Origin of the sequence: Phaeobacter sp. A36a-5a (genome assembly GCF_037911135.1) — a bacterium.
GTDB classification, from domain to species: Bacteria; Pseudomonadota; Alphaproteobacteria; order Rhodobacterales; family Rhodobacteraceae; genus Phaeobacter; species Phaeobacter bryozoorum.
In genome coordinates this window covers 397,392-453,466 of sequence record NZ_JBBLYU010000001.1, presented here as the reverse complement: position 1 = coordinate 453,466, position 56,075 = coordinate 397,392, and the positions used below count along the sequence as shown (strand labels likewise).

At 63.0% G+C, this 56,075-nt stretch carries 56 protein-coding genes (2 of these 56 cut by a window edge); 29 read left to right on the top strand and 27 right to left on the bottom strand.

Going from position 1 to position 56,075, the window contains the following annotated elements; genetic code table 11:
* On the top strand, positions 1–17 hold the end of the coding sequence (locus WLQ66_RS02095) for a serine protease (RefSeq protein WP_340544677.1). Its footprint begins 1,774 nt before the window's first position; the window shows 17 of its 1,791 coding nt (coding positions 1,775–1,791); its start codon lies off the left edge, out of view; its stop codon occupies positions 15–17.
* Between the two features lie 113 nt (positions 18–130).
* Here the strand turns inward: WLQ66_RS02095 and WLQ66_RS02090 are convergent, their stop codons facing one another.
* The 4 genes from WLQ66_RS02090 to WLQ66_RS02075 form a co-directional block, all read right to left on the bottom strand.
* Positions 131–772: an SDR family oxidoreductase gene (locus tag WLQ66_RS02090; protein WP_340544676.1), complete on the bottom strand. Its 642-nt coding sequence runs from the start codon at positions 770–772 to the stop codon at positions 131–133.
* 13 nt (positions 773–785) lie between these two features.
* A complete protein-coding gene (locus tag WLQ66_RS02085) occupies positions 786–1,319 on the bottom strand; it encodes a DUF1178 family protein (protein WP_340544675.1) in 534 nt (177 codons plus the stop codon).
* A 130-nt stretch (positions 1,320–1,449) separates the two neighbouring features.
* Positions 1,450–2,229, bottom strand: a complete 780-nt coding sequence (locus tag WLQ66_RS02080) for an EcsC family protein (RefSeq protein WP_340544674.1) — start codon at positions 2,227–2,229, stop codon at positions 1,450–1,452.
* A 96-nt stretch (positions 2,230–2,325) separates the two neighbouring features.
* Positions 2,326–2,835 (bottom strand): GNAT family N-acetyltransferase, encoded by a 510-nt coding sequence (locus WLQ66_RS02075; protein ID WP_340546284.1) that lies wholly within the window; start codon positions 2,833–2,835, stop codon positions 2,326–2,328.
* Between the two features lie 204 nt (positions 2,836–3,039).
* Here WLQ66_RS02075 and WLQ66_RS02070 point away from each other — a divergent pair, with 204 nt between their 5' ends.
* Positions 3,040–3,645 carry a flavin reductase family protein gene (locus tag WLQ66_RS02070; protein WP_340544673.1) on the top strand — a complete coding sequence of 202 codons (606 nt, stop codon included), beginning with the start codon at positions 3,040–3,042 and terminating at the stop codon, positions 3,643–3,645.
* Between the two features lie 9 nt (positions 3,646–3,654).
* Entirely contained in the window at positions 3,655–4,296 is a 642-nt protein-coding gene (locus WLQ66_RS02065) for a CatB-related O-acetyltransferase (protein ID WP_340544672.1), read from the top strand.
* Between the two features lie 100 nt (positions 4,297–4,396).
* Here WLQ66_RS02065 and WLQ66_RS02060 read toward each other — a convergent pair whose 3' ends face one another.
* Positions 4,397–6,037, bottom strand: coding sequence for a SulP family inorganic anion transporter (locus WLQ66_RS02060; RefSeq protein ID WP_340544671.1), 1,641 nt, complete (start codon positions 6,035–6,037; stop codon positions 4,397–4,399).
* A gap of 372 nt (positions 6,038–6,409) precedes the next feature.
* Between WLQ66_RS02060 and WLQ66_RS02055 the strand changes: the two genes are divergently transcribed.
* The 5 genes from WLQ66_RS02055 to WLQ66_RS02035 all read left to right on the top strand — a co-directional run bounded on the left by WLQ66_RS02055 (position 6,410) and on the right by WLQ66_RS02035 (position 10,668).
* Positions 6,410–6,703 carry a hypothetical protein gene (locus tag WLQ66_RS02055; RefSeq protein ID WP_340544670.1) on the top strand — a complete coding sequence of 98 codons (294 nt, stop codon included), beginning with the start codon at positions 6,410–6,412 and terminating at the stop codon, positions 6,701–6,703.
* Between the two features lie 147 nt (positions 6,704–6,850).
* A complete protein-coding gene (locus tag WLQ66_RS02050) occupies positions 6,851–7,726 on the top strand; it encodes an S-methyl-5'-thioadenosine phosphorylase (protein WP_340544669.1) in 876 nt (291 codons plus the stop codon).
* Between the two features lie 244 nt (positions 7,727–7,970).
* The gene (locus tag WLQ66_RS02045; protein WP_008563170.1) at positions 7,971–8,510 is read left to right on the top strand and encodes an adenine phosphoribosyltransferase; all 540 of its coding nucleotides are present in this window, start codon (positions 7,971–7,973) and stop codon (positions 8,508–8,510) included.
* Positions 8,511–8,728: 218 nt separating this feature from the next.
* On the top strand, positions 8,729–9,205 hold the full coding sequence (locus WLQ66_RS02040) for a fasciclin domain-containing protein (protein ID WP_340544668.1): 477 nt from the start codon (positions 8,729–8,731) through the stop codon (positions 9,203–9,205).
* 242 nt (positions 9,206–9,447) lie between these two features.
* A complete protein-coding gene (locus WLQ66_RS02035; RefSeq protein ID WP_340544667.1) occupies positions 9,448–10,668 on the top strand; it encodes an MFS transporter in 1,221 nt (406 codons plus the stop codon).
* 18 nt (positions 10,669–10,686) lie between these two features.
* Here the strand turns inward: WLQ66_RS02035 and WLQ66_RS02030 are convergent, their stop codons facing one another.
* The 10 genes from WLQ66_RS02030 to coxB form a co-directional block, all read right to left on the bottom strand.
* Positions 10,687–12,111 carry an FAD-binding oxidoreductase gene (locus WLQ66_RS02030; RefSeq protein ID WP_340544665.1) on the bottom strand — a complete coding sequence of 475 codons (1,425 nt, stop codon included), beginning with the start codon at positions 12,109–12,111 and terminating at the stop codon, positions 10,687–10,689.
* A gap of 63 nt (positions 12,112–12,174) precedes the next feature.
* Positions 12,175–12,765: a GNAT family N-acetyltransferase gene (locus WLQ66_RS02025; protein WP_260105589.1), complete on the bottom strand. Its 591-nt coding sequence runs from the start codon at positions 12,763–12,765 to the stop codon at positions 12,175–12,177.
* The gene (locus WLQ66_RS02020) at positions 12,765–14,027 is read right to left on the bottom strand and encodes a M16 family metallopeptidase (protein WP_340544663.1); all 1,263 of its coding nucleotides are present in this window, start codon (positions 14,025–14,027) and stop codon (positions 12,765–12,767) included. Before WLQ66_RS02020 ends, WLQ66_RS02025 begins: the two co-directional genes overlap by 1 nt.
* Positions 14,024–15,412, bottom strand: a complete 1,389-nt coding sequence (gene thrC, locus WLQ66_RS02015; RefSeq protein ID WP_340544661.1) for a threonine synthase — start codon at positions 15,410–15,412, stop codon at positions 14,024–14,026. Before thrC ends, WLQ66_RS02020 begins: the two co-directional genes overlap by 4 nt.
* A 4-nt stretch (positions 15,413–15,416) precedes the next feature.
* Positions 15,417–16,091, bottom strand: a complete 675-nt coding sequence (locus WLQ66_RS02010) for an SURF1 family protein (RefSeq protein WP_340544660.1) — start codon at positions 16,089–16,091, stop codon at positions 15,417–15,419.
* 120 nt (positions 16,092–16,211) lie between these two features.
* Positions 16,212–17,027: a cytochrome c oxidase subunit 3 gene (locus WLQ66_RS02005; protein ID WP_340544658.1), complete on the bottom strand. Its 816-nt coding sequence runs from the start codon at positions 17,025–17,027 to the stop codon at positions 16,212–16,214.
* A gap of 24 nt (positions 17,028–17,051) precedes the next feature.
* Complete coding sequence (locus WLQ66_RS02000; RefSeq protein WP_340544656.1) at positions 17,052–17,639, bottom strand: cytochrome c oxidase assembly protein; 588 nt, start codon at positions 17,637–17,639, stop codon at positions 17,052–17,054.
* Positions 17,639–17,818, bottom strand: a complete 180-nt coding sequence (locus WLQ66_RS01995; RefSeq protein ID WP_340544655.1) for a cytochrome c oxidase system small membrane protein — start codon at positions 17,816–17,818, stop codon at positions 17,639–17,641. Before WLQ66_RS01995 ends, WLQ66_RS02000 begins: the two co-directional genes overlap by 1 nt.
* 1 nt (position 17,819) lies before the next feature.
* Positions 17,820–18,761: a heme o synthase gene (gene cyoE, locus WLQ66_RS01990; RefSeq protein WP_340544654.1), complete on the bottom strand. Its 942-nt coding sequence runs from the start codon at positions 18,759–18,761 to the stop codon at positions 17,820–17,822.
* Between the two features lie 122 nt (positions 18,762–18,883).
* Positions 18,884–19,723: a cytochrome c oxidase subunit II gene (gene coxB, locus WLQ66_RS01985; RefSeq protein ID WP_340544653.1), complete on the bottom strand. Its 840-nt coding sequence runs from the start codon at positions 19,721–19,723 to the stop codon at positions 18,884–18,886.
* Between the two features lie 199 nt (positions 19,724–19,922).
* Here coxB and tldD point away from each other — a divergent pair, with 199 nt between their 5' ends.
* The 5 genes from tldD to WLQ66_RS01960 all read left to right on the top strand — a co-directional run bounded on the left by tldD (position 19,923) and on the right by WLQ66_RS01960 (position 27,336).
* Complete coding sequence (gene tldD / locus WLQ66_RS01980) at positions 19,923–21,344, top strand: metalloprotease TldD (protein WP_340544652.1); 1,422 nt, start codon at positions 19,923–19,925, stop codon at positions 21,342–21,344.
* Positions 21,345–21,629: 285 nt separating this feature from the next.
* A complete protein-coding gene (gene dprA / locus WLQ66_RS01975; protein ID WP_340544651.1) occupies positions 21,630–22,868 on the top strand; it encodes a DNA-processing protein DprA in 1,239 nt (412 codons plus the stop codon).
* 113 nt (positions 22,869–22,981) lie between these two features.
* The gene (gene topA, locus WLQ66_RS01970; RefSeq protein ID WP_340544650.1) at positions 22,982–25,669 is read left to right on the top strand and encodes a type I DNA topoisomerase; all 2,688 of its coding nucleotides are present in this window, start codon (positions 22,982–22,984) and stop codon (positions 25,667–25,669) included.
* A 305-nt stretch (positions 25,670–25,974) separates the two neighbouring features.
* On the top strand, positions 25,975–26,694 hold the full coding sequence (locus WLQ66_RS01965; protein ID WP_340544649.1) for a CoA transferase subunit A: 720 nt from the start codon (positions 25,975–25,977) through the stop codon (positions 26,692–26,694).
* Between the two features lie 12 nt (positions 26,695–26,706).
* Positions 26,707–27,336, top strand: a complete 630-nt coding sequence (locus WLQ66_RS01960; RefSeq protein ID WP_340544648.1) for a 3-oxoacid CoA-transferase subunit B — start codon at positions 26,707–26,709, stop codon at positions 27,334–27,336.
* Between the two features lie 71 nt (positions 27,337–27,407).
* Here WLQ66_RS01960 and WLQ66_RS01955 read toward each other — a convergent pair whose 3' ends face one another.
* The gene (locus tag WLQ66_RS01955; RefSeq protein ID WP_340544646.1) at positions 27,408–27,899 is read right to left on the bottom strand and encodes a hypothetical protein; all 492 of its coding nucleotides are present in this window, start codon (positions 27,897–27,899) and stop codon (positions 27,408–27,410) included.
* A 145-nt stretch (positions 27,900–28,044) separates the two neighbouring features.
* Positions 28,045–28,974, bottom strand: coding sequence for a lytic transglycosylase domain-containing protein (locus WLQ66_RS01950; protein WP_340544644.1), 930 nt, complete (start codon positions 28,972–28,974; stop codon positions 28,045–28,047).
* A 354-nt stretch (positions 28,975–29,328) separates the two neighbouring features.
* Between WLQ66_RS01950 and WLQ66_RS01945 the strand changes: the two genes are divergently transcribed.
* The 16 genes from WLQ66_RS01945 to WLQ66_RS01870 all read left to right on the top strand — a co-directional run bounded on the left by WLQ66_RS01945 (position 29,329) and on the right by WLQ66_RS01870 (position 45,204).
* Complete coding sequence (locus WLQ66_RS01945) at positions 29,329–29,514, top strand: hypothetical protein (protein ID WP_014873714.1); 186 nt, start codon at positions 29,329–29,331, stop codon at positions 29,512–29,514.
* 90 nt (positions 29,515–29,604) lie between these two features.
* The gene (locus WLQ66_RS01940) at positions 29,605–29,781 is read left to right on the top strand and encodes a hypothetical protein (protein WP_340544635.1); all 177 of its coding nucleotides are present in this window, start codon (positions 29,605–29,607) and stop codon (positions 29,779–29,781) included.
* Positions 29,782–29,937: 156 nt separating this feature from the next.
* Positions 29,938–30,798 carry a Flp pilus assembly protein CpaB gene (gene cpaB, locus WLQ66_RS01935; protein WP_340544634.1) on the top strand — a complete coding sequence of 287 codons (861 nt, stop codon included), beginning with the start codon at positions 29,938–29,940 and terminating at the stop codon, positions 30,796–30,798.
* 227 nt (positions 30,799–31,025) lie between these two features.
* Positions 31,026–32,432, top strand: coding sequence for a type II and III secretion system protein family protein (locus WLQ66_RS01930; RefSeq protein ID WP_340544633.1), 1,407 nt, complete (start codon positions 31,026–31,028; stop codon positions 32,430–32,432).
* Between the two features lie 19 nt (positions 32,433–32,451).
* Positions 32,452–33,078, top strand: a complete 627-nt coding sequence (locus tag WLQ66_RS01925) for an OmpA family protein (RefSeq protein WP_340544632.1) — start codon at positions 32,452–32,454, stop codon at positions 33,076–33,078.
* A gap of 204 nt (positions 33,079–33,282) precedes the next feature.
* Positions 33,283–34,515: a CpaE/TadZ family protein gene (locus tag WLQ66_RS01920; RefSeq protein ID WP_340544631.1), complete on the top strand. Its 1,233-nt coding sequence runs from the start codon at positions 33,283–33,285 to the stop codon at positions 34,513–34,515.
* A 29-nt stretch (positions 34,516–34,544) separates the two neighbouring features.
* Positions 34,545–35,987, top strand: coding sequence for a TadA family conjugal transfer-associated ATPase (locus tag WLQ66_RS01915; protein ID WP_340544630.1), 1,443 nt, complete (start codon positions 34,545–34,547; stop codon positions 35,985–35,987).
* Positions 35,987–36,955 carry a type II secretion system F family protein gene (locus tag WLQ66_RS01910; protein ID WP_340544629.1) on the top strand — a complete coding sequence of 323 codons (969 nt, stop codon included), beginning with the start codon at positions 35,987–35,989 and terminating at the stop codon, positions 36,953–36,955. Before WLQ66_RS01915 ends, WLQ66_RS01910 begins: the two co-directional genes overlap by 1 nt.
* Positions 36,956–36,965: 10 nt before the next feature.
* Positions 36,966–37,946, top strand: coding sequence for a type II secretion system F family protein (locus tag WLQ66_RS01905; protein WP_340544628.1), 981 nt, complete (start codon positions 36,966–36,968; stop codon positions 37,944–37,946).
* Positions 37,947–37,949: 3 nt separating this feature from the next.
* Positions 37,950–38,552 carry a tetratricopeptide repeat protein gene (locus WLQ66_RS01900; RefSeq protein WP_340544627.1) on the top strand — a complete coding sequence of 201 codons (603 nt, stop codon included), beginning with the start codon at positions 37,950–37,952 and terminating at the stop codon, positions 38,550–38,552.
* Positions 38,553–38,592: 40 nt separating this feature from the next.
* The gene (locus WLQ66_RS01895; protein ID WP_340544625.1) at positions 38,593–39,441 is read left to right on the top strand and encodes a tetratricopeptide repeat protein; all 849 of its coding nucleotides are present in this window, start codon (positions 38,593–38,595) and stop codon (positions 39,439–39,441) included.
* Between the two features lie 18 nt (positions 39,442–39,459).
* Positions 39,460–39,966, top strand: a complete 507-nt coding sequence (locus WLQ66_RS01890; RefSeq protein WP_340544624.1) for an A24 family peptidase — start codon at positions 39,460–39,462, stop codon at positions 39,964–39,966.
* A 182-nt stretch (positions 39,967–40,148) separates the two neighbouring features.
* Positions 40,149–41,456: a DUF8689 domain-containing protein gene (locus WLQ66_RS01885; protein WP_340544623.1), complete on the top strand. Its 1,308-nt coding sequence runs from the start codon at positions 40,149–40,151 to the stop codon at positions 41,454–41,456.
* A 75-nt stretch (positions 41,457–41,531) separates the two neighbouring features.
* Positions 41,532–43,967 carry a ligase-associated DNA damage response DEXH box helicase gene (locus tag WLQ66_RS01880; RefSeq protein ID WP_340544621.1) on the top strand — a complete coding sequence of 812 codons (2,436 nt, stop codon included), beginning with the start codon at positions 41,532–41,534 and terminating at the stop codon, positions 43,965–43,967.
* Positions 43,968–44,020: 53 nt separating this feature from the next.
* A complete protein-coding gene (pdeM, locus tag WLQ66_RS01875) occupies positions 44,021–44,707 on the top strand; it encodes a ligase-associated DNA damage response endonuclease PdeM (protein WP_340544620.1) in 687 nt (228 codons plus the stop codon).
* Positions 44,708–44,793: 86 nt separating this feature from the next.
* Positions 44,794–45,204 carry a PaaI family thioesterase gene (locus WLQ66_RS01870; protein ID WP_340544618.1) on the top strand — a complete coding sequence of 137 codons (411 nt, stop codon included), beginning with the start codon at positions 44,794–44,796 and terminating at the stop codon, positions 45,202–45,204.
* A 120-nt stretch (positions 45,205–45,324) separates the two neighbouring features.
* Here the strand turns inward: WLQ66_RS01870 and folD are convergent, their stop codons facing one another.
* The 10 genes from folD to tolA form a co-directional block, all read right to left on the bottom strand.
* Positions 45,325–46,227, bottom strand: coding sequence for a bifunctional methylenetetrahydrofolate dehydrogenase/methenyltetrahydrofolate cyclohydrolase FolD (gene folD, locus WLQ66_RS01865; RefSeq protein WP_340544617.1), 903 nt, complete (start codon positions 46,225–46,227; stop codon positions 45,325–45,327).
* Positions 46,228–46,265: 38 nt separating this feature from the next.
* Positions 46,266–46,571, bottom strand: a complete 306-nt coding sequence (locus tag WLQ66_RS01860; protein ID WP_340544616.1) for a chorismate mutase — start codon at positions 46,569–46,571, stop codon at positions 46,266–46,268.
* Positions 46,572–46,628: 57 nt separating this feature from the next.
* A complete protein-coding gene (locus tag WLQ66_RS01855; protein ID WP_340544615.1) occupies positions 46,629–48,305 on the bottom strand; it encodes a formate--tetrahydrofolate ligase in 1,677 nt (558 codons plus the stop codon).
* A 211-nt stretch (positions 48,306–48,516) separates the two neighbouring features.
* Entirely contained in the window at positions 48,517–49,095 is a 579-nt protein-coding gene (locus WLQ66_RS01850; RefSeq protein WP_340544614.1) for an MOSC domain-containing protein, read from the bottom strand.
* Positions 49,096–49,267: 172 nt separating this feature from the next.
* Positions 49,268–51,181 carry an ATP-dependent zinc metalloprotease FtsH gene (gene ftsH, locus WLQ66_RS01845; protein ID WP_340544613.1) on the bottom strand — a complete coding sequence of 638 codons (1,914 nt, stop codon included), beginning with the start codon at positions 51,179–51,181 and terminating at the stop codon, positions 49,268–49,270.
* A 77-nt stretch (positions 51,182–51,258) separates the two neighbouring features.
* Positions 51,259–52,464: a tRNA lysidine(34) synthetase TilS gene (gene tilS / locus WLQ66_RS01840; RefSeq protein ID WP_340546283.1), complete on the bottom strand. Its 1,206-nt coding sequence runs from the start codon at positions 52,462–52,464 to the stop codon at positions 51,259–51,261.
* A 53-nt stretch (positions 52,465–52,517) separates the two neighbouring features.
* Positions 52,518–53,363 (bottom strand): tol-pal system protein YbgF, encoded by an 846-nt coding sequence (gene ybgF / locus WLQ66_RS01835; protein ID WP_340544611.1) that lies wholly within the window; start codon positions 53,361–53,363, stop codon positions 52,518–52,520.
* A 6-nt stretch (positions 53,364–53,369) separates the two neighbouring features.
* Positions 53,370–53,879 (bottom strand): peptidoglycan-associated lipoprotein Pal, encoded by a 510-nt coding sequence (gene pal, locus WLQ66_RS01830; protein ID WP_340544610.1) that lies wholly within the window; start codon positions 53,877–53,879, stop codon positions 53,370–53,372.
* A 121-nt stretch (positions 53,880–54,000) separates the two neighbouring features.
* On the bottom strand, positions 54,001–55,341 hold the full coding sequence (gene tolB / locus WLQ66_RS01825; protein WP_340544609.1) for a Tol-Pal system beta propeller repeat protein TolB: 1,341 nt from the start codon (positions 55,339–55,341) through the stop codon (positions 54,001–54,003).
* Positions 55,338–56,075, bottom strand: partial view of a cell envelope integrity protein TolA gene (gene tolA / locus WLQ66_RS01820; protein WP_340544608.1) — the 3' portion only. It continues 414 nt past the right edge of the window; 738 of the gene's 1,152 nt are visible here — the last part of the coding sequence; its start codon lies off the right edge, out of view; the stop codon is at positions 55,338–55,340. Before tolA ends, tolB begins: the two co-directional genes overlap by 4 nt.

Sequence of the window (56,075 nt, the reverse complement as noted above, 5' to 3'; positions counted from 1 at the left end):
TCAGCTGCTGGGACTGAGCCACGGCCAGCCACCGCCCTGCGGGGCTTTGCAAACCAAAAAAGGCCGGAGCGAATGCTCCGGCCTTATTCGTTTCCGCGCCGATCTGTTCAGCCGGTCTTCACTCACACGCTCAATAGGCGTGGATGCGGCCATCCCAGGTGTGAAAACAGCCCGTGGTTTCCGTGCTCAGCACGTCAAACTCATGCAGCAGCCCGGCGACGGATTCCTGCACCGAGATGTCGCCCTCTTCGCCGCCCATATCCGTCCGCACCCAGCCCGGATGATAGATCCCGACGGCGATGCCCTCCGGCAGCAGATCCGTCGCCAGATTGCGCCCGATATTGAGCGCTGCCGCCTTTGACGCGCGATAGGCATAGCTGCCGCCGGGCGCACGGGCATGGCTCGCCATCTGTGACGAAATGATCGCGATCTTCGGATCCGCCGCCAGCCGCAGGTTCGGCAACAGCGCCTGCACCGTCAAAAAGACCCCGGTGACATTGGCGGCCAGCGTCTTGCCCCAGACCTCGGCAGAGTAATCCTCCAGCGCCATTGATTTATCGAGATAGACACCTGCGTTGCACACCAGCAGGTCAACCGGTCGCCCCTTCAGCTGGGCGGCAAACCGCGCTTGCTGGCCGGGATCGGTCACATCCAGCCGCACACCGGAGGAATGATCGCGCGACGTGCCCGTCACCTCGTGACCATCCTCCCGCAGCTTCGCGACCAATTCGCGGCCAATGCCCCGGCTGGTTCCTGTCACGACGACATGCATACATGCTCTTCCTTCAATTGGTTTTTCTATTGGGCAGGAAGGGCAGCGGCAGCACCGGCACGCCCTCCTCGATCAGCGCCCGCGCCTCTTCCGGCCGGGCCTCACCGTGGATCGCCCGCTCCGGCGCATCACCAAGGTGCATGGCGCGCGCCTCATTGGCAAAATCCTTACCGACGTAATCTGAATTCTTCTCAACCTTGCGCCGCAGCTCCGCCACCGCAGCCTCCAGCTCTCCCGATGGGGTGCTCAGCGCCCCCGCACCGGGTGGAACCGCCCGCAGCGCGCCCGGCGCTCCAGCCGCCTGTGGTGCAGGTTGCTGCGGCGCGACAGCCCCCGCAGCGGCACGCAGCTCTGCCTCACCGACCGGCGAAACCGCCGTACGGCCGGGGCGCACGCGGGGCGCCATGATTGCCTTTTCCACCTGACTGGATCCACATTGCGCACAGGCCACCATCCCCGCCGCTGCCAGCTTGTCAAAAGCGGCTGCCGACTGGAACCAGCTGTCAAAACTGTGTCCTTCAGCACATTTCAGAGCGTATTGTATCATCGTCATCACTCTTCATCAGGAGGGGATGATTAAATCTGCAATCCCCACAAGTGCAAGGGCAGAAGCGCCCGCTGCCGGTGTTCCACATCAGACCGCCGCAGATCGGCAACCGCCTTCGGGGGTCGGGCGGCTACCGTGGTGCCAGCAACCGGTCCTGCAGGCGCGCAACCAATGTCTCATGTGGCTGATCCGCCGCCACCGCCAGACGACGCAGACCAAAATGGACCCGCGCCATTTCCTGATAATAGCCCGAATAGACGAAATTGGTCGTGGCCCCGGCCACGGCCCCCAGCACCGGCAGTGTCTGCGCGGCCAGCTTCTGGCCCAAAACCATGCTGAAACGGGGTGCCACCTGCGCGATCAGTTTCTGCACCGCCCCCCCGGTCAGCCCCAGCCGCAGTGACAGGAACCCCAGATCCGCGCCATCATCCGCCGCCAGCGGACCAGCAGCAGCGAACACCCGGATACAGTCAAAGCGCACGCCCTCGGCCTCCGGATCAAAGCCTTCTTCGGCCGCTACCCCCTGAATACTGCGCAGCAGGAAGGCCGTGGTTGCGGGCAGCTCGACCAATGCTCCGGGCAAACCGCCCATGCCACCCGCCGCGCCCATCGCGGCGCTGACCGCGCGGTTGACCGCCGCCGGCTGATCCGGCACCACCCGGCGCGATCCGCTGGCCCCCTGCATCGCCAGTTGCAACGCCTGCTCGGTGGCGCCGTTCAACCGGCTCCGCACCGGCGCAGGCAATTTGTCCAGTAGCCCGTCAACCGAGCCGCCCAGCAGGTTCAGGATCTGGATGCCCAGCCCACCGGCGGCGCGGTAACGCTTGGCAAGCGCCTCCAGCTCCGCCTCCACCGCAGCAGCGTCCAGCGGCGTGGTCAGGGCAGTATCAGGGGTCAGGATCTCGGTCATGGCATACCTCATGTTGCCAAAAAAATGTTTGTCTTCCCGGCCCGTATTTCAAGATCTCGGTAACCTGCGCCTGCGATCCACCCCGATCAGCCCCGATCAGCCGGGGATCTGCGGCCCGCTCCAGCGCAGAACCCTGCCGCGCACATCGGCCCAGCCGCCAGCCGCCAGATCCAGACCCAGAACCCGCTCCGGGTTGGTCGGCGGCGGCATCTCGACCGCGGGCAGCAGCGAAAACCCAAAGCGCCGGTAATACGGCGCATCGCCCACCAGCAGCACCCTGCTCCAGCCGCGCTCCTCCGCCTTGGCCAGACTGTCGCGGATCAGGGCGCCGCCCAGCCCCTCGCCCTGATGGGTCGGGTGAACCGCCACCGGCCCCAGCAGCAGCGCCGGCAGGCCCGCCTCACCAATCCGCACCGGCCAGAAGCGGATCGCCCCGGCCAGAATACCGCCCTGATCGCGCGCCACCTGGCTCAGCCCGCTGACCGGCGGCACGTCGTCGCGCAAACGATAGGACGACAGCGCCTCGCGACCGGGCGCAAAGCACAGGTCATATAGCGCCTCGACCTCCCAGCGGTCCTCGGGCTGCTCTGCCTTCAACTCAATCACGCGCCCGCCTCCACGCCCGTCGCCGTCACCGCCCGCTGACCAGCCCAGCACCACCGAGGGATTTGCCCCACAGCGCGCTGCAAACTCTTCACGCAGGCTGGTCATCGCCCTAACACGGGCGTAAGCCTTGGGCAAACCCCGGCAGCCGGATCCGCAAGCAATACCAGCAGGCTACCGGCCCGGCTCAGACTTGGAGACCAGCATATGTTCTACCGACCCGAGAGCGGCCACGGGCTGCCGCACAACCCGTTCAACGCCATTGTCACCCCGCGCCCCATTGGCTGGATTTCCACCCGTGCGGCCGATGGCACCAACAATCTGGCGCCCTATTCCTTCTTCAATGCCGTCGCCTATGAACCGCCGCAGGTGATGTTTGCCTCCACCTCGGCCAAGGACGATCAGGACGGCACCAAGGACAGCGTGGCCAATATCGCCGAAACCGGCGTGTTCTGCGTCAATGTTGTCTCCTACGCGCTGCGGGATGCAATGAACGCCAGTTCCGCAGCCCTGCCGAAGGGGGTGGATGAATTTGCCCACGCGGGTCTGGAGATGGCCGCCTGCGAAACCATTCCCTGCGGTCGTGTCGCCGCCGCCCCGGCTGCGCTGGAATGCCGCCTGACGCAGATCGTGACCCTTCCCGGCACCGCCAACAAGGTGGTCTTTGGTGAGGTGGTCGGCGTCCATCTCGACGACAGCTGCCTGATCGACGGGACTTTCGATGTGACCCGCTTCCAGCCGCTGGCGCGCCTTGGCTACCGTGACTACTCTGTGGTGCGGGATCTGTTTTCCCTCACCCGCCCGGATGAATGAGGCCCAGAAATGCCGTTACCCGACCCAAAGAAACGCCATCCGATCACCCTGCCCGATGGCAGCGCCCATGCCGGCACGGTGATGCTGTCGGAGGCGATTGATCACCCGAATTTCACCATCGGCGCCTTCACCTATGCCTCCGCCTTTGAACCGCCGTCGGACTGGGCCAGCCGTCTGGCGCCCTATCTCTTTGCCGGATCGCGCGAGCGGGTGGTGATCGGCAGATTCTGCCAGATCGCCGAGGGCGTGCGCATCATCACCGCCTCTGCCAATCACGCGCAGGACGGGCTCAGCTGCTATCCTTTCCCGGTGTTCGATCAGACGCAGATGACCGGATTTCAGCCCGATACCCGCGACACGGTGATCGGCGATGATGTCTGGATCGGCTATGGCGCGATGATCCTGCCGGGGGCGCGGATCGGGGATGGCGCCATCATCGGTGCCGGTGCGGTGGTGCGCGGGTCAATCCCGCCCTACGCCATCGTGACCGGCAACCCCGGCACCGTCCACAGCTACCGCTTCACCAAACCGCAGATCGCGCGCCTGCTTGGCCTGAAATGGTGGGACTGGCCCGCCGACCTGATCTCGCGCGCTGAACCTGCGCTCTTGTCCGGTGACCTCGACATGCTGGAGACCCTGGCACCGGACTGACCAAGCTTTGCCCGAGAGCGCCGTTCAATCACCGTAAAACGAGAAAACCCGCGACGCCGATGGTGTCGCGGGTTTCTTCTTTCAGATGCCACGGGACAGCTTAGTGGCCGCCCAGGATCCCGGTCTTGACCGAGTAGTCCACCGCCAGCGCATAGTCAGGGTCATCGTCGCTATCGACCATCAGATGCCCGGCCTTGGTCAGAAGCTGATGGCAATCACGGCTCAGATGCCGCAGCACCAGCGCCTTGCCCTCGGCCTCATACTTGCCCGCCAGCGCCTCGATCGCCTGTAGCGCCGACTGGTCCACCACCCGGCTGCGGGCAAAGTCCACGATCACATGATCCGGGTCATTCGCCACATCGAACAGCTCGATGAACCCGTCGGTCGAGCCAAAGAACAGCGGCCCCTCGATCTCATAGACCTTGGCGCCCTTGTCGGTCGCGGATTCGCGGGTATAGGCGTGGATGCGGCGGGCGTTGTTCCAGGCATAGGCCAACGCCGAGACGATCACGCCCACAACCACCGCAATCGCAAGGTCGGTCATCACCGTCACCACGGTCACCAGCACAATGACAAAGGCGTCCATCATGGGCACTTTGGTCATCACCTTGAAGCTGTTCCAGGCAAATGTGCCGATCACCACCATGAACATCACGCCCACCAGCGCCGCCAGCGGGATCTGCTCGATCAGCGGCGAGGCCACCACGATAAACGCCAGCAGGAACAGCGCCGCAGCAATGCCCGCAATCCGCGTCCGACCGCCGGATTTCACGTTGATCATCGACTGGCCGATCATCGCACAGCCGCCCATGCCGCCAAAGAAGCCTGTGACCACATTGGAGGCCCCCTGCGCGATACATTCCTGGCTTGCCCCGCCCCGCTTGCCGGTGATTTCACCAACCAGGTTCAGCGTCAGCAGGCTCTCGATCAGGCCGATCGCCGCGAGGATCACCGCATAGGGCAGAATGATCCACAGCGTCTCCAGCGTGAAGGGGGCCAGCGCGGTGCCGTAAAGGCCTTCACCCGTGCCAAACGGATTGTGGAAGGAGGGGAAACTGCCCTTGATCGAGGCCATATCGCCCACCGTCGGCACGTCAATGCCCAGCGCAATCACCAGTGCCGCCACGATGCCGATCCCGGCCAGTGGCGCCGGAACGATGGCGGTGATCTTGGGCGTGCCCCAGATGATCAGCATGGTCAGCCCCACCAGCCCCAACATCATGATCAGCTGCGACCCTGCCAGCCAGGCCTCGGTATTGTCCGGGTCCTTGAACTGCGTCAGCTGCGCCAGGAAGATCACAATCGCCAACCCGTTCACAAAGCCGAGCATCACCGGATGCGGCACCAGCCGGATGAATTTCCCCCAGTGCATGACACCTGCAAAGATCTGCAAGATCCCCATCAGCACCACGGTGGCAAAGAGGTATTCCACCCCGTGCTGCGCCACCAGCGCCACCATCACCACCGCCAGCGCGCCGGTCGCACCCGAGATCATCCCGGGCCGCCCGCCGAACACCGCGGTGATCAACCCGACCATAAAGGCCGCATAAAGCCCCACCAGCGGGTGCACGCCCGCCACAAAGGCAAAGGCGACCGCCTCCGGCACCAGCGCCAGCGCCACGGTCAGGCCCGACAGCAATTCGGTGCGCACACGGCCCACGGTAAAGCCCTCGTCCTGCATGATGGAGAGATTGGGCGGTGAAATCTGTTTGGCGAGCGTCGCCATAATGCCGCGGGTCATGGGGTCACCTGTGATCGGGAAAGGGTATCGTTAGCGCCCGCCCCTAGCGGAATTCCGCCAGTGGGGCAAGGGCAGCCCCCGTTACCGCCCGCTCAGCGCCCAACAGGTCAGCCCTCCTGTCCAAATGTTTCGCACGCGAAACATTGCGGCAGCGCTGCTGACATTCAACTTAAGAGTTTAGCAGCACTTAACCACTCGCCTCGCTTTGATTGGCCCACAATCCATCGGACGGTTCTCATAATTGGAATTGGAGAATATGTGATGCAAGGCGCCAACAAGATAACGGATTTAAGGACGATGCAGGAAGGCGAGCTTTCCCCAGCAGATGAAAAGCGCATCGCCGCCAGCTCTCGAGCTTCACCAGATCGTGTTATGTGCGATCTGAACCCTCAAATCCGCAGTGACCGATCTGCGAAGCCCGCCGGTCATTGGAGCGAGACAACCATTCCCGGCCGCGACTGGGAAAGCTTCTCAGCCATCGCCTATGCCGCCGACGTCGTGGTTCCGATCATCGACTTCGGCCAGACCGAGGCCTGGGCACCCTCCACCACCCGTGGCCCTGCGGGTGTGATCCTGTGGTGGGCACGCTGGGTCTTCACCCTTGCAGGCTGGATCGTCACCGCCCTTGGCGCGGCGGCTTTGACCGGGACCATCCGGCGCGAATAGCGCCCGCCTGTCATCTTTCTCCAAATACTCTCGCCGAAGGCCTTGCTACCGCCCACAGGGCGGCAGCAATCAAATCCCCCGTCGCGCTTGTCAAACCGGGGCCTCCTCGGGCAGAACGGCAAGGACCAGCTTCAGGGGACAGAACACGTGACACAGGAAACAATGATTGCCGTCATCGGCGGCTCGGGCCTCTATGACATCGACGGGCTGCAAAACGCAGAATGGGTCTCGGTTGAGACGCCCTGGGGGGCGCCCTCGGATCAGATCCTGACCGGCAACCTCGATGGTGTGAAAATGGCCTTCCTGCCCCGCCACGGGCGCGGCCATGTGCATTCGCCGACCGAAGTGCCCTACCGGGCCAATATCGACGCGCTGAAACGGCTCGGCGTCACGGATGTGTTTTCGATCTCCGCCTGCGGCTCCTTCCGCGAGGAGATGGCGCCGGGGGATTTTGTCACTGTCGATCAGTTCATCGACCGCACCTTCGCGCGCGACAAGAGCTTCTTCGGCACCGGCTGCGTGGCGCATGTCAGCGTGGCCCATCCGACCTGCGAGCGGCTGTCCGATGCGGCAGAGACCGCGGCGCGGGACGCGGGCATCACTGTGCATCGCGGCGGCACCTATCTCTGTATGGAAGGGCCGCAGTTCTCCTCCATGGCCGAAAGCAAGATGTACCGCAGCTGGGGCTGCGACGTGATCGGCATGACCAATATGCCGGAGGCCAAGCTCGCCCGCGAGGCTGAGCTTTGCTACGCTTCCATCGCCATGGTGACGGATTTCGACAGCTGGCACCCGGATCATGGCGCGGTGGAGATCACCGACATCATCGCCACCCTGACCGGCAATTCCGCCAAGGGCCGTGCGCTGGTGCAGCGGCTGCCTGCGCTGCTGGGGGCGACCCGCGTGGCCTGCCCGCATGGCTGCGACCGCGCGCTGGAACATGCCATCATGACGGCGCCGGAAAAACGCGATGCCGCGCTTCTGGCCAAACTGGATGCGGTTGCCGCACGGGTTCTGGGCTGACCGGCTGCCGGGGCCGCCGAGGCGGCCTCGGCATACCGACCGCCCGGTCTGGTAACGGTTGATTATCGCCTCCGCCGCTGGTTCCGAAAGGCCACAGCCGCGCCGGTTGAGAGCAGCCACCCCATCCGCCCCCTTGCCTGCGCCAAGAGCATCAGCGACATATCATTGGTCGCGTCGCCCGCTAGGGGCCGCAGGCGCCAGAGATCAGACGACCCATTCCAGACGACCAAAAAGGGGACACCCCATGGCCCGCAAGACTGCTGTCAAAGACTACATCCGCACCATCGTGGATTTCCCCCATGAGGGCATCATGTTCCGCGATGTCACCACGCTGTTTGCCGATCCGCGCGGGTTTCGCATGGCGATCGACCAGATGCTGCACCCCTATGCGGGCGAGCAGATCGACAAGGTTGTCGGGCTTGAGGCGCGCGGTTTCATCCTTGGTGGCGCCATCGCCCACCAGCTGAGCGTCGGTTTTGTGCCGATCCGCAAGAAGGGCAAGCTGCCCGGCACCACCATCAGCCAGGAGTACAAGCTGGAATATGGCGAGGCGATCATGGAGATCCATGACGACGCGATCCAGCCCGGAGAGAAGGTTCTGGTGGTCGATGACCTTCTGGCCACCGGCGGCACCGCGGCGGCGGGCATCAAGCTGATCGAGCGGCTCGGCGGTGAGATCGTCTCCTGTGCCTTCATCATCGACCTGCCGGAGCTTGGCGGCCGCAAGGTGCTCGAAGATCTGGGCATGGATGTCACCGTGCTCTGCGAATTCGAAGGCGCCTGAGCCTCTGCAAATAGGGTTGGATCACCCCTTAATTGCAAAGAGCACCCAGCGTTCAATCACATAATTGTGAGTGGAAATTCTAAAAGCGCGCGGCTTAGGCGGCGCGCTTTTCTTGTCAACATGCAGGTGGCGGAAACCCGCCAGATCCAAACCGCAGACCTCGCCGTAATACCGTCAATGCCGACACAGGCAGGTAACCCAGACAGAGGACTGTACTCATGATCCGCAAGACACTTCTGACCGCCGCCGCCACTCTCTCCCTGACCACCTCGGCTTTTGCCGGTGGTCACGCAAAGGACATCGTTGACACGGCTGCGGGTGCCGGTGACTTCTCGACCCTGGTCGCCGCTGTTGAAGCTGCTGGCCTGGTCGACACCCTGAAAGGCGACGGTCCCTTCACCGTGTTTGCCCCGACCGATGCCGCCTTTGCCGCCCTGCCCGAGGGCACCGTCGAAGAACTGCTGAAGCCTGAAAACAAGGACAAGCTGATCGAGATCCTGACCTACCACGTGGTGCCAGGCAAGGTGATGTCCGGTGATCTGGTCGATGACATGAAGGCCGCCACCGTTCAGGGCAGCGAAATCACCATTGATCTGGACAGCGGCGTGATGGTCGATGAGGCCAAGGTGGTGACCGCCGATATCGAGGCTGAAAACGGCGTCATTCACGTCATTGATACCGTGATCATGCCCTGAGCCTACGGGTGGGTCGGCCAGCGAAGCGGTTCGCGCGGCCACCACCCACAGGTGGCGTGAACGCAGCCCGGCGATCTTTTTCCTTTCGGATCGCGGGATGCCTCAGCGCCACCATCGGCAGCGGCGGCCCGAGACGTCGCTGCCGAGACCCTTTGCAACGATAGCAGCCTTTAGGCCTCTCTCCCCCGGTAACAGGCGTTATTATCGTTGCAGCATGTCGGCGCGTCTCCTAGCGTGCCGACATGTCTACATCCGCAATCCTCGACAGCCGCTACTCCTGGACCAGACTTCTGGTGACGCTGGCCATTGCCACCGTCGCCAATGTCGGCATGTGGGCGGTGATTGTGGTGATGCCTGCGGTCGAAGCCGAGTTTGGCGCAGGCCGTGCGGCGGCGTCGCTACCCTATACATTGACGATGATCGGCTTTGCCGTTGGCAATCTGGTGATTGGCCGTCTGGTAGACCGGTTTGGCATCACGCTGGCGCTCTGCGCGGCGGCGGCGCTCAGCGCGGTGAGCTACGGGCTGGCGATGCTGGCGCCGGATATGCTCTGGCTGTCGGCGGCACATCTGTTTCTGGGGCTTGGCACGGCAGCGGGGTTTGGTCCGCTGATCGCCGATATTTCGCATTGGTTCCAGCGGCGGCGCGGCATCGCGGTGGCGCTGGTGGCCAGTGGCAACTACCTCTCCGGGGCGATCTGGCCGACCGCCCTTGCCGATATGCTGGCCGAAAGCGGCTGGCGCAGCGTTTACGCCACATTGGCAATGGTCACGCTGCTGGTGGTCGTGCCTTTGTCCGTGGTGCTGCGGCGGCGCATCCCGGTGGACGCCCTGGGCCACAGCGCAGCCGCATCCGCCAGCAACGCGGCCCGGGCCGGGCTCTCTCCGCGCCAGCTCCAGTGGATTTTGGGGCTGGCCGGTATTGGCTGCTGCGTCGCCATGTCGATGCCGCAGGTCCATATCGTGGCCTATTGCGTCGGGCTGGGCTACGGCCCCACGGTGGGCGCCGAGATGCTGTCGCTGATGCTGCTGGGCGGCGTGGTCAGCCGGGTGATTTCGGGGCTGGTCGCGGATCGGTTCGGCGGCGTACGCACGCTGCTGGTGGGCTCCATCCTGCAATGTATCGCGCTGTTTCTATACCTGCCCTATGACGGCATGGTCTCGCTTTATCTGGTCAGCGCCATCTTTGGCCTGGCGCAGGGCGGGATCGTTCCCAGCTATGCGCTGGTGGTGCGGGAATACATGCCCCCAGAGGAAGCCGGAACGCGAGTTGGTTTCGTAATGATGATGACCATCCTCGGCATGGCGCTGGGAGGCTGGATGTCCGGCTGGATCTACGACGTCAGCGGGTCCTATCAGCTGGCCTTTGTGAACGGGATCCTGTGGAACGGGCTCAACATCGCGATCATGGTGCTGCTGCTGATGCGCAGCCGACCGGCGCGGCCCCGGATGCAACCGGCCTAACGACGGTACCACCACTGCCTAGTCTGCCAGTGGCACCACCGCGCCGGGGTTCATGATGCCATGCGGATCAAGCGCCTGTTTGATCGCCCGCATTGCCGCCAGTTTGACCGGATCGCCATATCGCGCCAGATCGGCGACCTTCAGCCGCCCGATGCCATGTTCGGCGCTGACCGAGCCGCCGTAGTCATGGGTCAGATCATGGACGCAGCGTTTCACCTCATCGCGCAGATGCTCATAGGCGCTGCGGTCCCGCCCCTGCGCCGGAAAGACATTGTAATGCAGATTGCCGTCGCCCAGATGGCCAAAGCAATTGATCCGCATATCTCCCAGAGCCGCCAGACGCTTGCCACCTTCGACAATGAAATCGGGGATGCGCGAAATCGGGATCGAGATATCATGGCTGGAGACCGAGCCGATGCGGCGGTTGCCTTCCGGGATATGTTCGCGCACCGACCATAGCGCCTGCCGCTGCGCCTCAGACTGGGCGATGACGCCATCGCTGCTCAGCCCCGCTGCCAGCGCCGTCTCAAACAGCTGCGCCAAGGCATCCTGCGGGGCGCTGCCCTGCGGCAGTCCAAGATCAATCAGCACGCACCAGTCCGGCAGGTCGCTGAAGGGCAGCCGCAGATCTGGCAGGGTTTCGCGCAGGAACTCAAGCCCCTGCCGGTGGATCAGTTCGAAGGCGCTGATCGTCTCGCCCAGCTGGTCCCGCGCCATCGCCAGCAGATCAATCGCCGCCGCGGGCGAGGCCACTGTCAGCATCGCGGTGCCCTGTTCGGCCGGAATCGCGGAGAGTTTCAGCGACGCTGCCGTGATAATGCCCAGCGTGCCCTCGGCCCCGATCAGCAGGTTGCGCAGATCATAACCGGTGTTGTCCTTGCGCAGGCGGCTGAGGCCCTGCCAGATCTCGCCGGTTGGCAGCACGGCTTCCAGTCCCAGACAGAGATCGCGGGCATTGCCGTAGCGCAGAACATTGACGCCGCCGGCATTGGTCGAAAGGGTGCCGCCGATGCGGGCGGTGCCCTCGGCGGCGAGTGACAGCGGGAACAGTCGGCCCGCTTCGGTGGCGGCGCGTTGCACGTCGGCCAAGATCATGCCCGCCTCAACCGCGATAACGTTCTCCTGCGGGTAAACTCCGCGCAGGGCGGTCATCCGTTCCAGCGAAATCACCAGCGGCGCCGGCCCCCCGGCACCCATGATCTGACCGCCGACCAGTCCGGTGCCGCCGCCATAGGGCACCACCGGCACATGGGCTGCATGGGCCGCGCGCAGAACCGTCGCGACCTCGTCGGTGCTGCGCGGCAGGGCGATGACCCCCGCCTGCCCGTGATAGCGGCCACGCGGCTCTTCCAGATAACGCGGTTCAGCCGGGCGCAGGGTATCGGCAGGCAGCACCGCGCGCAGATGGTCGACAAAACCGGTGTCCGCAGGGTTCAGGGTCATACGCATCTCTCCTAATGCCGTGCTGTGGGGTCGGCCCTCGCGTTGACCGCGCGCGCCGCGGCCTCAGGCCTGGCCGACCTGCGTGCGTCCGCGCCGGTCATGGCGCAGGGAAGCATATAGAACGTGGGTACGCCAGCGCCCGTTGATTTGCAGATAGGATTGCGCCACACCTTCATATTTGAAGCCCGCACTCTCCAACAGCCCGCGCGAGGCGGCGTTTTCCGGCAGACAGGCCGCCTCGATCCGGCTGAGGTCCAGCTTGGTAAAGGCGTGATGCACCACGGCCCCGATCGCCTCACGCATATAGCCGTGGCGGGCAAAGGGCTGACCGGTCCAATACCCCAATGTGCCCGCCTGCGCAGGCCCACGACGGATATTGTCGAGGGTGATTGCCCCGATCAGCAGCTGATCGCTGCGCCGGATCAGGAACAGCGGCAGCGCCGAACCGGAGCTGACCGCCCGGCGCGCCCAATAGACCCGATTGGTGAAGCTCTTGCGGCTCAGGTGATCCGCCGCCCAGCTCGGTTCCCACGGGGTGAGATAGCCCTGGCTGTGCTGGCGCAGCGCCGCCCAGTCGCGAAAATCCGCATGAACCGGCGGCCTGAGAGTCAGGCGTTCGGTCTCGATACGCACCTTGCGTCCGGTCAGCAACATCAGGCCGCGCGCCTCTCCTGCAGAGCGGCCAGCGGGGCGGCATCGCCCACCGGACCATAGAGCGCCAAAGCCATCGAGGCCCGGTGGGCCATCTCTTCGGCCATGGCGCGCACATCGGCAGTGGTCACCGCGTCGATCCGCGCCACGGTCTCCTCAAGCGGCGGCACCTTGTCCCAGATCTGCACCAGCCGTGCCAACCGTTCGGCGCGGTTGGTGGGGCTTTCCAGCCCCATCAACATCCCCGCCTTCATCTGCGCCCGAGCCCGGTCCACCTCGGCGTCGCTCATATCACTGGCGGCGCGCTTCATCTCATCGATGGTGATGCCAGCCAATTCATCCAGCTGATCGCCGGAGGTGCCTGCATATAGCGTGAGCGTGCCGGTATCGGCATAGGCGCCGGTCTGGGCAAAGATGGTGTAGCACAGCCCGCGTTTTTCACGCACCTCCTGGAACAGGCGGCTCGACATGCCGCCCCCCAGTGCGCTGGAGTAGATCTGCGCGGTATAGATCGCATCGTCGCGGTAGCCCGGCCCCTCAAACGCCAGTGCGATATGGGCCTGTTCCAGCGCCTTTTCATGGCGCGCCTCACCGCCCGTGAAGCTGGCCGCTGCGGGCATAATCAACGTCTTGGGGGGCATTTTGCCAAACAGCTCTTCGGCCAGTTTGACAATAGCATCGTGATCCACCGCACCGGAGGCGGCAAGGATCATCTGGCCGGGGCCATAATGTTCCGAGACAAAGCGTTCCAGATCTTCGCGGCCAAAGGCCCGCACCCGTTCGGCGGGGCCAAGGATGGTGCGGCCAATGGGCTGATCGTGATAGCTTTCTTCCTGAAGCCAGTCGAAAATCACATCATCGGGCGTATCCAGCGCCTGACCGATTTCCTGTAGGATCACGCCACGCTCAATCTCGATCTCGCGCGGGTCGAACACCGGTTTCAGAACGATGTCGGCCACGACATCCAGCGCCAGAGGTACATCCTCCTGCAACACGCGGGCGTAATAGGCGGTCACTTCGCGGCTGGTGTAGGCGTTGATATAGCCGCCAACATCCTCGATCGCCTCGGCAATCTCCAGCGCGCTGCGCCGCTTGGTGCCTTTGAACGCCATATGCTCAAGAAAATGAGCGATGCCGTTCTGCTCGATCCGCTCGTTCCGCCCGCCTGCGGTCACCCAGATGCCGATGGCGGCAGATTGCAGCCCCGGCATGGTTTCGGTGACGATCCTGAACCCGTTGGCGAGTTGGTGCTGTTGAACTGTCAATTCGCGATGTGCTTTCTGATATGTGTCTCAAGAGTGGTCAGATCATTGGCGATCCGCGTCACCCGCTCCGATCTGTCATACAGATCTGCCATGCGCGGGGGAAGAGGCGGATGAACGCCGCTGGCAGCCTCGACCGCAGCCGGGAATTTCGCCGGATGGGCGGTGGCCAGAGTCACCATCGGGACCGATGTGTCACGCTGTTCATTGGCGACTTTCACGCCGATGGCGCTATGCGGGCAGAGCAGCTCACCCGAGGCGGCGCGTTCGGATTTGATGGTGGCGGAGGTTTCCTCCTCCGAGCAGCGACCGGACACGTAATGCTCCTGCAGGGCCTGCATGGCGCCCTTGCTCACCTCGAAACCGCCTGTCTTCAGCTCCTCCATCAGCTGAGCCACTGCCGCGCCATCTTGCCCGTAGGCATAGAACAGCGCGCGTTCAAAGTTAGACGAGACCTGGATGTCCATCGACGGGGAGATCGACGGAATGGTTTCGCCCTTGTGGTAGCCCTGCCCGCTCAGGCAGCGATGCAGGATATCGTTCTGGTTGGTGGCGACCACCAGCTTGTCGATGGGCAGGCCCATCTGCTTGGCGATGAAACCTGCAAAGATGTCGCCGAAATTGCCGGTCGGCACGGTGAAGCTGATCTTGCGCTCCGGCGCGCCCAGCGACACGGCGGAGGTGAAGTAATAGACCACCTGTGCCAGCACGCGGGCAAAGTTGATCGAGTTCACGCCGGCCAGTTTCACCTCATCGCGGAAGTCGAAGTCGTTGAACATATCCTTCAGCGCGGCCTGGCAATCGTCGAAGTCACCATCCACGGCAAGCGCATGCACATTGGAATCGGTGGGCGTGGTCATCTGGCGGCGCTGCACCTCGGACACCCGGCCATGCGGATAGAGGATAAAGACATTGACCGCCTCCAAGCCACCAAAGGCCTGGATCGCCGCCGATCCGGTATCGCCGGAGGTGGCGCCGACGATGGTCACGCTGTCGCCGCGCCGTTTCAGGGCGGTTTCAAACAGCTGGCCGATCAGCTGCATCGCGAAATCCTTGAACGCCAGCGTCGGGCCGTGAAACAGCTCCAGCAGGAAATGGTTCGGCGCCAGCTGCACCAGCGGCGCGCGGGCGGCGTGGCCAAAGCCGTCATAGGCGCGGGCGATGATGCCGCGGAATTCCTCATCCGTGAAGCAATCCCCAAGGAAGGGGCGCATCACGCGAAAGGCGACCTCCTCGTAGGAGAGACCGGCAAGGGCCGCGATCTCATCCTTCGACATGGTCGGGATTTCCGTCGGCACGTAAAGACCGCCGTCACGGGCAAGCCCGGTCAGCATGGCATCTTCAAAGGTCAGCTCGGGCGCCTGGCCCCGGGTCGAGATATATTTCATCGCTTCAGCCTTCGGATTTGGGGCGCGAGCGCCACAGGAAATAAGTGGTCATCGCGGCCCAGATAAGGGCCAGCGAAAACCAGGTGATCGCGTATTGCAAGTGATTGTTCTGAATGCCCGCCGTGGTCACCGGCTGTGGTGTCACCGCTGCATCTGGGGCGACGCTGCGGGCCACAATCAGCACCGGTTCAGTGTCGAGCCGCTCTGCCATATAGGCCAGATCGCGGGCATAGAGGATATTGGTGTCAACTTCGGGGGCCGGTGTGGTCCAGTCGGCTTCATCCGGCCACAGCAGGTTGCCGGTAACCGTGACCGGACCAAACGCGCGCGCGCGCTCCTTGGCGGCGGAGGCAATGAACCCGCGGTCCAGAAGCAGGCGGCGGCCCTCCTCCGTCACCAGAGGGGCGATGATGCGATAGCCGGTCTCTGCCGCCTTGGTCACCCAGAAGACATGAAGTTCGCCCGGCTCGATCCGACCGCGGACTATGACGGCACGGTAACGGTCGTCTTCCTCGGTCGGGGTCAGCGGCAGCGCCGTCGGCGCAGCGGCGATGCGCGCCTCGATGGTCTGAAGCAGGTCTTCTTTCCACTCCAGTCTCTGGATCTGCCAGATCCCCAGCGACAGCAGCGCCATGAGGCCCAGACCGCCAACAAGGGAGAGAAAGATCAACCGTCGCATCGCGCCGTCCTTGCGAATGAGAAAGCGCGCGGAGCATGGCTCCGCGCGCTGCATGTCTTACGGGGTCAGGTCGGGATTCGAAACCTTAAACCTGTACCCGTTACAATTCGGGCGATGCCCTTAGTGGGCGAGACCGGCGGTGCCCCAGACGTAGACCGCCACGAAGAGGAACAGCCAGACCACGTCAACGAAGTGCCAGTACCAGGCGGCGGCTTCAAAACCCACGTGCTGCTCGGGGGTGAAATCCCCCTTCATCGCGCGGATGAGGCAGACGGTCAGGAAGATGGTGCCGATGATCACGTGGAAACCGTGGAAACCGGTCGCCATGAAGAAGTTCGAGTAGAACTCATCGCCGCCGAACTGCCAGCCTTCGTGCAGCAGGTGGGCATATTCATAGCCCTGCAGGAAGGTGAAGAAGATGCCCAGAACGATGCCGATGGCCAGACCCTGGATCAGCGCCTTGCGGTCGTTGTTGTGAACCAGCGCGTGGTGCGCCCAGGTCACCGCACAGCCCGACAGCAGCAGCACCAGCGTGTTGATCAGCGGCAGGTGGAAAGCATCGACCGGGTAGATCTCGGGCGCTGCATAGGCGGTGCCGACATAGGTCTCCATCGGGTAGATCGCATGTTTGAAGAACGACCAGAACCAGGCGAAGAAGAACATCACTTCGGACATCACAAAGAGGATGAAGCCATAGCGCAGGCCGATCCGCACCACTGGGGTGTGATCCCCCTGGCGCGCCTCGGCGACAACCTCTGCCCACCAGGCATAGGCGCTGTAGACCACCATGACAAAGCCGCCCCAGAACGCATAGGCGGTGATCCCGTGCATCCACAGAACCGCACCGAACAGCATGATGAACGTGCCAAGCGAGCTGAGCAGAGGCCAGATCGACGGCGGAAGAATATGATAGTCGTGATTTTTAGCGTGCGCCATTTAAGTGTCCCTCACCAAAGCGGCCTAGTTCGTGTTTGTGCCTGCCCCGGCTGTATCACCGGTTTCAAGGGCGGCATACCCTTCTGGCAGATCGATTTCATAGAATGTGTACGACAGCGTGATCGTATGCACGTATTTTCCGTCACGATCCTCGACAATTTCGGGATCGACAAAGAAGGTCACGGGCATTTCGACCCGCTCCCCCGGTTGCAACACCTGCTCCTCAAAGCAGAAGCAGGCAATTTTCTCAAAGAAGGCACCAGCCGAATAAGGCGTCACATTATAGGATGCCTGACCCGCGACCGGGCGGTCGGTGGGGTTGTAGGCCTCGTAGAAAGCCAGCCCTGTCTCGCCGATCTTGATCTTCATCTCACGCTCAACCGGGGTGAATTCCCACGGCATGTTGCGTTCCTTGGAGGCGTCAAAGCGTACGGTGATGGTCTGATCCAGAACGGTATCCGACCCCTTCTCGGCAACGCCCGTCACACCGCCAAAGCCGGTCACCCGGCAAAACCAGTCATAGAACGGCACCGATGCCCAGGCGAGGCCGCCCATCAGGACAACAACACCAACCAGCTGTACGACGGTTTTCTGTGGTCCCTGCAATGCCATCAGCCCTGCCCCTCACTCTGCTCTGCGGCGGAGGCGTTCGGGAATTTGAACCCCGCCGATGTGACCTTGACGATGGTCAGCGCCAGCACCAGCACCACAAAAGACCCCAGCAGAACGCCGACACCGATATTGCGTCCCTTACGTCTCTGGTGCAGCTCATGTTCTTTGCGCAGGCTCATATTACCAGCCTCCCAATCCGTAGGGTTTCAGAACCGCCTCGGCCAGGATCGCGCCAAAATGCAGGAACAGGTAGAGCAGCGACAGCTTGAAGAAACTGCGCTCCACCTTGAAGTTGTCGGCCTCGCTGTCGTCTTCATCGCGGCGCGAGATTTTCCAAGCGCCATGCAGGAACAGTGCGTTCAGCACCAGCGCCACCACCAGATAGATCGGGCCACCAACGCCGGAGAAGGCGGTGCCAACAGCCAGCAGGGCCAGCAGGGCGGTGTAGATCAGAATATGTTTGCGGGTCGACCGGCGGCCATGGGTCACGGTCAGCATCGGCACGCCCGCATCGTCATAATCCGAGCGCATGAACAGCGCTAGCGCCCAGAAATGCGGCGGTGTCCACATGAAGGTCAGAGCAAACATCAGCCAGGGTTCAACGGCCATGCTGCCGGTCGCTGCAATCCAGCCGATCACCGGCGGGAAGGCCCCCGCGGCACCGCCGATGACGATATTCTGCGGCGTCGCCCGTTTCAGCCACATGGTGTAGATCACCACATAGAAGAAGATGGTGAAGGCGAGGAACGCCCCGGCAAACACGTTGGTCGCCAGCGCCAGCATGATCACCGACAGGCCCGACAGCGCCAGCCCCAACGCCAGTGCCTCGCCCGGTTCGACCTTGCCTGCGGGGATCGGGCGGCTCTTGGTGCGTTTCATCACCTGGTCGATATCGGCGTCCCACCACATGTTCAGCGCGCCGGAGGCACCGCCACCGATGGCGATGAACAGGATGGCGCTGAAACCGATGACAGGGTGCACCCCGACCGGCGCGGCCAGCAGACCCACCAGCGCCGTGAACACCACCAGAGACATGACACGCGGTTTGAGCAGGGCAAAATAATCCCCGAACTCCGCGTCCCCCTGCTGGACGGTGCTGGCGTTGATGCTTGCGTCAGTCATGGTGCTCTCTTTTGATCGTGAACAATCTTTGCCAAAGCGGGCGCGCGACGTGGCGCGGCCCGATCCGATTTCACGTGATAGCTAGGCGGCGCCCGCCCGAAGGCAAGCGCCTGTCGTGTCGCTCAGTTGGAGGCGACCTGATAGGACTGGGGCAGACCGGCGTATTCTTCGATCGCGCCTTCCAGCCAGGCGTCATAGGCCTCCTGGCTCACCACTTTCACGGTGATCGGCATATAGGCGTGGTCCTTGCCGCAGAGTTCGGAGCACTGACCAAAGTAGATGCCTTCCTTGTCAGCCTTGAACCACAGTTCGGCCAGACGACCCGGAACCGCATCCTGCTTCACACCAAAGGCCGGTATGGTCCAGGAGTGGATCACGTCCGCGCCGGTCACCTGCATCACGACGGTCTTGCCAACGGGAACAACGACGGCGGTGTCGGTGGCCAGCAGATACTCGTCTTCGGCATAGCCGTTGGCTGCCAGATCTTCCTTGGCCAGCATGAAGCTTTCAAAGCCGAACTCGTGGTCGACATATTCATAGCCCCAGTACCACTGGTAGCCGGTCACCTTGATGGTGAGGTCACCCTCGGGGATTTCCTGCTGGCGGAACAGTTCCGGCAGCGAGAAGGACCCGATGAAGACCAGGATCAGGATCGGCACAACGGTCCATGCGATTTCAATCGGCGTGTTGTGGGTGAACTGTGACGCATTCGGGTTGGCGCGACGGTTAAAGCGCAAGATCGCATAGAGCAGCAGCCCGCCAACGAACACACAAACAGCGGTGATGATCACCAGAATCATGTAATCCAGAGAATGGATGCCTTCGGCAAGCTCGGTCGCCGCGGGCTGGAAGCCGAGGCCGCCGTCAACCGGCTTGCCAATGGTTTCCAGACCGTCTTGCGCGATAGCTGGAAGGCTCGAGAGGCCCGAAAAAAGGCCTGAAAGCATCAAAGCGTTCTTCATGTCATGTCCTGATCAGTTGATCGGTTGATCGAGTTATTCCTGCGCCGACGTCCTATGTCGGAAGTTTGATTCCACAAAACGCGCCGGACCCGTTGTCTTTGACGCTGCTAAAAATCATATTCCATCGTGCAGTTAAAGAGGAATGCTCGCGTCAAAGCGTCGCTTTCTTGATTTAGATCAAAAAAACCGAGGTCAAACCATGGATACCGCAGCCTTCCGCCCGTTTGAAACCACCCTGCCCGAGGACGAGGCCCTGGGGGTGCTGCGTCAGGCGCTCGCGGGGGCCGATGATGGCGAGATTTTCGTCGAACGGCGCAAGTCGGAGGCGCTGGTGTTCGACGATGGGCGGCTGCGCAACGCCAGCTATGACGCTGCCGAGGGGTTCGGACTGCGCGCCGTCAATGGCGAGGTGGCCGGTTATGCCCATTCCACCGATGTCTCGATCTCCGGTCTGAAGCGCGCGGCCGAGACCGCACGGCTCGCCGTGGGCGATGGCGGCGGCACCATGGCCCCGCCGCCGGTGCGCACCAACACCAGACTTTATACTGAGGATGATCCGATTGGCGCTATGCCCTTTGCCGTAAAGGTAGAGACGCTGCGCGAGATCGACGCCTTTGCCCGCGATCAGGACTCGCGCGTGGTGCAGGTCTCTGCCGCGCTGGCGGCTTCGCTTCAGGAGGTGGAGATCCTGCGCGCCGATGGCACCCGGGTGCGGGACGTGCGCCCAATGACCCGGCTCAATGTCTCGGTGATCGTGGAACAGGACGGTCGACGCGAAAGCGGCTCTGCCGGTGGCGGTGGCCGCGTCGGGCTGGATGGTCTGGTCGCGCCCGCAGACTGGCAGGCCAAGGTCCGCGAGGCGCTGCGTATTGCCTGCGTGAACCTTGAGGCGGTGCCCGCCCCGGCCGGGGAAATGGATGTGGTGCTTGGCCCCGGCTGGCCCGGTATCCTCCTGCATGAGGCCATCGGCCATGGGCTGGAAGGCGATTTCAACCGCAAGGGCTCTTCGGCCTTCGCAGGTCTGATGGGCCAGCAGATCGCGGCCAAGGGCGTGACCGTGTTGGATGACGGCACCATCCCGGACCGACGCGGCTCCATCACCATTGATGACGAAGGCACCCCCAGCCAGAAAACCACCCTGATCGAGGACGGCAAGCTGGTCGGCTTTATGCAGGACCGACAGAACGCCCGGCTGATGGGGGTGGAGAGCACCGGCAACGGGCGCCGTCAGAGCTATGCCCATGCGCCGATGCCACGGATGACCAACACCTATATGCTGGGCGGCGATGCCAACCCGGACGATCTGGTGGCCTCCATCAAGGATGGCATCTGGGCTGTCGGCTTTGGCGGCGGTCAGGTGGACATCACCAATGGCAAATTCGTCTTCTCCTGCACCGAGGCCTACCGGGTGAAGGACGGCAAGGTCGGCGCACCGGTGAAGGGGGCAACCCTGATCGGCGATGGCGCCACGGCCCTGAACAAGATCCGCGCGCTTGGCAATGACATGGCGCTGGACCCCGGCATGGGCAATTGCGGCAAGCAGGGGCAATGGGTGCCGGTCGGCGTGGGGCAACCCACAGTCCTGATGGGCGGGCTGACCGTTGGCGGTTCCGCCACCTGACCTCATCCCCCCATACGCATCAGACCTAAGATCAGAATCGCCGCCGTGTCGCTAACCAACCGACTCGGCGGCATTTTTCGTTGATTTTACGATTTGCAGCAGTCTCACAGCGGCCCTGCAAGGCCCCCCGCAGCACGGTCAAACGCCCAAAGGTTGCGAAATTTTACTTGCAGTAGAACGTGTTAGAATTGAGTTTTTTAAAAATATTGCCTTTAATTCTCTATGTTCATCACCTGTTAACCACTCAAGAGCTAATCATAGTCTTGCAACAAGGCGGAGCGCAGGATGACCGAAGAAGCACATTCTTCCACTCACCCCCCACTCCCACCCACCACGGAAGATATTCGGATTTCCTGGCTCCGCCTGTTGCGCTCAAGACGTGTTGGCGCGGTGACGTTTCACCGTCTCCTCGCGAAATATGGGTCAGCGCAGAACGCGCTATCCGCGTTGCCTGAAATGGCACGCGCCGCTGGCATTAAAGGGTATGAAACATGCTCTGTCGATGCGGCACTCGCCGAAATCAAGGCCGCAGAAGCCGCCAATGCGCGGCTTTTGTGCTTTGGTGAGGCCAATTATCCCTCACATCTGGCCGCGCTGCGCGACGCCCCGCCCCTGCTCTGGGCTGTTGGCGATCCGGCCCTGCTGCACCAGCCCACCATCGCCATCGTCGGCGCCCGCAACGCCTCCTCCCTTGGGGTGCGCATGGCCCGCGCGCTGGCACGGGACCTGGGCGAAGCGGGCTATTGCATCATCTCCGGGCTGGCCCGCGGGATCGACACCGCCGCACATATGGCGGCCCTGCGCACCGGCACCTGCGCCGTGATGGCAGGTGGTGTTGATGTCATCTACCCGACCGAAAACACCCGCCTCGCCGGGGATATTGCCGAACAGGGGCTGATGATCTCCGAACACCCGCCGGGCATGTCGCCGAAAGCCCGGCATTTTCCGGCCCGCAACCGCATTATCGCAGGGGCGGCGCAGGCCGTGGTGGTGGTCGAGGGGGCCGCCAAATCCGGCTCTTTGATCACCGCGCGCGATGCGCTGGATCTGGGCCGTGACGTGCTGGCCGTGCCCGGCCATCCGTTTGATGCCCGCGCGGCTGGCTGCAACATGCTGATCCGCGACGGCGCCCAGCTGGTGCGCAACGCGCAGGACGTGATCGAGGCGCTGCCGCCAATGGATCTGTCGCACCGTGTGGTGGCGGAACTGTCGGATCGCCCGGTGCCACCGCCGGAGGCTGCCGCCAGTGCCCGCCTCACCGAACTGCCGCCACCACCGAAGGAGCGGCGCAATCTGCGCGACACCGCAGCGCTGCACCAACAGATCCTCGACCGGCTCGGCCCCGCCCCGACGGCGGAGGATCAACTGGTCCGCGATCTGGCGATCCCCTCGCGTGATTTGGCACCGGCGCTCACCGATCTGGAGCTGTCCGGCGCCGTGGCCCGCGCGGCGGGCGGAATGCTGGTTCGCAGTGATTTCGATGCGACGTCAGACAGCACGGCCACGCCCAAGCCCCAGCGCTGATTGACGCATCAGCCCCCGGTCATTCGATGCCGGATTGACAATCTCCCCTTGCACCCCACATGTTGCCCCGCCATAGAGCGCCCGCAGCCCGTCCCATAGAGGTTTTCGAATTTATGCCCGTTGTTGTTGTAGAATCCCCAGCTAAAGCCAAGACAATCAACAAGTATCTTGGCTCAGACTACACGGTTCTGGCCTCATACGGACATGTGCGCGACCTGCCTGCTAAGAATGGATCGGTCGAACCGGACGATGATTTTGCGATGACCTGGGAGGTTGGCGCCGACAGCCGCAAACACATCAAGGCCATCGCCGACGCGCTGAAAGACGACAACGCCCTGATCCTCGCGACCGACCCCGATCGCGAAGGCGAGGCGATCAGCTGGCACCTGCAGGAAGCGCTGACCAAGCGCCGCTCGATCAAGAAGGACACCGCCGTCAGCCGCGTCACCTTCAATGCGATCACCAAGGAAGCGGTCGCCGAGGCGATGAAGAACCCCCGTCAGGTGGATATGCCGCTGGTCGAGGCCTATCTGGCGCGGCGCGCGCTGGACTATCTTGTCGGCTTCAACCTGTCGCCGGTGCTATGGCGCAAGCTGCCCGGTGCCCGTTCTGCCGGGCGCGTGCAGTCGGTCTGCCTGCGCCTGATCGTTGAGCGCGAGCTGGAAATCGAAGCCTTCAACCCGCAGGAATACTGGTCGGTAAAGGCGAGCCTAGCAACGCCGCGCGGCCAGGAATTCGAAGCCCGTCTGACGGTTCTGGGCGGCGACAAGCTGGACAAATACAGCCTGGCCAATTCCACCGCCGCCGAACTCGCCGTTCAGGCAGTTGCCAGCCGCGACATGGTGGTGCAGTCGGTCGAGGCTAAACCCGCCTCCCGCAACCCCTCCGCACCTTTCATGACCTCGACCCTGCAACAGGAAGCCAGCCGCAAATTCGGCATGGGCGCCAAGCAGTGCATGAATGCAGCACAGCGTCTCTATGAGGCAGGCTACATTACATATATGCGAACCGACGGCATCGACATGGCGCCCGAGGCCGTGCAGGAGGCCCGCGCCGAAATCGCCAAACGCTACGGCGCCGAATATGTGCCGTCATCGCCACGCATCTACAAGAACAAGGCCAAGAACGCGCAGGAAGCTCATGAATGTATCCGCCCCACCGAGATGGGCCGCGATGCCAAGAGCCTGAAGGTCTCCGAAGATGATCAGCGCAAGCTTTATGACCTGATCTGGAAGCGGACCCTCGCCTGCCAGATGGAAGGCGCACGTCTCGAGCGGACCACGGTTGATATCGGCTCCAAGGACGCGCAGGTGGTGCTGCGTGCCACCGGTCAGGTGATGCTGTTTGACGGGTTCCTGCGGGTCTATGAAGAGGGCCGCGACGATGTCGTGGACGAAGACGACAAGCGCCTGCCCCAGATCATGCAGGGAGAGGCGCTGAAGTTCGCGCCCACGCTGGGGCCACAGGCGGAAAAGGCCGATACCGGTGCCGCCATCCTCTCCGACAGCAAATCCGTGCTGGGCCTGCAACACCACACCCAGCCACCGCCGCGCTTCACCGAGGCGACATTGGTCAAACGCATGGAAGAGCTGGGGATCGGGCGCCCCTCCACCTATGCGTCTGTCATCACCACGATTCAGGACCGCGAATATGTCCGCAAGGACAAGAACCGCCTGTTCCCCGAAGACAAGGGCCGGATTGTCACCATCTTCCTGCTGAATTTCTTTCGCACCTATGTCGGCTATGAATTCACCGCCAATCTGGAAGGCGAGCTGGATGACGTCAGCGCCGGCCAGCGCGATTACAAGGATATTCTGGGCAAATTCTGGCGCGATTTCTCGGCAGCCATTGCCGAAACCTCAGATCTGCGCATCACCGAGGTGCTGGATGTGCTGGACGCAGCACTTGCGCCGCAGCTTTATCCCCCGCGTGAGGATGGCGGCGATCCGCGTATCTGCCCCAAATGCGGCGCGGGCCAGCTGCACCTCAAGACCTCGCGCACCGGCGGCTTTGTCGGCTGCGGCAATTATCCCGAATGCAACTACACCCGCCCGATCTCCGGCGAGGGTGCCGAAGGCTATGAGCGGATCCTGGGCGAAGACGACGGTGATGAGATCCACCTGAAATCCGGCCGCTTCGGGCCTTATGTGCAGCGCGGCGAGGCGACGCCTGAGAACAAGAAGCCGCCGCGTTCGTCGCTGCCCAAACAGGGGCGCGACTTCCTGCCGGGCTGGGGCCCGAATGAGATCGGGCTGGAACAGGCGGTGACCCTGCTGACCCTGCCCCGCGAGGTTGGCCAACATCCCGAAGGCGGCGTGATTCAGGCCAATCTGGGCCGCTTTGGCCCCTATATCGCGCATCAGAAACCGGATGAGGACAAGCCGGTCTATGTCAATCTCAAGGAGACACTCGATGTTTTTGAGATCGGTATGAACCGCGCGGTTGAAATGCTGGCGGAAAAGCGCGCCAACCCCGGTCGCGGCCGTCGCGCCGCAGCCAAGGCGCTGAAGGAGCTTGGCGAGCACCCGGAAAGCGGCGGCGCCATCAGCATCATGGACGGGCGCTACGGGCCATATGTCAAATGGGAGAAGGTCAATGCGACCCTCCCGAAGGATGTCGAGCCCAAGGATGTGACGGTCGAGATGGCGCTGCAGCTGATCAGCGAGAAGGTCGGCAAATCCGGTGCCACGAAAAAGGCTCCGGCCAAGAAAGCGGCGGCAAAGAAGACCACCGCGAAGAAAACCACGTCCAAAAAGACCACCAAGAAGAAAGCCGCCGAAGCCAGCAGCGACGAAGGCTGACCCTTTCCGCCGGTGCCCGGATCGGGATCCTGTTGCAGCCGCCCGACCATTGTTGCGGCGGCCATCAGCGCCCCCGGTCGGCCCGGTCTGGCGCCAAGGCCCGATCGCAACTGCTCCCGCCCGGTCAGCCCCGTCTGACGACGGACCTCGACCCGTTGGGCATAGCGCCGCTGGCGTCGGCAGCGCCGGGCGGCCCGTGGCGCGGGCCGCTCCGTAGAAATACCTGTCTTTCTCCGTATCGTTGACTCTGCCTGCGGCGGAGGTCAGAACTTTGCCAACCTGGCTGATGATCAAGGGAGATGGATATGAAGAAGGTTTATTCCAACGCTGCCGAAGCGCTGGACGGTGTTCTGCACGATGGCATGTTCATCGCCGCAGGCGGGTTCGGGCTCTGCGGTATTCCGGAACTGCTGTTGCAGGCGATCAAGGATGCGGGCACCAAGGATCTGACCTTTGCCTCCAACAACGCCGGCGTCGATGATTTCGGCATTGGCATCCTTTTGCAGACCCGACAGGTGAAAAAGATGATCTCCTCCTACGTGGGGGAAAACGCCGAATTCATGCGCCAGTATCTCAGCGGCGAGCTGGAGCTGGAGTTCAACCCGCAAGGCACGCTGGCCGAACGTATGCGCGCCGGCGGCGCGGGCATCCCCGGTTTCTTCACCAAGACCGGCGTCGGCACCGTGATTGCCGAGGGCAAGCTGGAAAAGCAGTTCCCCACCGGCCCCGATGGCGCGATGGAGGATTACATCATGGAGGAAGGCATCTTTGCCGACCTCGCCATCGTCAAGGCCTGGAAAGCGGACGAGACCGGCAACCTGGTGTTCCGCAAAACCGCCCGCAACTTCAACGCGCCCGCCGCCACCTGCGGTAAGATCTGCGTGGCCGAGGTTGAGGAAATCGTCCCCACCGGCAGCCTTGACCCGGATTCGATCCACCTGCCCGGCATCTATGTGCACCGCATCATTCAGGGCGATCACGAGAAACGCATCGAACAGCGCACCACGCGCCCGGCAGCAAAGTAAGGAGACCGCGACATGGCATGGGACCGCAATCAAATGGCCGCCCGCGCGGCACAGGAGCTGCAGGACGGCTGGTATGTGAACCTCGGCATCGGCATTCCGACGCTGGTCAGCAACCACATCCCCGAAGGCGTCAACGTGACGCTGCAATCGGAAAACGGCATGTTGGGTATGGGCCCCTTCCCGGTTGAGGGCGAGGAGGACGCCGACCTGATCAACGCCGGCAAGCAGACCATCACCGAACTGCCGCAGACCGCCTATTTCGACTCGGCACAGAGCTTTGCGATGATCCGTGGCGGCAAAATCGCCATGGCGATCCTTGGTGCGATGGAAGTGGCCGAAAACGGCGATCTGGCGAACTGGATGATCCCCGGCAAGCTGGTGAAGGGCATGGGCGGCGCGATGGATCTGGTCGCAGGCGTCGGCCGTGTGGTGGTGGTGATGGACCACACCAACAAACATGGCGACAGCAAGGTTCTGAAAGCATGTACCCTGCCGCTGACCGGCAAGGGCGTGGTCGACCGCATCATCACCAATCTCGGCGTGCTGGATGTGGTCGAGGGTGGCCTGAAGATCGTCGAGACCGCCGAGGGCGTCAGCGAGGAAGAGCTGCGCGCCGCCACCGAGGCGACCATCGTCAACTGATCGCCGCAAAGCTGGTTCCAAAGCATATAGAATGAGACGGCCCGCCAGTTCCGCTGGCGGGCCGTCTGGTTTCAGACGCCGACTGGCGCTTCTGTGGTGCCCGCCTCCGGGCGTTCGCGCGGCCGCAGCGACGACCACAGCGGCAGCTCCACAGGGTTCAGCAGCTCATACATATGAACTCGCGTGTCATGCCAGTTGACGCTCATCTCGCGGCCATCTTCAAACACCATGACACAATAGGCCTCCCCCTGCGGATCGCAGCTGTCCCACCCCAGCAGGGTGACGATGACCGGATCGACCAGATGACGTTTGAACAGGACCTGCGCCTTGACGGTCTTGCCCGACAGATGCAGCGCCCCGGCAAATAGCGCCACTGCCACCAGAATATGCCCAAAGCCGGACAGATGTCCGAGCGGATTGGCCTGCGCCACCCCCGGACCAAAGGCGACAAAGACCAGTCGCCCGAAAAAACCGACAAATGCGATGGTGCCGAACATCATGATATTACCCGTCACCACATGCGAGCCCGCGGCCAAAGCCGTCGGATCAATCCCTAAATCCAATGCCTGTCTCCGAAATAACTCAAGGTAGAATACGGGCGCGATAAATCAGCCAATTCGGGCAGAATAATGATCCCATCGGCAGAGCGCGAATATTTTTCGATAAATTGATCCTGACCTGCGCAGAGTTTGGCGGGATCGGATCCGGCTAGTTCATCCGGCGAAAGACACAGCCGTCGGTGATCAGCTCCGGCGGCGTCATGCAAAGCCCCCGCGCCACCTGAAAGGCCGCCAGCACCTTGGGCACGTAATCGCGCGTCTCGGCATAGGGCGGCACCCCGGCATGGCTGCGCACAGCGCCCTCGCCCGCGTTATATCCCGCCAGAACCAGAATCGGATCGCGGTTGAATTCGCCCATCAGCCAGTTCAGGTATTTCACTCCGCCCGCGATATTCTCTGCGCTGTCCAGCGTGTCGCCAACGCCGAAACGTGCGGCGGTGTCCGGCATCAGCTGCATCAGCCCCTGCGCGCCGGCGCGGCTGACCGCGTCGGACCGGCCTGCCGATTCCACCGCGATCACCGCCAGGACCAGCGCGGGCGACACATCCGTGCCGACACTGGCCGTCAGGATCTGCACTCCCCGCGCGCTGGCAATGTCCTGCATCAACTGCAACCGGGGGGCGGCAACCGGGGTGTCGCCATCCAGCGCCCGCAGCGCCTTGGCCAGCCGCCCCGGCCCGCTGTCCTCCAGCTTGTCTGAGATGTCCTGCCAGAAACCGGTGTAGCGCCCGTTGTCCGCAGCAGCAGCCGGAACCGCGCCGCCACTGGCAGGCGCCGCAACCGGTGCGGCAGGCGGATCAATCTGGATGGTAATCCGCTGCTTGGTTCCCGGTTTCGGCGGGCGCACGCGTTTGGCCTCAAACTCAGGAAAGGGCGCCGGGGTCACCTTGCCCGCCTCCTGCGACCGGGCAGGCGTCGCGCTGCCAGCCCAGAGCACCGCCAGAATCACCAGCGCCGCTACATTGCCACAGATGACTGCGCTGCCCGCGACTGGCAGGCCCGACAACTGGCTCATGCCCTGCCGCTGAGCCGCAATAAGACGGACCAGACGGCGGCGAATGGACTGAAGAAGACTCATGGGGCTGCTCTGCCTCTCCTTTTTCGCAGATGAGACTCGCCGAAGCTCCGGCAAAAATCCAGTTTCGCGCCTCAGATTCTGGCAGTTTTGCCATATTTACCAAGATCTGCCGCCTCGAAGCCACGGGTATTGACAAGAGGTAAAATTAATAAGCGTGAAAATTCAATGCCTTACCCGAATACTCGGCAAAAAGTTAAAGTAGGGCAAATGAGTCCGCGTTTCAGCCCAAATCCTGCCACGCTCCGCTGGCTATATAGCTTCACACCAAGTCGAACAGAGCCGAGCAGGAGAGAGCAGGCTCACAACGGACGGCAAGGTCGAAACACACTTTTAGATCCTTTGGAGGGACGTACCATGATCAAATTCATCAAAAACTTCCGTAAAGACGACTCTGGCGCCGTGACCGTTGACTGGGTTGTTCTGACCGCCGCTGTGGCCGCTCTGGCGGGTGTTGTTTACACCTCGATCGAAAACGGCGCGTCGAACCTGACCTCGGCAACCGGCTCCTACCTGGGCACCAAAGGTCCGTCCGACTCCTAAGTCGCTTATGACCTGACGAGTTCGAGGGCCGCGCCTTTTGCCTAAGGCGCGGCCCTTTGCCCAAGGAACCTTCGGCTTACGAGGTCCATTATGAACAGGTTCAAGCATTTCATTGCCAAAGACGACGGCGCAGTCACCGTTGACTGGGTGGTTCTGACCGCTGCGATTGTCGGATTGGTCGTTCTGATCGCCGCCTCCATGGAGGATGGCGCATTGGGGCTGGCCGATCTGCTGGCCGCCTATATGACCAACTGGTCGTTCAGCTGATCCGGTAGTGGCCGAGGCAACTCGGCAGCCAGACAGAGATTTAAGGTGCGCCAGGCGCGCAACAGGACAGAACGTCCGCCTTAGGCAACGGTTTGACCGACCCAGGCGCCGGTATTGCGTCTGCAATGCCGGCCGCAACTGATGAGAGGTACCACCATGCGTGCAGTATTCGGACTTGTCCTCATTGTCGGAGTCGCCCTCGCCGGGGGGGCTGTGATGATGGCCAAGAACTATATCAGCGCTTACCAGAACGAACTCGCCCGTGAGCGCGCCTCGCGGGGGGAAAACATCCCATTGGTCGATATCTTTGTCGCCAATGACCAGCTGAAATACGGCGAGCGACTGACCAAGGAACATATCCGCTCCGTTCGCTGGCCCGAAAACGCGATTCCCGAAGGCGCCTTCCTGACCATGGATGCGCTGTTCCCGCCGCAATACCCCGATGATCATCGCGTGGTGCTGCGCCGCATGGAAAAGGATGAGGCGATTCTGGCCGTCAAAGTCACCAAACCCGGTGAGGACGCAGGCATCACCTCGCGCCTGTCCAAGGGGATGCGCGCCTTTGCCATCCGCGTCGATGTCTCCTCCGGCGTGTCCGGCTTCCTGCGTCCCGGTGACCGTGTCGATGTCTACTGGACCGGATCGCTCAATGATCAGGCCGGTGGCCGCAATGGTGAATTCACCCGTCTGATCCAGACCAATATCGAACTGATTGCCGTGGATCAGACTGCAGGTGGCGATCTGGATGGTGCCGTGATTGCCCGCACTGTCACCGCCGCTGTCCGCCCCGAGCAGGTTGCGGCCCTCGCCCAGGCCCAGTCCACCGGCCGTCTGTCGCTCTCCCTTGTGGGGGCTGGTGACGACACGGTTGCATCGGTGATCGAGGTTGATCAGCGCAGCCTGCTGGGGCTCAGCGCCATCGAAGCGCCGCAGCAGGCCGAGCAGGAAAAAGTCTGCACCATCCGCACCCGTCGCGGCGCCGAGGTGGTAGAGATCCCGATTCCCTGCACCAACTGATCAGCACCGCGCCTTTCCTGCAAAGGTTTCAGATAGATAACAGATCGAACGTCGCCCCCTCCGGGGCGGCGTTTTTATGTGATTGTTGCTGTCACCCCACAGGTCAGCCACGGTCGCTGCATCCCGGAAGCCTTTGATTCTTGCAAAAATTCGCCGATACGCGCAGAGTGTCCCAAACAATGGGCAATAAGACCCTGTATTGAGGCGTGATCGGAAAGGCAGGTCACATGGCTTTTAGACGGTATGTAGCGGCGGCCCTCACCGGGCTCGCGCTGGTGTGTTTCCCGGTTGCGGATGCGGCCTGGGGCAATGGCCTGCGCGTGGTCAAAAAGGGCACGGCGGCCAATCTTGAGGTGCCGATGAACCGGGCGGTCGTGGTCGAAAGCGATGTGCCCTTCTCCGAGCTCAGCATCGCCAATCCCAGCATCGCCGATATCTCCTCGCTTTCGGATCGCACAATCTACGTGCTGGGCAAGGCGCCGGGTCTAACCACGCTGACCCTGCTCGATGCCTCCGGTCGTCTGATCACCAATGTCGACGTCCGCGTTGCCGCGGATGTCAGCGAATTCAAGGAGCGGCTGCGGCAGATCCTGCCCGGCGAGCGGATCGAGGTCCGTACCGCCAATGACGGCATTGTCCTGTCCGGCGTTGTCTCCAGCTCGTCGCGATTGCAGCGGGCGCTTGATCTGGCCGAACGCTACGCCCCGGAACGGGTCAGCAACCTGATGTCGGTGGGCGGTGTCCAGCAGGTCATGCTGAAGGTCCGTTTTGCCGAGATGCAGCGCACCGTCTCGAAGTCGCTCAGCGCCTCGCTTGGCGTGAAGGGCGGCAACAGCGTCGGCGTCAATGGCGGCACCAGCACACTCAACACCCAGGGCGCGCTGACCAACAGCCTGTCCGGCAATATCCCTGCTGGCAACGACAACACCGGTGCCTTTGTCTTTGGCTTCAACGCCGGGGCCTTTCAGGTGAACCTGCTGCTGGAGGCGCTGGAACAGAAAGGTGTCGTGCGCACCCTGGCTGAGCCGAACCTGTCGGCCCTGTCCGGGCAGGAAGCCAAATTCCTCGCCGGGGGGGAATACCCCATTCCAGTCGCACAGGAAGACGGCATTATTACGATTGAATTCAAACCCTTCGGGATCGAGCTGAATTTCGTTCCTCGAGTGGTGGACGCCGATGTCATCAACCTTGAAATGAAGGCCGCCGTCTCCGCTATTGATCCCACCAACTCGATTGAGCTGAACGGGCTGAATATCGCCGCCTTCTCGCGGCGCGAAACCTCCACCACGGTGGAGCTGCGCGACGGCGAGAGCTTTGCGATTGCCGGCCTGATCCGTGATGAGTTCCGCGACAACTCTTCGCAGCTGCCATGGATTGGCGACGTGCCGGTCCTCGGCTCGCTGTTCCGCAGCGCCAACTACCAGCGCGCGCAGACCGAACTGGTGATCATTGTCAGCGCCCATCTGGTTACGCCGACACGGGGCGAGGCGCTGAGCCTGCCCACCGATCGGATCCGCCCACCCAGCGAAAGCGAGCTGTTCCTGATGGGTCGCGTAGCCAAGGGACAAAAAGGCCCCGCCAGCGAGGTCGCCAAGCAGGACTTCAACGGCTCTTACGGCTATGTGATGGATTGAGCAGAGGAACATGGGGCAGATGATCAGATATGCAGCACTCCTTGGCCTGTCCCTGACAGTGGCCGCCTGCGGATATGAAGCGGGCGAACCGCTGGACCGCTCGGTCTTTGGCAATGCGACCAATTCCAACGCCGCCGTGATGGCCGGAGAGCGGGACTTTGCGATCCAGCTCGCCACCCGGTTTGCCGAGGAAGTGCCAAATACGATCACCTTTGCCTTTGACAGCGCGCAGCTGGATGGCAACGCCCGCGCCGTGCTGGATCAGCAGGCCCATTGGATCAGACAGTTCCCGGAGGTGCGATTCCGTGTCTTCGGCCATACCGACGCCGTCGGCTCTGCCAGCTACAACAAGGCCCTGGGCCTGCGCCGCGCCCGTGCCGCCGTCGCCTATCTCGTCTCGCGGGGCATCAGCCGCAGTCGCTTGGAGGCAGTCGTGTCCTTTGGCGAAACGCAGCCTCTGATCCCCACCTCCGACCGCGAACGCCGCAACCGTCGCACCGTGACCGAGGTCAGCGGTTTCCTGAAGCGCCATCCCACTGTTCTGGATGGAAAGTATGCGCAGATCATCTACCGCGAATATGTCGAAAGCGCGGTGCCACGCACCTCTCTGACCAGCGAACGGTCGATCAGGACCACCCTGGAATAAGCGCAGGACGACAGGGTTGACCGCGGTTAACCCTGTTCAGGCTTCATTAGGAATTCCCCACAAATGGGCCGCCTTGGCCCCAATCTCGCCCAGATCTTCACCGACATTGTTCTCAAGAGGTAATGTGCGTCCAAATGCCGGACGTGCGTGCTAGCGTGCTCTGGCCAACATGGTGCGACACGCCCCGAGAGAAGGATTACGGTGATGAGCAGCGGTATGCCGCAGACAGAAGCGAACGCGATTGTTGCCTGCACGATCAGCCGCGACGTGCAGAACTTTGACCTGCTGATCGAAGACATGGAAGCCACCATGGGCGAAGCCTGGGGCGATCTCGGCTTTACCGAGGCGCTGGCCTTCTTCAACCAGAGTGAAGCCGAAGCGCTGGAATTTGTGGCGCTGGCGCTGGACAGCGCCGACGAAGACAATCTGCAATTGATGGGCACCATCATCACCGAGGCAAAGTCCCGCAATATCAAGGTGATCCTGATTGCCGAGGACGTGACCCCCGCCGCACTGCACAGCCTGCTGCGCCAGGGGGCCGATGAATTCATCCCCTACCCGCTGCCCGAGGGGGAGCTGCAGGCCGCCATCGAACGGCTGCGCCTGGCCGAGGCCGAACGCACCGCCCAACCGCAGCACGCTCTGAAAACCGGCAGCCAGCGCGACGGCGCGGTCATCGTCTGCCACGGTCTGGCCGGCGGCAGCGGTTCAACCACGCTGGCGGTAAATCTCGCCTGGGAGCTGGCGCAGCTTTCCACATCGGAGACCCCGCGCGTCTGCCTTCTGGATTTTGACCTGCAATACGGGTCCGTCGCAACCTATCTCGACCTGCCGCGCCGCGAGGTGGTGATGGAGATGCTGAGCGATACCGAGAATCTCGACGAAGACATCTTTGGCCAGGCGCTGGTCACCTATGAGGACAAACTACAGGTGCTGACGGCGCCGGTGGATATGATCCCGCTGGAATTCATCACCCCCGAAGATATCGAACGGGTGGTAACGCTGGCGCGCAGCCATTTTGATTTTGTCGTCATCGACATGCCCCACACGCTGGTGCAATGGTCTGAAACCGTTCTCAATATGGCGCATGTCTACTTCTCCATGGTCGAGCTGGACATGCGGTCGGCGCAGAATGCGCTGCGCCTGAAACGCGCTCTGCAATCGGAGGAGCTGCCGTTTGAAAAGCTGCGCTTCGCATTGAACCGCGCACCGAAGTTCACCGACCTCAGCGGCAAGAGCCGCGTCAAGCGTATGGCGGAATCCTTGGGCATTTCCATCGACCTGCAGCTGCCCGACGGCGGCAAACAGGTTGCGCAGGCCTGCGACCACGGCACCCCGCTGGCCAGCTCGGCCGCCAAGAACCCACTACGCAAGGAAGTTCTGAAACTGGCCCAATCGCTGCATGACCTCGGTCAAAGCGACGCTGCGGCGGCCTGAACCCAGATTTAACCAGGGGCGTTCCTTTCATGTTCTCGAAGTATAAAAAACAATCCGCCACCCCCCGCGCTGCGGCGCAGCCGGCGCCCGTGGCCACGCCCGCCCCGCAAAAAGCCGCCCCGGCCGTCTCCATGCGCCGACCAATGGTCGGCACTCCCGCCGAGGCCGCCCCGGCGGACAAGGAACGCAAGCGCAAGGAGCGGATGGGTGAGATCAAGATCCAGCTCCACCGCGAGCTGCTGGACAACCTGAATCTCGCAGCACTGGAACGCGCGAGCGAGGCGGAACTGCGCGCCGAGATTTCCTCCATCGCCACCGAAATCCTTGAGGAAAAAGGCATCGTTCTCAACCGTGAGGACCGCCAGACCCTGACCAAGGAGCTCTATGACGAGGTCACCGGCCTTGGCCCGCTGGAAACCCTGCTTCAGGACGATACGGTCAACGATATCCTTGTGAACGGCCCGCATCAGGTTTTTGTCGAACGCGACGGCAAGCTGCAGATGTCGGATGTCACATTCAAGGATGAAAAGCACCTGATGCGGATCATCGACAAGATCGTCTCCGCCGTGGGTCGCCGTGTCGATGAAAGCAACCCTTACGTGGACGCCCGTCTTGCCGACGGCTCGCGCTTTAACGCCATGGTGCCGCCCGTCGCGGTCGATGGCTCGCTGGTGTCGATCCGTAAATTCAAAAAGGACAAGCTTGGCATTGACGATCTGGTCGGCTTCGGCGCCTTCACCGAAGAGATGGCCGCCTATCTTCAGGCCGCTGTCTCCACGCGCCTGAATGTCATCGTTTCCGGCGGGACCGGCTCTGGTAAGACCACCACGCTCAATGCGCTGTCGTCCTTCATCGACAATGCCGAACGCATCCTGACCATCGAGGATACGGCGGAACTTCAGCTGCAACAGACCCATGTTGGCCGGATGGAAAGCCGCCCGCCCAACGTCGAGGGTCGCGGCGAGGTTTCCCCCCGCGACTGTCTCAAGAACGCCCTGCGGATGCGCCCGGACCGGATCATCGTGGGCGAGACCCGCGGCGAGGAGGTCATCGACATGTTGCAGGCGATGAACACCGGCCACGACGGGTCCATGACCACGATCCACGCCAACTCCGCCCGCGACGGCATCTCGCGCCTGGAAAACATGATCGCCATGGCCGGCATCGAAATGCCGATCAAGGCGGTACGCAGCCAGATCGCATCGGCGGTCAACATCATCGTGCAGGCCTCGCGCCTTCAGGACGGGTCGCGCCGCATGACCTCGATCACCGAAATCACCGGCATGGAGGGCGATGTGATCTCGATGCAGGAAATCTTCCGCTTCCAGCGCGTCGGTCTGACACCCGACAACAAGATCATCGGCCATTTCACCGCCACCGGCGTGCGCAGCCACTACTCCGAGCGCTTCCGCCTCTGGGGCTATGACCTGCCCGCGTCGATCTATGAACCCACCGTGATGGAGGCCCGCTGATGCAACTGAGTGCAGAACCGATCATCTACGGCCTGATCTTCATCGGCGTCTTGGTGCTGGTCGAAGGTCTCTACCTGGTGACATTCGGCAAATCCATCAGCCTCAACAGCCGCGTGAACCGCCGTCTGGAAATGATGGACAAAGGCGGCAACCGCGAACAGGTGCTGGAACAGCTGCGCAAGGAAATGCGCCAGCATATGAGCGCCAAGTCGATCCCGCTCTATTCCCTTCTGGCTGAACGCGCTCAGAAAGCGGCCATCGCCTTCTCACCGCGCCAGCTGATCATGATCATGGGCGGCGTCGCGGCCATCGCCTTTGTCGGTCTCAGCGTCGGCACCAGCGCCGAACTGCCGCTGCGGCTGCTGGCCTCGGTGATCATCGGCGTCGGCGCCGTGTTCTTCTGGGTCAACAAAAAAGCCGCAAAACGCATGGCGATGATCGAAGAACAGTTGCCCGATGCGGTCGAACTGATGGTGCGCTCCCTGCGCGTCGGCCATCCGTTTTCCTCTGCCGTGCAGATCGTCGCCAATGAGGTCGAAGACCCGCTGGCCACGGAATTTGGCGTGATCGCCGACGAAAGCGCCTATGGCCGCGATGTCGGCGAGGCGCTGAAGGAAATGGCCGAACGTCTGGACATGCAGGACATGCGCTTCCTTGCCGTGGCCGTCACCATCCAGCAGCAATCCGGTGGTAACCTCGCCGAGGTGCTGGCCGGTCTGGCCAAGGTGATCCGCGCCCGCTTCCGTCTGTTCCGCCGCGTGAAGGCCATCACCGCCGAGGCGCAGTGGTCCGGCAAATTCCTCTCCGGCTTTCCGCTGTTCTGTCTGGGCGGCATCCTGGCTAAGGATCCGGGCTATTACGACAGCGTGATCGACCATCCCTGGTTCATTCCCGCCTGCTTTGTTGTGGGCGCCATGCTGACCGTCAACCTCTTCGTCATGCGGATGCTGACGAACATCAAGGTGTGAGGCAATAATCATGACATCCCTGAGCGATATCAACGACCTGCTGACCTCCCATCTTGGCCCCTTCGGCCCGCTTCTGGTGGTCGGGCTGATCGGCCTCTTCATGATCCTGCTGGCGATTCCGCTGCTGCTGAACCAGCCCGAGGATCCGCTGAAGAAACTGCAAAAAAGCATGTCGGCCAGCACCCAGACCAAACCGAAAAAGGAACGTCTGCGGCAGGCCGATCGCAACGAGCAGCTGCAGAAATTCGCCTCCTTTCTGGAGCCGCAGGACGCCGCCGAACTCTCCAAGATGGAGCTGAAGCTGCGTCAGGCCGGCTACCAGTCCAAGGACTCGGTCCGCTTTTTCCACTTTGCACAGTTTGCCCTTGGCCTCATCGGCCTCGCCGCGGGTCTGTTCTATGTCTACGTGCTGAACGCGGACATGGAATATGACAGCCAGCAGATGGTGATCCGCATCATCGGCCCCGGTGCCGCCGCCTATATGCTGCCGAAATACTGGATCACCCGCCGCATCGAGGAGCGCAAACAGGAGATCACCTCGGGCTTTCCTGACGCGCTGGACATGATGCTGGTCTGCGTCGAGGCAGGTCAGTCGCTGGATCAGGCGATTGTGCGCGTGGCCAAGGAGCTGCATGCCTCCTACCCGGCGCTGGCCGAGGAATTCGAGGTGGTCGCCCAGGAGATGAAGGCCGGCAAGGACAAGGATAAGGTCATGCGCGACATGGGCACCCGCTGCGGCGTGCAGGATGTGTCCTCCTTTGTGACCGTGATGATCCAATCCGCCACCTTCGGCACCTCGATTGCGGAGGCACTGCGGGTCTATGCCAGCGAAATGCGGGACAAGCGCGTCATGCGCGCCGAAGAGGCCGCAAACAAGTTGCCAACCAAAATGACCCTTGCCACAATGACCCTGACGGTGCCGCCGCTGCTGATCATTCTGGTCGGACCCTCGGCACAGGGCATCGCCAATCTGGGCAATATGAGCAAATAACACATGATGACATTGGGTTGGGCCATCCCCTCCCGTCTCTATCGACTGATCCCCGCCACCCTCGCGCTTGCGTTGGTGGCGGCTTGCATGTCGCCGGGCGGAAAACCGGATCCAAAGGATCCCCTTGGCGCGCCCGCCCTGCCCGGCGTTGATCCCCGTGGCACCGCCGAAAGCGGGCTTATTGTTGGGCACCGTCTGATGGCCGCCGCCGAGTATGAGCTGGCGCTGGATGCCTTTACCCGCGCCGCATTGGAAGAGGGTCTCAGCGCCGAGGTGCTCTCTGGCCTCGGGACCGCGAATCTGGGGCTGGGCCGTCTAGGTCAGGCCGAAACCCAGCTGCGCCGCGCGGTCGCAAAGGATCCCGACTGGCCTGCGGCGATGAACAATCTCGGCGTCGTGCTGATGGAGCGGCAGAAATACCCGGAGGCCGAGCAGACCCTGCGCCGCGCCTTCGCCCTCGATAATGGCGAAAGTGACGCAATCCGTGAAAATTTCCGCCTTGCCCTCGCAAAACTTGATCAGAACACGCATAGTGATCCGCAACAAAAAGGCTATGCACTGGTGCAACGCGGAGGGGGCAGCTACCTGATTCGCACGTCCCAGTGACGCAAGGCCTAGAGGCAGAGCAGCACAGAGGACGCAAAAAATGCGCCAGCAGATTTTCGTATCCGCATGTCTGGTCGGTGGGCTTGTCCTGTCGGCCTGCGCCAAGGACGACACCGAAGCCGTGGACCGCGCCTTTCAGGAGGTGAATGTGGTCGACGAGAGCAATCTCAACGATGTGATGCTGACGGTTGCCGATCCAAACGAAGCCGTCACCTATTTTCAGCGCACCGTCAAATCCGCACCCGACCGGATCGACCTCAACCGCGGGCTGGCGATCTCGCTGATCCGCGCCAAGCGCAACACCGAAGCGGTTGCCGCCTGGAAAAAAGTCGTCTCGCTGCCCGAGGCCACCGATGAGGACCGTATCGAACTGGCCGACGCGCTGATCCGCACCAGCAACTGGGACGAGGCCAAGGCCACCCTCGACAAGGTGCCGCCCACCCATGAGACCTACAAACGCTACCGGCTGGAGGCGATGGTCGCCGACTCGGAACAGGACTGGAAACGCTCCGACAGCTTTTACCAGACCGCCGTCGGCCTCACGACACAGCCCGCCCGCGTGATGAACAACTGGGGCTATTCGAAACTGACCCGTGGCGATTACGCCGAGGCCGAGCGCCTGTTCGGCGATGCCATCCGTCAGGATCAGTCGCTGTTCACCGCCAAGAACAATCTGGTGCTGGCCCGTGGCGCGCAGCGCAACTACACGCTGCCGGTGATCCCGATGGATCAGGTCGAACGCGCCCAGCTGCTGCACACGCTGGCGCTATCGGCTGTAAAACAGGGCGACGTGCAGACCGGCGAAAGCCTGCTGCGGCAGGCGATCTCGACCCATCCGCAGCATTTCGACGCGGCGGCGCGCGCACTTGCTGCGCTGGAAAACGGCTAAGACCGGAGCCCCCACCCCATGCTGATCTCGGCCCATGTCGCCCTGTGGTTCCTGCCCTTTGTGGTGCCGCTCTGCTGTGTGGTCGCGCTGAATGACCTGCGCCATATGCGGATCCCGAACTGGACCGTGGATCTTCTGGCCGTGATCTTTGTCCTTGTCGGCCCCTTCCTGATGAGCTGGACGGATTATGGCTGGCAGCTGCTGCATCTGCCCATCGGCATCGGCCTTGGCTTCCTGTGCTACAGCGCGGGCATGGTCGGCGCAGGGGACGCCAAATTCGCCGGTGCCGCCGCGCCCTTTGTGGTCTTTGGCGATCTCTCGGTGGTGGTGATGATCTTCTCCGCCATGCTGCTGGCCGGGTTCCTCACCCATCGTATCGCGAAATACACCCCCCTGCGCCGTCTCGCCCCGCATTGGAAGAGCTGGGAGGTCGGCAGCAAGTTTCCAATGGGCCTCTGCCTTGGTGGCACGCTGGTCGCCTATCTGCTGCTCGGCACCCAGCTGGGTCAGAGCGCCCCGGTCTGAGGCATCCCGGTTCAGATCGCCCCCGACTGACAATTTCCTAAAATGCCCCGCATGTGGTCGGTCCCTTCGCGGAAATGCACCAGCTTTGCCCCGCTTGTGCCACAGTGCTGAATAAACTCTTGTCTGAACAGTCGGGCGCCACCGGGCGCAACATTGAACAATCGAGACAGGCAGGCCGCAGCATGAACATGCAGACATCCGCCGTAGTGGCACCCCCTACCCCGCGCGGGCTGGAGCAGATGCAGCTCCCGATGGTGATGATGCGGGATATCCTGCTCAAGACCATTTTCCGCAAGACCTGCGAAAACGTCAGCGAAATCGCCGCCGCCATCTGCCTGCCGATCCCGGTGACGCAGGAACTGGTCGATATCGCCCGCGAACAAAAGCTGCTGGAGGCAACCGGTACGCTCAACGCCAACAGCGGCAATGAAATGGGCTATCAGCTGACCGAGGCGGGCAAAGCCCGCGCGCTGGATGCGCTCAGCCAGTCCGAATATTACGGCGCCATGCCGGTGCCGCTGCACATCTACCGCGAACAGGTCAAACGCCAGTCAATCCGCAATATTCTGGTCACCCGCCAGCAACTGCTCGGTGCAATGGGCCATCTGGTCCTGCCCGACAGCCTGCTCGACCACCTCGGCCCCGCTGTCAGCGCCGGCCGCTCGATCCTGATGTATGGCCCGCCCGGCAACGGGAAATCCTCCATCTCCAACGGCATCCGCGACGCGCTGGGGGATCACGTCTACGTGCCGCGCGCGATTGAATATGCCGGTCAGGTGATCACGGTCTATGATCCCATCGTTCACACTGCCGTGCCGCTGCCCGAGGACGACCCCAACAGCCTGCGCCGCGCCCGCCGCTTTGACAGCCGCTATGTCTGCTGCGAACGGCCCACGGTGGTGACCGGGGGCGAGCTGTCCCTGTCGATGCTGGATCTGGTCTACAACCCAACCGCGCGCACCTATCAGGCGCCGCTGCAGCTGAAATCCACCGGCGGCATCTTCATCGTCGATGACCTGGGCCGCCAGGCGGAATCACCGCAGGCGCTGGTCAACCGCTGGATCGTGCCGCTGGAAGAGGGCCGCGATATCCTCTCCCTGCAATCGGGCGAGAAATTCGAGGTGCCCTTTGACACGCTGGTGATCTTCTCCACCAACTTCCACCCCAATGAGATCTTCGATCAGGCGGCGCTGCGGCGGATCTTTTTCAAGATCAAGATCGACGGGCCAAATCAGGAAAACTTCCTCAAGATCTTTGCCATGGTCGCCCAGAAGAAAGGCGTGCCCCTGGACGAGGCGGCGCTGGTGCATCTTCTGAAACGCAAATATCCGACCATCGACAATATCTACGCCAATTATCAGCCGGTGTTCCTGATCGACCAGATGAAGGCGATCTGCGATTTCGAAGGCATCCCCTATCAGATGTCTCCCGACCTCATCGACCGCGCCTGGGCCAATATGTTCGTCAAGGACGAACACATCGTCAAATGAGCCACCTCAAAGTTTTTTTATAAACTTTGGCCAGAACGTTTAGAAAAGTTCTGCCACCGCGCCTAGATAAGTCGGATGAGCAGTCTTCCCGATGTCATCACCGCCTGGTTCCACGACCGTGGCTGGACCATTCACCCGCACCAGCAGGAGATGCTGGCGCGCGCGGATGATCCGGCAACGCTGCTGATCGCCCCAACCGGCGGCGGCAAGACGATGGCGGGTTTCCTGCCCACTCTTGCCGATCTTGCTACCGGCGAACACCGCGGGCTGCACACGCTCTACGTCTCGCCGCTGAAGGCGCTGGCGGCGGATATCAAACGCAACCTGCGCACCCCGGTCGAGGAGATGGGCCTGCCCATCCGCATCGACGACCGCACCGGTGACACGCCCGCCTCCCGCAAGCGCAGCCAGCGCGCCGACCCGCCGCATATCCTGCTCACCACACCTGAAAGCCTCGCGCTGCTCACCTCCTATGAGGACGCGCCGCGGATGTTTGCGGGACTGAAACGGGTGGTACTGGACGAGATCCACGCCCTCGCCGAGAGCAAGCGCGGCGACCAGCTGATGCTCGCCCTGACCCGGCTTCAGGCGATCTGTCCGGACATGCGCCGCGTCGGCCTTTCGGCCACCGTCGATGATCCCGCCGCCATCGCGCAGTATCTGGCCCGCCACCCGGATCCCTGCGATATCGTTCTGGCCGACCCCGGCCCCGCCGCCGATATCCAGATGCTGCACACGGATGCAGCCCCGCCCTGGTCCGGGGGCGGCGCTGCCCATGCCATCCCCGCCGTGCTTGAGCAGATCAAGGCGCATAACACCACGCTGATCTTCCACAACACCCGCGCCCAGGCAGAGATCTTCTTTCACAACCTCTGGCTTGCCAATGATGACGCGCTGCCGATCGGCATTCACCATGGCTCGCTCGACCGGGTGCAGCGGGACCGGGTCGAGGCAGCGATGGTGCGCGGAGAGCTGCGCGCAGTGGTCTGTACCGGCTCGCTTGATCTGGGCATCGACTGGGGGGACGTCGATCTGGTGATCCAGATAGGCGCGCCGAAGAACGTGAAACGGCTGGTCCAGCGCATCGGCCGCGCCAACCACCGCTACAATGCCCCCTCCAAGGCGCTTCTGGTGCCGGCCAACCGGTTTGAGGTGGTGGAATGCCGTGCCGCCCTTGAGGCGGTGGAGGCAGGCACGCTGGACGGCAGCCCGCGCACACCCGGCCCCCGCGACGTGCTCTGCCAGCACATCCTGATCCGCGCCTGCGCCGGTCCCTTCGCCGCCGATGACCTTTATGCCGAGGTCACGGGAGCCGGCGCCTATGCCAGCCTCAGCCGGGCTGAGTTCGACGCCTGCCTCGATTTCTGTGCCACCGGCGGTTACGCCCTCCGGGTCTATGACCAGTGGCAACGGCTGCTGCAACGTCCCGACGGGATGTGGCAGCTGCGCGACCCCCGCGCCGCCCGCCGCATCCGCATGAACATTGGCACCATTCAGGACGCCGACCTCCTGAAGGTCCGACTCAAACGCAGCCGCGGCGGCAAACCGCTTGGCGAGGTCGAAGAGAGCTTTGCCGCCACCCTCACCCCGGGCGACACCTTCCTCATCGGTGGCCAGATCGTGCGGTATGAATCGCTGCGCGAAATGACGGTCGAGGTCAGCCGCAATGCCAGCCGGAAACCGAAAGTGGCGGTCTTCTCCGGCACAAAATTCGCCACCTCGACCCAGCTCAGCACCCGTATCCTCGATATCCTGCAACGCGACAGCTGGCCCGATCTGCCACCGCACACCGCCGACTGGCTGGCGCTACAGCGCGAGGTCTCACAGATGCCCCGCCGGGGCCAGCTGCTGCTCGAAAGCTTTCCCTTCCGGGGCCGCGAACACCTCTGCATCTACGGGTTTGCCGGGCGCAATGCGATGCAGACCCTCGGTCTGTTGCTGACCAAACGGATGGAAGAGCTGTCGCTCGATCCGCTTGGCTTTGTCGCCACCGATTATGCCACGCTGATCTGGGGGCTCAGCCCGGTTGACGACCCCGCCCCGCTGTTCGATCCTGCCGAGCTGCGCGCGGGTCTGGACGGCTGGCTCGCGGGCAATGCGGTGATGAAACGCAGCTTCCGCGCGGTGGCCACCATCGCGGGGCTGATCGAACGCAACACCCCCGGCCAGCGCAAGAACGGACGACAGGCGACATTCTCCTCCGACATCCTCTACGACACGCTCCGTAAATATGATCCCGATCACCTGCTCTTGGACATCACCCGGCAGGAGGCGCTTGGCGGGCTGGTGGATTTCGGCCGCATCGAGGAACTGCTCAGCCGCATCAAGGGAAACATCACCCTCAACCGGCTGTCGCAGATCTCACCGCTGGCCGCGCCGCTGCTGCTGGAGGCAGGCAAGGTCCCGGTGAAAGGTGCCGCCCAGGAAAAGCTGCTGCAACGCGAAACCGAAGAGCTGATGCGCAGCGCCCGGCTGGCAGAGCTGGCTCCGCCCGGCGCTGCGTCACCCTGACGGCTGAATCTGCCATCTTGCACCGTCCCGCAAAACCGGCGATCAGAGCAGCCATGACCGGCTATGATCTCTCCCTCGCAGGCCAGCGCCTCACCGCGCTTGGTGCTGGTGCGCTCTGGTGGCAGGCGCAGGGGCTGCTCTGTGTTTCCGACCTGCATCTGGGCAAATCCGAACGCCAGCTCCGGCGCGGCGGCCCGGCCCTGCCCCCCTATGAAACCCGCGATACCCTTCAGCGTCTTGCCGCGGTGCTTGACCAGACCCGTCCCGAAACGGTCATCTGCCTCGGCGACAGCTTCGACGATGACGCTGCGGCAGCCGCCTTGTCAGATGCCGACCAAACCCGTCTCGACCAGCTGATCGCGGCTCATCGCTGGATCTGGATCACCGGCAATCACGACCCTGCCCCCAGCGGGCTGGCGGGCGACGCCTGTGACAGCCTGACCCTCGGCCCGCTGCTGTTTCGTCACATCGCCGACCCCACCTTCAAGAGCCACACCGGCGCTGAGACCCCGGGCGAAGCTGCCGCCGAGATATCCGGCCACTACCATCCAAAGGCGCGTCTGCGCGGCAGCGCCCGGCCTGCGTTCCTGGCCGATCACCAGCGCCTGATCCTGCCCGCCTTTGGCACCTATACCGGCGGTCTCTGCACCACCAACCCGGCGCTCTCGGATCTCATGGCGCCGCGGGCCCTCGCCATCCTCACCGGCCCGCGTCCGCTGCCCTGCCCGATGCCGCGCTGACCAGCCGCGGCGGATCTGCGCGCAGCGTCACCTCCCCATCGCAGCATGCGCGGTCTATGCTGGCTGCACATGCGAAAGGGACAGCCATGATCGAACAGCGCATCCGCGACAGCTTTGCCAGACAGAGCATGATGCAGACATTGGGTGCCGAGGTTGCCAGCGTCGGCACCGGCACCGTCACCATCTCCGCGCCCATCCTGCCGGGCAGCCGCCAGCAGCACGGCGTCGCCCATGCGGCGCTCAGCTTTGCCATCGGAGACAGTGCCGCAGGCTATGCCGCTCTGACCCTGATGCCCGAGGACAGCGAGGTGATGACCGCCGAGATGAAGATCAACCTTCTCGCACCGGGTGCAGGCGATATGCTGCGCGCCACGGGCCAGGTCATCAAACCCGGCCGCCGTCTGATCATTGTCACCGCCGAGGTCCACGCCATCACCGGAGAGGAGGAAAAACTGATCGCCCTGTTGCAGGGCACCATGGTGCCAGTCGCGGCCTGATCCGCGCGCCCTGATCCGCGGGTTTTTCCCACCTGTCACTTTTCCAAAAAATACTCCCGCCGGAGGCATCCGACGGGAGCAGCAGATCTCAGCCATCCGCAGATGGCAGGTCGGTTCTGATCAGGCGGTCAGCCCTTCCGGCTCCGCCAGACCATTGGCGCGGCAGCAGGCCGTCACGGTATTGGCCAGCAGGCAGGCGATGGTCATCGGGCCGACGCCACCGGGCACCGGGGTGATTGCGCCGGCGCGCGCGGCCGCACTCTCAAAATGCACATCGCCCACCAGACGGGTCTTGCCCTCGCCTTTTTCCGGTGCGTCGATCCGGTTGATGCCCACGTCGATGACGGTGGCGCCTTCCTTGATCCAGTCGCCAGGCACCATTTCAGGACGACCCACAGCAGCGACAACAATATCGGCGCGGCGGACAACATCCGGCAGATCCTTGGTGCGGCTATGTGCGATGGTCACGGTGCAGCTGTCGCCCAGCAACAGCTGCGCCATCGGCTTGCCAACGATATTGGAGCGGCCAATGACAACCGCGTCCATGCCCGACAGCGAGCCATGATAGTCGCGCAGCAGCATCAGGCAGCCAAGCGGCGTGCAGGGCACCATGCTTTTCTGACCGGTGCCCAGCAGGCCCACGTTGGAAATGTGGAACCCGTCCACGTCCTTTTCCGGCGCGATGGAGTTGATGATCAGGTCTTCGTTCAAATGACCCGGCAGCGGCAGCTGCACGAGGATGCCATGCACCGAGGGATCCTTGTTCAGCTGATCGACCACCGCCAGCAGGTCCTCTTCGGAGGTGTCGGCCTCCAGCTTGTGCTCAAAGGAGTTCATGCCCGCTTCAACGGTCTGCTTGCCCTTGGAGCGCACATAGACCTGGCTTGCCGGATCTTCACCCACCAGAACCACCGCCAGACCGGGGGTGATGTCATGCTCTTCCTTCAACCGGGCCACGTGGCCTGCCACCTTCTCGCGTACGGTGGCGGCAAAGGCCTTGCCGTCGATGATATTCGCTGCCATTGCTTCTGTCCTCTTGCTGCGCGCCGCTCCGGGCCGCGTTACTCCTCGCGAATGATCTGTGCCTCGCGGGCTATCGACCATTCCACAAGCTGGCGCCACAGGCGCTCGACCAGATCGGGATCAAGCCCTGCCGTGCTGGCCGTCATCCGGGCATTCCCGACCACTTCTTCGACACGGGCCGGTATGCGCGCGGGCCAGTTATTGGCCGCCTTCAGCTCGATCGCACGGTCGATATAGCCCGCCCGCTCGGCCAACAGGGCAATCAGCTCCCGGTCCAGCCTGTCGATCTGCTGCCGCAGCGCCGGCATGTCGGCACAGTCCTGCGGCGGGTGTCGTTCGCTCATCTTTAAACTCCTGCGGCCCGAGGGGATCCTCGGGCCGCAGATTGCCTATTTCAGGCCTTAGAACAAGCCTTCGATCTGGCCTGCGTCATTCAGGCGGATCGTTTCCGATGCCGGTTTGCGGGGCAGACCCGGCATGGTCATGATCTCGCCGCAGACCACGACGATGAAACCGGCCCCCGCCGACAGGCGAACTTCGCGCACGGGAACCGAATGGCCGGTCGGCGCGCCGCGCAGGTTCGGATCGGTGGAGAAGGAATACTGCGTTTTCGCCATGCAGACCGGCAGGTTACCATAGCCAGCCGCTTCCCATTCCTTCAGCTGGTTGCGGATCTTCTGATCGGCCAGCACCTCGTCGGCGCGGTAGATGCGCTTGGCGATGGTTTCGATCTTCTCGAACAGCGGCATCTCGTCGGGGTAGATCGGCGAGAAGTTGGCCTTGCCGGAGTCGGCCAGCTCAACCACTTTATGGGCCAGATCGGCGGAGCCTTCGGAGCCCAGCTCCCAGTGGCGCGACAGCACCGCTTCGACGCCATGGGTGGCGCAGTAATCCTTGACCGCCTGCACTTCGGTCTCGGTGTCGGTGACAAAGTGGTTGATCGCAACCACCACCGGCACGCCAAAGGATTTGACGTTCTCGATATGACGGCCGAGGTTGGCACAGCCCTTGTTGACCGCTTCGACGTTTTCCGCGCCGAGGTCAGCCTTGGCCACGCCACCGTTCATCTTCATCGCGCGCACGGTCGCAACCAGCACCACAGCCGAGGGTGCGATGCCTGCCTTGCGGCATTTGATGTTCATGAACTTCTCAGCGCCAAGATCCGCACCAAAGCCTGCTTCGGTGACAACATAGTCAGCCACTTTCAGCGCGGTCTTGGTTGCGATCACGGAGTTACAGCCGTGGGCGATATTCGCGAAGGGACCACCGTGGACAAAAGCCGGGTTGTTTTCCAGGGTCTGCACCAGGTTCGGCTGCATCGCGTCTTTCAGCAGAACGGTCATCGCGCCTTCTGCCTTGATGTCGCGGCAGTAAACCGGGGTCTTGTCGCGGCGGTAGGCCACGATGATGTCGCCCAGACGCTTTTCAAGGTCCTTCAGGTCGTTGGCGAGGCAGAGGATCGCCATGACTTCGGAGGCCACGGTGATGTCAAAACCGGTTTCGCGCGGGAAGCCGTTGGAGACGCCACCAAGGGAGGCGGTGATCTGGCGCAGGGCGCGGTCGTTCATGTCGACCACACGACGCCATGCAACACGGCGGATGTCGATATCGCACTCATTGCCCCAGTAGATGTGGTTGTCGATCATCGCCGACAGCAGCGAGTGGGCCGAGGTGATGGCGTGGAAGTCACCGGTGAAGTGGAGGTTCATCTCCTCCATCGGAACAACCTGCGCGTAACCGCCACCTGCGGCGCCGCCCTTCATACCGAAGTTCGGACCCAGCGAGGCCTCGCGGATACAGATCATCGCGTTCTTGCCGATGCGGTTCAGACCGTCACCCAGACCAACGGTGGTGGTGGTCTTGCCTTCGCCCGCAGGCGTCGGGTTGATCGCGGTCACCAGGATCAGCTTGCCGTCTTCCTTGCCCTGAACCGAATTGATGAAGTCCTGGCTCACCTTGGCCTTGTCGTGGCCGTAGGGCAGCAGATCATCGCTGGAGATGCCGATCTTGGCGCCAATTTCCTGGATCGGACGCTTCTGCGCCTCGCGGGCGATTTCGATGTCACTCTTGTAGCTCATGGCCGGTTTCCTGAATTGTGATGTCGCGAGTTACATGGGCACAGCCGTGCCGGTTTCCCGCAAGACTTAGCCCTTCTGCGACATTCCATGCGCGTGATTTCCGACATGATCAGGCATTGAAACGGCGTTCGCTCCCCCTAGGGCATCCAAAGATTGCCAATCGTGCCGCGTCAACGCCTATCGGCAACCGGCGGCGTAGACATGCCCCGACTCAGGGTGCCCAGGCAGGCTGGTCCGGCACAAACAGGCGCAGGCTTTCGCCCTGCCTCAGCACGCCGGGCCGCTCGACCCAGGCCACCACACCGCGTCTGCCGGTGGCTGCCGGCTTGAACTTCGGACCAAAGCCCGCGTGGTCCTTCTCGATCTCCTTGGCCGGGAAAATGCAGGGCCGGTTCTCAAGATCGACCGTCAGCGTCACCCCATCCGGCCCCTGCAAGCGGCTGGAGGGTGGCAGATGGCTAAGGTCGGGAATACCGCGCAGCACCAGCGTCGCGCCAAGGTGGACGGGATCAATCCGCTCCATCCCCATATCGGCGGCGATCAGCGCCAGCTCTTCCTCCGACAGGATGCTGATCTGGCGCAGGTTGCGGATTTCCGTGCCCTCGGGATGCAGATTGCGCACGCGCACACAGGAGGCGCGCAAGGCGCCCGCGTGGCGTTCGCCTTCGATGCCGTCAAACCCCAGCGTCAGCGCGTCCCGCGGCTCGGACCGCAGCCCACCGGTGGCAGCCGGAACATAGCCGATCCAGGTCACTTGTCCCTGAAACTCCGTTTCGCGCATCACTGGCATGGGGCATCTCCATCAGGCTCATTTCATTCAGGAATTTCCGCCACCATAGGGGCAGCATCCGGTTCTGGCCAGCCCCGCCGCTCGGCTTTTCGCGCGCAGTTCAGTCATCAAAAAACCCGGCCACCCTCAGGGTGACCGGGTCTGATATTACACGGTGTCCAGCGCCGCGCCGTCAGGACGACGGTTCCGGTGCCATGCCATCATCCGACGCAGGCTTCTTCGGCTTGGCCTTGGGGATCGCGGTGACCGAGGCGCTACCGGTATCGGTGTCATCATCCTCGTCCTCGCCTGCCTGCGGCGGCTCGCCATTCATAACGCGTTTGATCTCGTCACCGGTGAGGGTTTCAAATTCCAGCAGCCCCTGCGCCAGACGTTCCCATTCCTCGTTCTTGTCCTTGAGGATCTGCAACGCCTGTTCATAGCCCTGCTGGATAAAGCGCTTCACCTCATCCTCGATCAGCTCCTTGGTGTTGGCAGAGACCGAGAAGCCCGCCGTATTGCCGGAATAGCCTTCGTGCGCTTCGGCATAGTCGATGTTGCCGACCTTGTCCGACATGCCCCAGCGCAGCACCATGGCACGCGCCAGCTGGCTGGCCTGCTGGATGTCGCCGGCCGGACCGTTGGAGACATGATCTTCGCCGTATTTGATGACTTCCGCCGCCTTGCCCGCCATGGTCATCGCCAGCTTCTGCTGGCATTCGTCACGGTGATAATTCAGACGGTCCATTTCCGGCAGCGACACAACCATACCCAGCGCACCACCGCGCGGAATGATCGTCGCCTTATAGACCGGATCGCACAGCGGCAGCGCCATGCCGACAACCGCGTGACCGGCCTCGTGGTAGGCGGTCTTTTCCTTCTGGTCCTGGGTCAGCACCATCGAGCGGCGCTCAGCCCCCATCATCACCTTGTCCTTGGCCGATTCGAAATCTTCCATGGTGACAAAACGGCGGCCAACACGGGCGGCCATCAATGCGGCCTCATTGACGAGGTTGGCCAGATCCGCACCGGAGAACCCCGGCGTACCACGCGCGATGATGCGCAGATCAACGTCAGGGCCAAGCGGCGTCTTGCGGGCATGAACGCCCAGGATCTTTTCGCGGCCCTTGATGTCGGGGTTGCCGACGGTCACGTTCCGGTCAAAACGGCCCGGACGCAGCAGCGCCGGGTCCAGCACGTCCTTGCGGTTGGTGGCGGCCAGAATGATGACGCCTTCATTGGCCTCAAAACCGTCCATCTCCACCAAGAGCTGGTTCAGCGTCTGTTCACGCTCATCATTGCCGCCGCCATAGCCGGCGCCACGATGGCGACCGACGGCGTCGATTTCGTCGATGAACACGATACAGGGCGCGTTTTTCTTCGCCTGTTCGAACATGTCGCGCACACGGGAGGCACCGACACCGACAAACATCTCAACAAAGTCGGAACCGGAGATGGTGAAGAACGGCACGCCCGCCTCGCCTGCAATCGCACGCGCCAGCAGCGTCTTACCGGTACCCGGAGGGCCCACCAGCAGGGCGCCCTTAGGGATCTTGCCGCCGAGGCGCGAGAATTTCTGCGGGTTGCGCAGGAACTCAACGATCTCTTCCAGCTCTTCCTTGGCCTCGTCGATGCCAGCCACGTCGTCAAAGGTAACGCGGCCATGCTTCTCGGTCAGCATCTTCGCCTTCGACTTGCCAAAGCCCATGGCGCCGCCTTTGCCGCCGCCCTGCATCCGGTTCATGAAATAGATCCAGACACCGATCAGCAGCAGGAAGGGCAGCAGGGTCAGCAGGAACGACTGGAACCCGGACTGCTGCTGCTTCTCGGCGCGGACCGGAATGTTGTTGTCGATCAACAGGGCGGTCACCTCGGCGTCGCCGGGTTTGATGGTCATGAAATTCTGCCCGTCCGACGTGGTGTAGCGAACCTGTTCACCATCCAGCGTCACGGTGCTGACATTGCCGTTTTCAACCGCGCTGACAAAATCAGAAAAAGTCTTCTCTCGGCTCTGCATCGTGCTGCCCGAACCACTGAACAAGTTGAACAGCGCCAAGACGAGCACAAACAGAACAACCCAAAAGGCGATATTGCGTACGTTGCCCAAGGAAAGTCTCCCAAAATGCGAGGCGCACCTGGCAGGCCGCCTTCGTTGCCTCTAAAATAGGGATACTTCAGTGAGGTTCAATGCGATAAAAGAGCTGTGAAGAACTCTTCGCTGTTCTGAACCAGTTCTGCGGACCATCCGTTGCCAAATCCTGCCAATGGGGCGGCAACCAGCTCCCCCCCCCGCCACACGGCCGGCGTGGCATGAAGCACCTCGCCCGGAACCTCGGCACTGCGCCAGTCGGGACAGTGCTGCAGGCCGTCAGAGCCCAGGGCGCGCACCTCATGGTCCTTCACCTCGCCGCCAAAAACCCGCCAGCGCCCGTCCCAGAGCCGACCGGGCCGGGTCATCTCATCGGCCACCGGGTTATATTCGCGGCAGACCCATGTGCGCTGTTTGCGGGTGATCATCCGGCAGCCCCCCAATGTGAAGGATCCGCCACGACGCACTGCCTCGCGGGCCTGCACCATCGGCTCACGCCGTGGCGGATGCACCGCCCCGCTGACCCATTGCACGGATCGCACCAGCAGCCGGTGGGCAATTTCGTCCGGCAGCGTGCGAAACTGGCGCTGGTCGATGACAATCGCGCCATCGCGCACCTCGGCCATGTCGCGGGCGGCCAGGAACGTATACCAGTCCAGGGCTTCGCGGGCGGCGCCCATATTGCGGGCAACGGCGGCCAGCCGCTGCACGGTCAGCCCCAGCGGCGCCAGCGCATCCATCGCCTGACGCACCCGCACACGCTCGAAACGCAGATCCTCGTTGCTGGGGTCCTCAACCCATTGCCCTCCCCGCTCCCGCAGGTAGCCGCGCAGCTCTTCGCGCGTCACCTCCAGAAGCGGCCGCAGCAGGGTGATCCCCTCGATCGCGCGGCTGCGCGGCATCGCAGCCAGACCGGACACCCCCGACGACCGCCCCAGCCGCATCAGCAGCGTTTCGGCCTGATCATCGGCCGTATGCCCCAATGCAACCACCGGGATGTCATTCAACTGCGCCCATGCGGTCAGCAGCGTATAGCGCGCGTTGCGGGCCTGCTCCTGAAGATTGCCCGCCTGCTGCGCAGAAGGCCGGTCAACCCATTGCAGGATATCATGCGCCAGACCCAGTTTGGCAGCCACATCCGCCACCATCTGCGCCTCCTCGCCCGAGCTCGCGCGCAGCCCGTGATCAACAGTTGCGACACAGATTTCCACGCCCAGATCGGCAAAACACTCATGCAGCGCATACATCAGCGCCATCGAGTCGCCGCCGCCTGACACCGCAACGCCCAGCCGCGTGGGCAAGGCAGACCGGAACTGCTCCTGCACAATGGCGAGGATATCCCGGTCCCTGCGCGTCAATTGCAGGCCAGTTTTGCGCGTTCCGCCTCCGCTGCGGCGGTTTCGGCTGCACCGGGAAAGCGGCTGCCGACCTCTGCCAGGGTCACGCAGGCCTGGCTGGTCTGACCCAGCCGCCCCAGTGCCGCGCCCAGTTCGTACAATGCCTTCGGCGCGGTCTCTCCTGAGGAGTTGCCGGAGAATGACGCCAGATAGGCCCGCGCGGCCTCGCGGGTGTCACCCAGCCCGTCCAGCGCCTTGCCGCGATTGTATTCCACCGCTGCGGCCAGCGGGCTGCCGGGATAAGCCAGGGTGAACGCCGCGAATTTCTCCGCAGCCTCCTGATAGGCGCCGCTGTCCAGCGCGGCCTTGGCGGCGTCGAAATCCGTCTGCTCGCCCACCGCCAGCTCCGACGTCGTATCGACCGAAGTGCCCGGCGGCGTGGCGGGCAGCGCAGGTGCCCCGGCTGCGGGCAGCTCACCGCCGCCCAGCGTGCTGGTTTCCCCCAGTTTCGAGACATCGCCGCCTTCCAGTTCCACCAGACGGAACTCCAGGTCACCAATCCGGTTGGTGCCATCCTGCACCACCTGATCGACCCGGTAGGAGAGCTGTTCGGTCTGCGCGGTCAGCCGCTGCAGCTCCGCCTCTATGGCGCTGACGCGGTCCAGCACACTGTCGCCCGCGACATTGGTCTGCGGGCTGCCGGTGGTCGACATTTCCCGCTTCAGCCGCTGGATTTCGACGTGCAGCACGGTGAGTTCCTGCCGGATATCGGCAAGGGTCTGTTGATCCTGCGCCCGGACGGCAAGCGGGGGCACAGCCAGGGTCAGCGCAAGGGCGGCAATCGCAAGAGGACGCAGTCGCATGGTCAGTTACCCCGTCAGGCCACCCGCCAGCACGGTGACCGCGCGACGGTTCTTGGTGTAGCAGGCCTCGTTCGAGCAGATCTCCAGCGGACGCTCCTTGCCAAAGCTGACAACCTGCAGACGACCGCCCGCAACCCCTTGGGAAATCAGGTATTCGCGGGCAGCATTGGCCCGGCGCGCACCCAGTGCAAGGTTATATTCGCGGGTGCCCTGCTCATCGGCGTGGCCTTCGATTGTGACCACATAATCCGGGTTGGCCGTCAGCCAGCGCGCCTGCCCCTGCAGAACGCTCTGGGCGGCAGGTGACAGGGTCGACTGGTCAACCGCAAACAGCACCCGGTCGCCGACCGTCTGCTGGAAGTAGGCCGGGCTGCTGGGATCCAGCTGCCCCGCAGCGCCCGCCCCGGCCCCTGCACCAGGCCCACCGGCCCCGGCTGCATCATCCCAGGGGTTGCCCGTACAGGCGCTCAGCCCCAACGCCGCTGCCACCAGCACTGCTTTTGTCAAACCGCTCATGATATCCGCCTCGTCCCATTTCCAATTGTTGCACCAGATTTACCACAGGCCCGATGCCGCTGCCACTTTGGTCTTTGTTAACAGGGCGCGCGCCGGACCATTATGGCAGGCGCGCGACACTTCAGTTCTGCAAGGGCGACCACGCCGGATCCGACGCGCCATCGGGGGTGCGGACCGGTTTCAGGTTGCGCCCCGATACATCCACCGAATAGAGCAGCGCCCGGCCGCTGGCCCCTTGGGTTTCACGGGTGAACATGATCACCCGGCCATTCGGGGACCAGGTCGGCCCCTCATCTAGGAAGGAGGCCGTCAGCAGGCGTTCCTCGCTGCCATCGGTCCGCATCACGCCGATATGGAACCGGCCCTTGTTCTGCTTGGTAAAGGCGATCATGTCACCGCGCGGCGACCACACCGGAGTGCCGTAGCGCCCCGCGCCAAAACTGATCCGCCGGGCCTCGCCGCCGGTTGCCGCCATCACATAGAGCTGCGGCGCGCCGGAACGGTCGCTTTCAAAGACGATCTGGCTGCCATCGGGGGAAAACGACGGGGCGGTTTCGATCGACGGCGCACTGGTCAGCCGGGTCCGGGTGCCGGTGTCGATATCCATGGTGAAGATATCGGTATTGCCGCCCTGCGACTGCGAGTAGACCACGGTGCGCCCATCCGGCGCAAATCGCGGCGCAAAGCTCATGATGCCATTGTCCGCCGACAGCACCCGACGCTGCACGCTGCCCACATCCAGCACATGGATCTGCGGAAAGCCGCTCTCGTAGCTGGTGTACAGCACCCGGTCGCCGGTGGGTGAGAACCGCGGCGCCAGCACGATGGAGGCGCTGTTGGTCAGATATTGCACATTGGCGCCATCGTAATCCATCACCGCCAGCCGCTTGCGCCGGTCGTCCTTTGGCCCGCTTTCGGAAACAAACACCACCCGGCTGTCGAAATACCCGCTTTCGCCGGTGATGCGGCTGTAGATCACATCCGCCACCTTATGGGCCATACGCCGCCAGCCGTCGGTGGTGCCGGAAAACTGCAGACCGGTGCCCAGCTCCTTTTCAGCAAAGACGTCATAGCCCCGGAACCGCACCGTCAGCCGGTTGCCGTTCACGCTGAGGGCGCCGGTGATCAGCGCCTGTGCATTCACCGCTTTCCAGTCGGCATAGCCGATCGCCGCATCGAAATCGGTGACCTTGGCGATATGGGCCGAGGCCGGGACTTCACGAAACAGGCCGGTGCCGCTCAGATCCGCGGCAATCACCCGCGAAATCTCACGCGCCAGTTCGGCGGCGGCAGGGGTTTCCGGCACAAAGCCGGGCACCGCATAGGGCAAGGGTTCGATCACCCCGTCGGTGATTTCGATCCTCAGCGGGCCATCCTGTGCCTGCGCAGGCAAAACCGGTGCCATCACCGCCGCCCCCAGCAGGGTCGCGCCCATCACGAGCGTTGCCAGATATGTCCTCATTTGATCCGCATCCTTTCGGGATTGAAGGTCATTTCGATATTACGCCATTGCGCATATTTGTCAGACGGAAGTTGGAAACCACGCGCACCGCAGCGCAGAATCGCCCGCCGCGCCGCGCCAAAGGCCTGATTGGCCGCAGCCCCCGATCCGCCGGTGCTGGAAAGCATCCGAATACTGCCCTCCTCGGGCCGGCCGTCCGGTGTCAGCGCGACCGAGACCACCACGGTAGTGCGCAGCGCCTCCGATGACAGCGAGCCGACGTTCCAGCATTGCTGCACGGCCACCCGCAGCGCATCCTTTTCGCCACTGGTCAGCGGCGGGCCCGAGGGTTCCGGCGCTGCCACCTCACCACCACCGGCAAGGGCTGCGGCCAGCGCATCCTCCACCGCATCAGAGCGATCCGGCACGGGGTCAGGCTCGACCGGCTCAGTCGTGGCAGGTTCCGGTTCGGGCTGTGCGACTGGCTCCGGCCGCGTCGGCCGCGCTGGCCGGGTCCGGGGCCGCAGTGACTGCGCAGGTGCAGCGCTGGCCACCTGTTCGGTCTGCGCCTCGACCTCCTCGGTCACGATCCGGTCGTTGGCCGCCGCCTCTGCCGTGGCCTGCTGGGACTCCTGGGCAGGCTCGGAACCAACCTCATCGGAGACCTCTGGCTGGGCCACATCATCAATCCGGGTGTCCGGCTCCGGTGGTGCCACCGGGGTCGGGGCGACGCGGTCCAGCGGGCGCAGCTGCGG

Excerpts from the sequence above, each read along its gene's own strand:
- WLQ66_RS02090 (WP_340544676.1), bottom strand. The coding sequence starts at position 772 with ATGCATGTCGTCGTGACAGGAACCAGCCGGGGCATTGGCCGCGAATTG.
- WLQ66_RS02085 (WP_340544675.1), bottom strand. The coding sequence starts at position 1,319 with ATGATACAATACGCTCTGAAATGTGCTGAAGGACACAGTTTTGACAGC.
- WLQ66_RS02080 (WP_340544674.1), bottom strand. The coding sequence starts at position 2,229 with ATGACCGAGATCCTGACCCCTGATACTGCCCTGACCACGCCGCTGGAC.
- WLQ66_RS02070 (WP_340544673.1), top strand. The coding sequence starts at position 3,040 with ATGTTCTACCGACCCGAGAGCGGCCACGGGCTGCCGCACAACCCGTTC.
- WLQ66_RS02065 (WP_340544672.1), top strand. The coding sequence starts at position 3,655 with ATGCCGTTACCCGACCCAAAGAAACGCCATCCGATCACCCTGCCCGAT.
- WLQ66_RS02060 (WP_340544671.1), bottom strand. The coding sequence starts at position 6,037 with ATGACCCGCGGCATTATGGCGACGCTCGCCAAACAGATTTCACCGCCC.
- WLQ66_RS02055 (WP_340544670.1), top strand. The coding sequence starts at position 6,410 with ATGTGCGATCTGAACCCTCAAATCCGCAGTGACCGATCTGCGAAGCCC.
- WLQ66_RS02045 (WP_008563170.1), top strand. The coding sequence starts at position 7,971 with ATGGCCCGCAAGACTGCTGTCAAAGACTACATCCGCACCATCGTGGAT.
- WLQ66_RS02040 (WP_340544668.1), top strand. The coding sequence starts at position 8,729 with ATGATCCGCAAGACACTTCTGACCGCCGCCGCCACTCTCTCCCTGACC.
- WLQ66_RS02035 (WP_340544667.1), top strand. The coding sequence starts at position 9,448 with ATGTCTACATCCGCAATCCTCGACAGCCGCTACTCCTGGACCAGACTT.
- WLQ66_RS02030 (WP_340544665.1), bottom strand. The coding sequence starts at position 12,111 with ATGACCCTGAACCCTGCGGACACCGGTTTTGTCGACCATCTGCGCGCG.
- WLQ66_RS02025 (WP_260105589.1), bottom strand. The coding sequence starts at position 12,765 with ATGTTGCTGACCGGACGCAAGGTGCGTATCGAGACCGAACGCCTGACT.
- thrC (WP_340544661.1), bottom strand. The coding sequence starts at position 15,412 with ATGAAATATATCTCGACCCGGGGCCAGGCGCCCGAGCTGACCTTTGAA.
- WLQ66_RS02010 (WP_340544660.1), bottom strand. The coding sequence starts at position 16,091 with ATGCGACGGTTGATCTTTCTCTCCCTTGTTGGCGGTCTGGGCCTCATG.
- WLQ66_RS02005 (WP_340544658.1), bottom strand. The coding sequence starts at position 17,027 with ATGGCGCACGCTAAAAATCACGACTATCATATTCTTCCGCCGTCGATC.
- WLQ66_RS02000 (WP_340544656.1), bottom strand. The coding sequence starts at position 17,639 with ATGGCATTGCAGGGACCACAGAAAACCGTCGTACAGCTGGTTGGTGTT.
- WLQ66_RS01995 (WP_340544655.1), bottom strand. The coding sequence starts at position 17,818 with ATGAGCCTGCGCAAAGAACATGAGCTGCACCAGAGACGTAAGGGACGC.
- cyoE (WP_340544654.1), bottom strand. The coding sequence starts at position 18,761 with ATGACTGACGCAAGCATCAACGCCAGCACCGTCCAGCAGGGGGACGCG.
- coxB (WP_340544653.1), bottom strand. The coding sequence starts at position 19,723 with ATGAAGAACGCTTTGATGCTTTCAGGCCTTTTTTCGGGCCTCTCGAGC.
- tldD (WP_340544652.1), top strand. The coding sequence starts at position 19,923 with ATGGATACCGCAGCCTTCCGCCCGTTTGAAACCACCCTGCCCGAGGAC.
- dprA (WP_340544651.1), top strand. The coding sequence starts at position 21,630 with ATGACCGAAGAAGCACATTCTTCCACTCACCCCCCACTCCCACCCACC.
- topA (WP_340544650.1), top strand. The coding sequence starts at position 22,982 with ATGCCCGTTGTTGTTGTAGAATCCCCAGCTAAAGCCAAGACAATCAAC.
- WLQ66_RS01965 (WP_340544649.1), top strand. The coding sequence starts at position 25,975 with ATGAAGAAGGTTTATTCCAACGCTGCCGAAGCGCTGGACGGTGTTCTG.
- WLQ66_RS01960 (WP_340544648.1), top strand. The coding sequence starts at position 26,707 with ATGGCATGGGACCGCAATCAAATGGCCGCCCGCGCGGCACAGGAGCTG.
- WLQ66_RS01950 (WP_340544644.1), bottom strand. The coding sequence starts at position 28,974 with ATGAGTCTTCTTCAGTCCATTCGCCGCCGTCTGGTCCGTCTTATTGCG.
- WLQ66_RS01945 (WP_014873714.1), top strand. The coding sequence starts at position 29,329 with ATGATCAAATTCATCAAAAACTTCCGTAAAGACGACTCTGGCGCCGTG.
- WLQ66_RS01940 (WP_340544635.1), top strand. The coding sequence starts at position 29,605 with ATGAACAGGTTCAAGCATTTCATTGCCAAAGACGACGGCGCAGTCACC.
- cpaB (WP_340544634.1), top strand. The coding sequence starts at position 29,938 with ATGCGTGCAGTATTCGGACTTGTCCTCATTGTCGGAGTCGCCCTCGCC.
- WLQ66_RS01930 (WP_340544633.1), top strand. The coding sequence starts at position 31,026 with ATGGCTTTTAGACGGTATGTAGCGGCGGCCCTCACCGGGCTCGCGCTG.
- WLQ66_RS01925 (WP_340544632.1), top strand. The coding sequence starts at position 32,452 with ATGATCAGATATGCAGCACTCCTTGGCCTGTCCCTGACAGTGGCCGCC.
- WLQ66_RS01920 (WP_340544631.1), top strand. The coding sequence starts at position 33,283 with ATGAGCAGCGGTATGCCGCAGACAGAAGCGAACGCGATTGTTGCCTGC.
- WLQ66_RS01915 (WP_340544630.1), top strand. The coding sequence starts at position 34,545 with ATGTTCTCGAAGTATAAAAAACAATCCGCCACCCCCCGCGCTGCGGCG.
- WLQ66_RS01910 (WP_340544629.1), top strand. The coding sequence starts at position 35,987 with ATGCAACTGAGTGCAGAACCGATCATCTACGGCCTGATCTTCATCGGC.
- WLQ66_RS01905 (WP_340544628.1), top strand. The coding sequence starts at position 36,966 with ATGACATCCCTGAGCGATATCAACGACCTGCTGACCTCCCATCTTGGC.
- WLQ66_RS01900 (WP_340544627.1), top strand. The coding sequence starts at position 37,950 with ATGATGACATTGGGTTGGGCCATCCCCTCCCGTCTCTATCGACTGATC.
- WLQ66_RS01895 (WP_340544625.1), top strand. The coding sequence starts at position 38,593 with ATGCGCCAGCAGATTTTCGTATCCGCATGTCTGGTCGGTGGGCTTGTC.
- WLQ66_RS01890 (WP_340544624.1), top strand. The coding sequence starts at position 39,460 with ATGCTGATCTCGGCCCATGTCGCCCTGTGGTTCCTGCCCTTTGTGGTG.
- WLQ66_RS01885 (WP_340544623.1), top strand. The coding sequence starts at position 40,149 with ATGAACATGCAGACATCCGCCGTAGTGGCACCCCCTACCCCGCGCGGG.
- WLQ66_RS01880 (WP_340544621.1), top strand. The coding sequence starts at position 41,532 with ATGAGCAGTCTTCCCGATGTCATCACCGCCTGGTTCCACGACCGTGGC.
- pdeM (WP_340544620.1), top strand. The coding sequence starts at position 44,021 with ATGACCGGCTATGATCTCTCCCTCGCAGGCCAGCGCCTCACCGCGCTT.
- WLQ66_RS01870 (WP_340544618.1), top strand. The coding sequence starts at position 44,794 with ATGATCGAACAGCGCATCCGCGACAGCTTTGCCAGACAGAGCATGATG.
- folD (WP_340544617.1), bottom strand. The coding sequence starts at position 46,227 with ATGGCAGCGAATATCATCGACGGCAAGGCCTTTGCCGCCACCGTACGC.
- WLQ66_RS01860 (WP_340544616.1), bottom strand. The coding sequence starts at position 46,571 with ATGAGCGAACGACACCCGCCGCAGGACTGTGCCGACATGCCGGCGCTG.
- WLQ66_RS01855 (WP_340544615.1), bottom strand. The coding sequence starts at position 48,305 with ATGAGCTACAAGAGTGACATCGAAATCGCCCGCGAGGCGCAGAAGCGT.
- WLQ66_RS01850 (WP_340544614.1), bottom strand. The coding sequence starts at position 49,095 with ATGCCAGTGATGCGCGAAACGGAGTTTCAGGGACAAGTGACCTGGATC.
- ybgF (WP_340544611.1), bottom strand. The coding sequence starts at position 53,363 with ATGCGACTGCGTCCTCTTGCGATTGCCGCCCTTGCGCTGACCCTGGCT.
- pal (WP_340544610.1), bottom strand. The coding sequence starts at position 53,879 with ATGAGCGGTTTGACAAAAGCAGTGCTGGTGGCAGCGGCGTTGGGGCTG.
- tolB (WP_340544609.1), bottom strand. The coding sequence starts at position 55,341 with ATGAGGACATATCTGGCAACGCTCGTGATGGGCGCGACCCTGCTGGGG.